Annotated in this window: 55 protein-coding genes and 1 other RNA gene (2 of these 56 cut by a window edge); 31 read left to right on the top strand and 25 right to left on the bottom strand. The window is 61.2% G+C overall.

Annotated elements, in window-relative coordinates:
* Positions 1–1,408, bottom strand: the start of a protein-coding gene (locus tag MKS85_RS19970) for a DEAD/DEAH box helicase (RefSeq protein WP_188251921.1). Its footprint begins 2,906 nt before the window's first position; 1,408 of the gene's 4,314 nt are visible here — the first part of the coding sequence; its start codon is at positions 1,406–1,408; the stop codon falls past the left edge of the window.
* 300 nt (positions 1,409–1,708) lie between these two features.
* Here MKS85_RS19970 and MKS85_RS19965 point away from each other — a divergent pair, with 300 nt between their 5' ends.
* Positions 1,709–2,593, top strand: coding sequence for a sugar nucleotide-binding protein (locus MKS85_RS19965; protein WP_076386543.1), 885 nt, complete (start codon positions 1,709–1,711; stop codon positions 2,591–2,593).
* Positions 2,586–3,515, top strand: coding sequence for an NAD-dependent epimerase/dehydratase family protein (locus MKS85_RS19960; RefSeq protein ID WP_188251922.1), 930 nt, complete (start codon positions 2,586–2,588; stop codon positions 3,513–3,515). Before MKS85_RS19965 ends, MKS85_RS19960 begins: the two co-directional genes overlap by 8 nt.
* A 135-nt stretch (positions 3,516–3,650) precedes the next feature.
* Here the strand turns inward: MKS85_RS19960 and MKS85_RS19955 are convergent, their stop codons facing one another.
* The 5 genes from MKS85_RS19955 to MKS85_RS19935 form a co-directional block, all read right to left on the bottom strand.
* The gene (locus MKS85_RS19955; protein WP_107321784.1) at positions 3,651–4,349 is read right to left on the bottom strand and encodes an OmpW family protein; all 699 of its coding nucleotides are present in this window, start codon (positions 4,347–4,349) and stop codon (positions 3,651–3,653) included.
* 256 nt (positions 4,350–4,605) lie between these two features.
* The gene (locus tag MKS85_RS19950) at positions 4,606–5,124 is read right to left on the bottom strand and encodes a DUF3299 domain-containing protein (protein WP_188251923.1); all 519 of its coding nucleotides are present in this window, start codon (positions 5,122–5,124) and stop codon (positions 4,606–4,608) included.
* An 11-nt stretch (positions 5,125–5,135) separates the two neighbouring features.
* On the bottom strand, positions 5,136–6,401 hold the full coding sequence (locus MKS85_RS19945) for an ABC transporter permease (RefSeq protein ID WP_047229753.1): 1,266 nt from the start codon (positions 6,399–6,401) through the stop codon (positions 5,136–5,138).
* Between the two features lies 1 nt (position 6,402).
* On the bottom strand, positions 6,403–7,113 hold the full coding sequence (locus tag MKS85_RS19940) for an ABC transporter ATP-binding protein (protein ID WP_076383452.1): 711 nt from the start codon (positions 7,111–7,113) through the stop codon (positions 6,403–6,405).
* Between the two features lie 161 nt (positions 7,114–7,274).
* Complete coding sequence (locus tag MKS85_RS19935; protein WP_047229751.1) at positions 7,275–7,865, bottom strand: DUF2796 domain-containing protein; 591 nt, start codon at positions 7,863–7,865, stop codon at positions 7,275–7,277.
* Between the two features lie 132 nt (positions 7,866–7,997).
* Between MKS85_RS19935 and MKS85_RS19930 the strand changes: the two genes are divergently transcribed.
* Positions 7,998–8,345: a hypothetical protein gene (locus tag MKS85_RS19930; RefSeq protein ID WP_047229750.1), complete on the top strand. Its 348-nt coding sequence runs from the start codon at positions 7,998–8,000 to the stop codon at positions 8,343–8,345.
* Positions 8,346–8,412: 67 nt separating this feature from the next.
* Here MKS85_RS19930 and trxA read toward each other — a convergent pair whose 3' ends face one another.
* From trxA to MKS85_RS19915, 3 genes are all read right to left on the bottom strand, one after another.
* On the bottom strand, positions 8,413–9,285 hold the full coding sequence (trxA, locus tag MKS85_RS19925; RefSeq protein WP_047229749.1) for a thioredoxin: 873 nt from the start codon (positions 9,283–9,285) through the stop codon (positions 8,413–8,415).
* 181 nt (positions 9,286–9,466) lie between these two features.
* On the bottom strand, positions 9,467–10,120 hold the full coding sequence (locus tag MKS85_RS19920; protein WP_076383455.1) for a methyltransferase: 654 nt from the start codon (positions 10,118–10,120) through the stop codon (positions 9,467–9,469).
* Positions 10,117–10,587, bottom strand: coding sequence for a YbaY family lipoprotein (locus MKS85_RS19915; protein WP_047229747.1), 471 nt, complete (start codon positions 10,585–10,587; stop codon positions 10,117–10,119). The genes MKS85_RS19920 and MKS85_RS19915 overlap by 4 nt, the downstream gene beginning before the upstream one ends.
* Positions 10,588–10,714: 127 nt before the next feature.
* On the opposite strand from MKS85_RS19915, the gene nrdR reads away from it, so the two are divergent.
* The 12 genes from nrdR to MKS85_RS19855 all read left to right on the top strand — a co-directional run bounded on the left by nrdR (position 10,715) and on the right by MKS85_RS19855 (position 19,384).
* Positions 10,715–11,179: a transcriptional regulator NrdR gene (nrdR, locus tag MKS85_RS19910; RefSeq protein ID WP_024778359.1), complete on the top strand. Its 465-nt coding sequence runs from the start codon at positions 10,715–10,717 to the stop codon at positions 11,177–11,179.
* Positions 11,176–12,309, top strand: a complete 1,134-nt coding sequence (ribD, locus tag MKS85_RS19905) for a bifunctional diaminohydroxyphosphoribosylaminopyrimidine deaminase/5-amino-6-(5-phosphoribosylamino)uracil reductase RibD (RefSeq protein WP_047229746.1) — start codon at positions 11,176–11,178, stop codon at positions 12,307–12,309. The genes nrdR and ribD overlap by 4 nt, the downstream gene beginning before the upstream one ends.
* Before the next feature lie 46 nt (positions 12,310–12,355).
* Positions 12,356–13,018: a riboflavin synthase gene (locus tag MKS85_RS19900; protein ID WP_047229745.1), complete on the top strand. Its 663-nt coding sequence runs from the start codon at positions 12,356–12,358 to the stop codon at positions 13,016–13,018.
* Positions 13,019–13,034: 16 nt separating this feature from the next.
* The gene (gene ribBA, locus MKS85_RS19895) at positions 13,035–14,126 is read left to right on the top strand and encodes a bifunctional 3,4-dihydroxy-2-butanone-4-phosphate synthase/GTP cyclohydrolase II (RefSeq protein WP_076383459.1); all 1,092 of its coding nucleotides are present in this window, start codon (positions 13,035–13,037) and stop codon (positions 14,124–14,126) included.
* A gap of 90 nt (positions 14,127–14,216) precedes the next feature.
* Positions 14,217–14,693 carry a 6,7-dimethyl-8-ribityllumazine synthase gene (gene ribE, locus MKS85_RS19890; protein WP_047229743.1) on the top strand — a complete coding sequence of 159 codons (477 nt, stop codon included), beginning with the start codon at positions 14,217–14,219 and terminating at the stop codon, positions 14,691–14,693.
* Positions 14,690–15,190, top strand: a complete 501-nt coding sequence (nusB, locus tag MKS85_RS19885; protein ID WP_047229742.1) for a transcription antitermination factor NusB — start codon at positions 14,690–14,692, stop codon at positions 15,188–15,190. The genes ribE and nusB overlap by 4 nt, the downstream gene beginning before the upstream one ends.
* Before the next feature lie 18 nt (positions 15,191–15,208).
* Positions 15,209–16,174, top strand: coding sequence for a thiamine-phosphate kinase (gene thiL, locus MKS85_RS19880; protein WP_047229741.1), 966 nt, complete (start codon positions 15,209–15,211; stop codon positions 16,172–16,174).
* The gene (locus MKS85_RS19875; RefSeq protein WP_047229740.1) at positions 16,171–16,674 is read left to right on the top strand and encodes a phosphatidylglycerophosphatase A; all 504 of its coding nucleotides are present in this window, start codon (positions 16,171–16,173) and stop codon (positions 16,672–16,674) included. The genes thiL and MKS85_RS19875 overlap by 4 nt, the downstream gene beginning before the upstream one ends.
* Positions 16,675–16,685: 11 nt before the next feature.
* A complete protein-coding gene (locus MKS85_RS19870) occupies positions 16,686–17,444 on the top strand; it encodes an ABC transporter substrate-binding protein (RefSeq protein ID WP_188251925.1) in 759 nt (252 codons plus the stop codon).
* 109 nt (positions 17,445–17,553) lie between these two features.
* Positions 17,554–18,171: a GTP cyclohydrolase II gene (gene ribA, locus MKS85_RS19865; protein ID WP_047229738.1), complete on the top strand. Its 618-nt coding sequence runs from the start codon at positions 17,554–17,556 to the stop codon at positions 18,169–18,171.
* Positions 18,168–18,587 (top strand): hypothetical protein, encoded by a 420-nt coding sequence (locus MKS85_RS19860; RefSeq protein ID WP_047229737.1) that lies wholly within the window; start codon positions 18,168–18,170, stop codon positions 18,585–18,587. Before ribA ends, MKS85_RS19860 begins: the two co-directional genes overlap by 4 nt.
* On the top strand, positions 18,587–19,384 hold the full coding sequence (locus MKS85_RS19855) for a cobalamin-binding protein (protein ID WP_188251926.1): 798 nt from the start codon (positions 18,587–18,589) through the stop codon (positions 19,382–19,384). The genes MKS85_RS19860 and MKS85_RS19855 overlap by 1 nt, the downstream gene beginning before the upstream one ends.
* Positions 19,385–19,523: 139 nt before the next feature.
* Here MKS85_RS19855 and MKS85_RS19850 read toward each other — a convergent pair whose 3' ends face one another.
* From MKS85_RS19850 to MKS85_RS19835, 4 genes are all read right to left on the bottom strand, one after another.
* Positions 19,524–21,404: a TonB-dependent receptor domain-containing protein gene (locus tag MKS85_RS19850; RefSeq protein WP_188251927.1), complete on the bottom strand. Its 1,881-nt coding sequence runs from the start codon at positions 21,402–21,404 to the stop codon at positions 19,524–19,526.
* Positions 21,405–21,552: 148 nt separating this feature from the next.
* Entirely contained in the window at positions 21,553–23,451 is a 1,899-nt protein-coding gene (dxs, locus tag MKS85_RS19845; protein ID WP_188251928.1) for a 1-deoxy-D-xylulose-5-phosphate synthase, read from the bottom strand.
* Positions 23,452–23,556: 105 nt separating this feature from the next.
* The gene (gene ispA / locus MKS85_RS19840) at positions 23,557–24,444 is read right to left on the bottom strand and encodes a (2E,6E)-farnesyl diphosphate synthase (RefSeq protein WP_047229734.1); all 888 of its coding nucleotides are present in this window, start codon (positions 24,442–24,444) and stop codon (positions 23,557–23,559) included.
* A complete protein-coding gene (locus MKS85_RS19835) occupies positions 24,441–24,683 on the bottom strand; it encodes an exodeoxyribonuclease VII small subunit (RefSeq protein WP_047229733.1) in 243 nt (80 codons plus the stop codon). The genes ispA and MKS85_RS19835 overlap by 4 nt, the downstream gene beginning before the upstream one ends.
* 498 nt (positions 24,684–25,181) lie before the next feature.
* Here MKS85_RS19835 and MKS85_RS19830 point away from each other — a divergent pair, with 498 nt between their 5' ends.
* The 13 genes from MKS85_RS19830 to MKS85_RS19770 all read left to right on the top strand — a co-directional run bounded on the left by MKS85_RS19830 (position 25,182) and on the right by MKS85_RS19770 (position 41,317).
* Positions 25,182–25,970: a YfaP family protein gene (locus MKS85_RS19830; protein ID WP_047229732.1), complete on the top strand. Its 789-nt coding sequence runs from the start codon at positions 25,182–25,184 to the stop codon at positions 25,968–25,970.
* Between the two features lie 35 nt (positions 25,971–26,005).
* Positions 26,006–27,715 (top strand): DUF2138 domain-containing protein, encoded by a 1,710-nt coding sequence (locus tag MKS85_RS19825; RefSeq protein ID WP_188251929.1) that lies wholly within the window; start codon positions 26,006–26,008, stop codon positions 27,713–27,715.
* Complete coding sequence (locus MKS85_RS19820; RefSeq protein WP_047229730.1) at positions 27,700–28,359, top strand: DUF1175 domain-containing protein; 660 nt, start codon at positions 27,700–27,702, stop codon at positions 28,357–28,359. The genes MKS85_RS19825 and MKS85_RS19820 overlap by 16 nt, the downstream gene beginning before the upstream one ends.
* Positions 28,356–32,924 carry an alpha-2-macroglobulin gene (locus MKS85_RS19815; protein ID WP_188251968.1) on the top strand — a complete coding sequence of 1,523 codons (4,569 nt, stop codon included), beginning with the start codon at positions 28,356–28,358 and terminating at the stop codon, positions 32,922–32,924. The genes MKS85_RS19820 and MKS85_RS19815 overlap by 4 nt, the downstream gene beginning before the upstream one ends.
* On the top strand, positions 32,863–34,545 hold the full coding sequence (locus MKS85_RS19810) for a DUF2300 domain-containing protein (protein ID WP_223194510.1): 1,683 nt from the start codon (positions 32,863–32,865) through the stop codon (positions 34,543–34,545). The genes MKS85_RS19815 and MKS85_RS19810 overlap by 62 nt, the downstream gene beginning before the upstream one ends.
* A 3-nt stretch (positions 34,546–34,548) precedes the next feature.
* Positions 34,549–35,364, top strand: coding sequence for a YfaP family protein (locus MKS85_RS19805; protein WP_188251931.1), 816 nt, complete (start codon positions 34,549–34,551; stop codon positions 35,362–35,364).
* A gap of 331 nt (positions 35,365–35,695) precedes the next feature.
* A complete protein-coding gene (locus MKS85_RS19800) occupies positions 35,696–36,277 on the top strand; it encodes a YjfI family protein (protein WP_188251969.1) in 582 nt (193 codons plus the stop codon).
* Positions 36,278–36,301: 24 nt separating this feature from the next.
* Entirely contained in the window at positions 36,302–37,000 is a 699-nt protein-coding gene (locus MKS85_RS19795) for a PspA/IM30 family protein (RefSeq protein WP_188251932.1), read from the top strand.
* A 266-nt stretch (positions 37,001–37,266) separates the two neighbouring features.
* Positions 37,267–38,304: an ion channel gene (locus tag MKS85_RS19790; RefSeq protein ID WP_188251933.1), complete on the top strand. Its 1,038-nt coding sequence runs from the start codon at positions 37,267–37,269 to the stop codon at positions 38,302–38,304.
* Positions 38,291–38,965, top strand: a complete 675-nt coding sequence (locus MKS85_RS19785; RefSeq protein ID WP_047229448.1) for a DUF2491 family protein — start codon at positions 38,291–38,293, stop codon at positions 38,963–38,965. Before MKS85_RS19790 ends, MKS85_RS19785 begins: the two co-directional genes overlap by 14 nt.
* Positions 38,966–38,980: 15 nt before the next feature.
* Complete coding sequence (locus tag MKS85_RS19780) at positions 38,981–39,409, top strand: DUF350 domain-containing protein (RefSeq protein WP_047229449.1); 429 nt, start codon at positions 38,981–38,983, stop codon at positions 39,407–39,409.
* Between the two features lie 18 nt (positions 39,410–39,427).
* A complete protein-coding gene (locus tag MKS85_RS19775) occupies positions 39,428–40,147 on the top strand; it encodes a DUF1190 domain-containing protein (RefSeq protein ID WP_076383471.1) in 720 nt (239 codons plus the stop codon).
* A 12-nt stretch (positions 40,148–40,159) separates the two neighbouring features.
* Positions 40,160–41,317 carry a glutathionylspermidine synthase family protein gene (locus MKS85_RS19770; RefSeq protein ID WP_188251934.1) on the top strand — a complete coding sequence of 386 codons (1,158 nt, stop codon included), beginning with the start codon at positions 40,160–40,162 and terminating at the stop codon, positions 41,315–41,317.
* 246 nt (positions 41,318–41,563) lie between these two features.
* Here MKS85_RS19770 and MKS85_RS19765 read toward each other — a convergent pair whose 3' ends face one another.
* The 6 genes from MKS85_RS19765 to MKS85_RS19740 all read right to left on the bottom strand — a co-directional run bounded on the left by MKS85_RS19765 (position 41,564) and on the right by MKS85_RS19740 (position 47,473).
* Positions 41,564–42,496 (bottom strand): phosphatidate cytidylyltransferase, encoded by a 933-nt coding sequence (locus tag MKS85_RS19765; protein WP_047229452.1) that lies wholly within the window; start codon positions 42,494–42,496, stop codon positions 41,564–41,566.
* 1 nt (position 42,497) lies between these two features.
* Entirely contained in the window at positions 42,498–43,118 is a 621-nt protein-coding gene (locus MKS85_RS19760; RefSeq protein WP_076383473.1) for a 1-acyl-sn-glycerol-3-phosphate acyltransferase, read from the bottom strand.
* Between the two features lie 175 nt (positions 43,119–43,293).
* A complete protein-coding gene (locus MKS85_RS19755; protein ID WP_188251935.1) occupies positions 43,294–43,749 on the bottom strand; it encodes a hypothetical protein in 456 nt (151 codons plus the stop codon).
* Positions 43,739–45,082 (bottom strand): phosphatase PAP2/dual specificity phosphatase family protein, encoded by a 1,344-nt coding sequence (locus MKS85_RS19750; RefSeq protein ID WP_188251936.1) that lies wholly within the window; start codon positions 45,080–45,082, stop codon positions 43,739–43,741. Before MKS85_RS19750 ends, MKS85_RS19755 begins: the two co-directional genes overlap by 11 nt.
* Complete coding sequence (locus MKS85_RS19745) at positions 45,082–46,839, bottom strand: bifunctional alpha/beta hydrolase/class I SAM-dependent methyltransferase (protein ID WP_188251937.1); 1,758 nt, start codon at positions 46,837–46,839, stop codon at positions 45,082–45,084. Before MKS85_RS19745 ends, MKS85_RS19750 begins: the two co-directional genes overlap by 1 nt.
* Positions 46,840–46,849: 10 nt before the next feature.
* Complete coding sequence (locus MKS85_RS19740; protein WP_188251938.1) at positions 46,850–47,473, bottom strand: CDP-alcohol phosphatidyltransferase family protein; 624 nt, start codon at positions 47,471–47,473, stop codon at positions 46,850–46,852.
* A 574-nt stretch (positions 47,474–48,047) separates the two neighbouring features.
* Here MKS85_RS19740 and MKS85_RS19735 point away from each other — a divergent pair.
* The 3 genes from MKS85_RS19735 (at position 48,048) to MKS85_RS19725 (ending at position 51,139) form a co-directional block, all read left to right on the top strand.
* On the top strand, positions 48,048–48,407 hold the full coding sequence (locus tag MKS85_RS19735; RefSeq protein ID WP_188251939.1) for a DUF6124 family protein: 360 nt from the start codon (positions 48,048–48,050) through the stop codon (positions 48,405–48,407).
* A gap of 495 nt (positions 48,408–48,902) precedes the next feature.
* Complete coding sequence (locus tag MKS85_RS19730) at positions 48,903–50,177, top strand: glycoside hydrolase family 68 protein (protein WP_188251940.1); 1,275 nt, start codon at positions 48,903–48,905, stop codon at positions 50,175–50,177.
* 602 nt (positions 50,178–50,779) lie between these two features.
* Positions 50,780–51,139: a DUF6124 family protein gene (locus MKS85_RS19725; protein ID WP_188251941.1), complete on the top strand. Its 360-nt coding sequence runs from the start codon at positions 50,780–50,782 to the stop codon at positions 51,137–51,139.
* Positions 51,140–51,540: 401 nt separating this feature from the next.
* Here the strand turns inward: MKS85_RS19725 and MKS85_RS19720 are convergent.
* The 6 genes from MKS85_RS19720 to ppa form a co-directional block, all read right to left on the bottom strand.
* Positions 51,541–51,609: hammerhead ribozyme type II (locus MKS85_RS19720), an RNA gene on the bottom strand.
* A gap of 90 nt (positions 51,610–51,699) precedes the next feature.
* The gene (locus MKS85_RS19715; RefSeq protein WP_188251942.1) at positions 51,700–53,571 is read right to left on the bottom strand and encodes a DUF2075 domain-containing protein; all 1,872 of its coding nucleotides are present in this window, start codon (positions 53,569–53,571) and stop codon (positions 51,700–51,702) included.
* 24 nt (positions 53,572–53,595) lie between these two features.
* Positions 53,596–53,979 carry a nucleotide pyrophosphohydrolase gene (locus tag MKS85_RS19710; RefSeq protein ID WP_188251943.1) on the bottom strand — a complete coding sequence of 128 codons (384 nt, stop codon included), beginning with the start codon at positions 53,977–53,979 and terminating at the stop codon, positions 53,596–53,598.
* Positions 53,980–54,107: 128 nt separating this feature from the next.
* A complete protein-coding gene (locus MKS85_RS19705) occupies positions 54,108–54,875 on the bottom strand; it encodes an HNH endonuclease (RefSeq protein ID WP_188251944.1) in 768 nt (255 codons plus the stop codon).
* 542 nt (positions 54,876–55,417) lie between these two features.
* Positions 55,418–56,149: a helix-turn-helix transcriptional regulator gene (locus MKS85_RS19700; protein WP_188251945.1), complete on the bottom strand. Its 732-nt coding sequence runs from the start codon at positions 56,147–56,149 to the stop codon at positions 55,418–55,420.
* Positions 56,150–56,344: 195 nt separating this feature from the next.
* Positions 56,345–56,756, bottom strand: partial view of an inorganic diphosphatase gene (gene ppa, locus MKS85_RS19695; RefSeq protein WP_047229468.1) — the 3' portion only. Its footprint extends 116 nt past the window's final position; only the last 412 of its 528 coding nucleotides appear in the window; its start codon lies off the right edge, out of view — the gene reads right to left on this strand; the stop codon is at positions 56,345–56,347.

The raw sequence follows: 56,756 nt of genomic DNA, 5'->3' as shown, positions 1-56,756 counted from the left end.
CGCCCTGACGACCATTGAGGCCCTCGGCGAGCATGTGCAGCAGCGCCTGATAGTGGCCGTCGTCCAACTCGGCATAGGGCGCGGCGCGGCGAAAGGTTTCCAGCAGCGCCTGTTCCGGCCATTCCTGGCAACTGACCTCGGCGACGATCTGCTGGGCCAGCACATCCAGTGGCGCCTTGGGGATGTGCAGAATGTCCAGCTCTCCCCGGCGCACGCAATCGAGCAGGGCGACGCATTCGATCAAGTCGTCGCGGGTGGTGGCGAACAGGCGTCCCTTGGGCGTGCCGCCAACCTGATGGCCCGAGCGGCCGACCCGTTGCAAAAACGCCGAGATCGACCGCGGCGAGGCGATCTGACACACCAGGTCGACGTCGCCGATATCGATGCCCAGTTCCAGGGACGCGGTGGCGATCAACACCTGCAACTCGCCGCGCTTGAGCCGTTGTTCGGCGTCGAGGCGAAACTCCTTGGCCAGGCTGCCGTGGTGAGCGGCCACGGCGTGCTTGCCCAGGCGTTCGCTCAAATGACGGCTCAGGCGTTCGGCCAGTCGCCGGGTGTTGACGAAAATCAGGGTGGTGCGGTGTTCCCGGGCCAGTTCGGCGAGGCGGTTGTAGACCAGTTCCCAAACATCATTGGCCATCACCGCCGAGAGCGGCACGGGTGGCACTTCTATGTCCAGGTCCCGGGGGCGGGCGTGGCCGATGTCGACGATTTCACAGCTGCGCCCCTGGCCAACGAGAAAACGCGACACCGCTTCGATGGGTTTTTGCGTGGCGGACAGACCGATGCGCATCAGCGGTTCGGCGCACAGCGCTTGCAAACGCTCCAGGCTCAAGGCCAGGTGACTGCCGCGCTTGCTGGCGGCGATGGCGTGGATCTCGTCGACAATGACGGTGCGGGTGCTGGCGAGCATTTGCCGGCCGGAATCGGAGCCGAGCAGCACGTAAAGCGATTCGGGAGTGGTCACCAGAATATGCGGCGCGGTCTTGCGCATCGCTGTGCGGTCTTTTTGTGGCGTGTCTCCGGTGCGCACGGCGGTGGTGATGTGCAACGGCGGCAGGCCCATCTGCCGCAATTGTTCGGTAATGCCGGCCAGTGGGTTTTGCAGGTTGATCTGGATGTCGTTGCTCAGTGCCTTGAGCGGCGAGACATAGACCACCAGGGTCTGGTCCGGCAGACCGCCCTGTTCCAGGCCTCGGTGTACCAGGTCATCCAGTACGGCAAGAAATGCCGTCAGGGTCTTGCCCGATCCCGTGGGCGCAGCCACCAGGGTCGAACGGCGCTGCCCGATCAACGGCCACGCCCGGGCCTGAGCGGCCGTGACCGCCGGGAATGTCTGGCTGAACCAGGCGCGAACGGCGGGATGAAAGCCTGCCATGGCGTGGTCGGCTGGGAAGGGCAGATTCATGTGGGCAGTTATGCGGGTGGGATGGGGAAGATGCAAGTACCTCTGAGCGATGCCTGGCCTGGGAGGGCCTCATCGCGAGCAGGCTCGCTCCCACATTCGACCGCATTCTTTCTGAAGAGACTCGCTCCATTGTGGGAGCGAGCCTGCTCGCAATAAAGCCTGTGAAGCTTACACAAATACCGGATCTGCACTTTACGGATGACGGTTGCGCACTAAACCCGCAAAATGCAACGATTCCGACAACGCCTGCGGGCGTTGTCGACCCAATTCTTTTGCCAACAGACCGGGCCTGCTGACTTTATGCGAATGCGCCTTATGTTACTGGGCGGCGGAAATGCCCTTGGGCAGGCGCTGATTCGCCTCGGTGCGGAAGAAGACATCGGTTTTCTTGCCCCCCGCCCCCCCGAAGACGGCTGGGATGCCGCGAGCCTGACGCAGCTGCTGGACGACACTCGACCGGACGCCTTGATCAACCTGGCGTACTACTTCGACTGGTTCCAGGCTGAGACCGTCAGCGAGCAGCGCCTGGCCAGCCAGGAGCGCGCTGTCGAGCGGCTGGCCGAGCTGTGCCAGCATCACAACATCATTTTGCTGCAACCGTCGAGCTATCGCGTGTTTGATGGATCCCGCGCTACGGCGTACAGCGAAAAGGACGAACCTGTGCCTTTGGGTCTGCGCGGGCAGGCGTTGTGGCGGATCGAGCAGAGCGTGCGCGCCACCTGTCCGCAACATGTGCTGTTGCGTTTCGGCTGGCTGCTGGACGACAGCGCCGACGGCATCCTGGGACGTTTCCTGGCCCGGGCCGAACAACCCGAAGACCTGCTGTTGGCCGACGACCGTCGGGGCAATCCGACGCCAGTGGACGACGCGGCGCGGGTGATCATCTCGGTGCTCAAGCAACTCGATTGCGCCGCGCCGTTGTGGGGCACCTACCACTATGCCGGGCATGAGGCGACCACGCCGCTGGCGTTGGGGCAAGCGATCCTCACCGAAGCCCGGGCCCTGCATCCCCTGGCAATCGAATCGCCTACCCCCCAGGCACACGCCGCACGGCCGGACGCCGCGGAAGAACCGCAGCATGCGGTGCTGGCCTGCAAGAAAATTCTGCACACGTTCGGGATCAAGCCCCGCGCCTGGCGCGCTGCACTCCCGGGCTTACTGGATAGGTTTTATCGTCATGGCTAAAGGTCCTGTTTTAATCACCGGCGGCGCTGGTTTCATTGGTTCGCACCTGACCGACGCCTTGCTCGCCAAGGGTCATTCGGTACGCATCCTCGATGACTTGTCCACCGGCAAGCGCAGTAACCTGCCGCTGGACAACCCTCTGGTTGAACTGATCGAAGGCGACGTGGCCAATGCGGCGCTGGTAGCCCGGGCCGTGGCCGGTTGCAGCGCCGTGGCGCACCTGGCAGCAGTGGCTTCGGTGCAGGCCTCGGTGGACGACCCGGTGCGCACCCACCAGAGCAATTTCATCGGCACCCTCAATGTCTGCGAAGCCATGCGCCAGGCCGGGGTGAAGCGGGTGCTGTTCGCCTCCAGCGCAGCGGTCTATGGCAACAACGGCGAAGGTGAGTCCATCGACGAGGAAACGCCCAAGGCCCCGCTCACGCCATATGCTTCGGACAAGCTGGCCAGCGAGTTCTACCTGGACTTCTACCGCCGCCAGCACGCACTGGAGCCGGCGGTGTTCCGCTTCTTCAACATCTACGGCCCGCGTCAGGATCCGTCCTCGCCTTATTCCGGGGTCATCAGCATCTTCAGCGAACGGGCACAGAAAAGCCTGCCGATCACGGTGTTCGGCGACGGCGAGCAGACCCGGGATTTTGTCTACGTCGAAGACCTGGTGGACGTGTTGGTGCAGGCCATTGAAACACCTGAGGTGCAAGTGGGCGCCGTGAACGTCGGCTGGAACCAGGCCACGACCCTCAAACAATTGCTCCAGGCCCTGGCCGTGGTGGTGGGCGATCTGCCGCCGATCAGCTACGGCCCGGCTCGCTCCGGCGACATCCGCCATTCCCGGGCTGACAATCGCCGGCTGTTGGAGCGCTTCAGCTTTCCACCACAAACGCCGATGAGCGTGGGGCTGGCGCGGCTGCTGGAACGCTGAATCCTACGCCACCAAAAACTGTGGGAGCGAGCCTGCTCGCGATAGCGGTTTGTCAGCTGGCATCAATGCCGGCTGATCCAACGCAATCGCGAGCAGGCTCGCTCCCACAGGTTTTTTCTTACTCTCAAGAATGATTTAGAACTTGTAACCCAACCCCACCATGTAGATCCAAGGGTCCACATCGACATTCACCTTGGCCCGGGTTCCGCTGGCCACGGCGTTGTTGTCCACATAGGCGGTGGTGTCGATGTCGATGTAGCGAATCTGGCCGTTGACCATGATGTTGTCGGTCAGCATGTAGTCGGCGCCCACTTGCCACGCCATGCCCCAACTGTTGCTCGCCCGGAAGTTGCTGAAGCCGTTGGCGCTGGCTTCGCTGCCGACGTGTTCATCGTAGATCCAGGTGTAGTTGATGCCGGCGCCGACGTAAGGCTGGAAGGCCGACGTGGCGTCGAGCGGGTAGTAGACCAGGCTCAGGGTTGGCGGCAGGTGCTTGAGGGTACCGAGCTTGTTGTTGGCCGCACCCAGGGCGGTGCCTTTGATCTTCACATCGTGCTCGAACGGCGATGCGGCCAGCAGTTCGATGCCCAGGTTGTTGGTGATCATGTAGGCGAAGTTCAGGCCTAGCTGTGTGTCGCTGCTCATGGTTGCCTTGCCGCCCAGGTCGGCGCCGGCCAGCGGGCCACGATCGACCTTGACGCTGGAACTGTCGGCTTCCGGGTTGACGGTGATGGCGCCGGCGCGAACGATGATGTCGCCAGCGGTATGAGCCTGGGCGAGCGGGGAGGCGAGCGCGAGGGCCACGAGGGAAGCGCTGAGCAGAGACTTTTGCATGGGGGCTCCAGAGGGCATCTAAAATTGATGTCTCATGGTACGCAGCGCTCTAGGGCGGTCTTTTGACTCAGCTCAATGAGTCTGGGTCTATTAATTGACTCAGCTCAATAAAATGATGATGAGGAAATCTTGAGGGCCCCATCGCGAGCAGGCTCGCTCCCACATTGGACCGGATTCCTTCTGAAGCAACTCGGTCAACTGTGGGAGCGAGCCTGCTCGCGATAGCTATTCCATTGCCAACACATCACCACCAGATTCACTCCGGCAGTTCATACACATAAATCTTCTCAGCCGCCATCTGATACCCGGCATCGGCCAGTTCACTGGTGGACGGCTTGACCTGCATCGGCCCTTCGACCCAGTACGGCTGGTACAACTCGTCGAGCTTGACCCCGATTTCACTTTTCACATGCACGATCTGATTCGACGGCGGTGGCGGTACGTGGATGCAAGCGCCGAAATACGGCACCAGCAAAAAGTCCGTGGTGCGGCCTTCTTCGCTGACTTCCAGCGGCACGATGTAACCCGGCAAACGAATCTGCTGGCCGTCGAGTTCCTTGACCACCGGCGCGTTGGGCAGATCCTGCTTGGCCGCCGGGGCCGCTTCGGCGGCCAGGGCATCGCTCATCTGCGACAGGTCGTGCAGCGGCGTCATGTTCGGCACTTCCGGCGGTGCGTCCGGCGGGATCATTTCCTGCCACGCCAAGTCCCTCGGTTCGGCCGCCCACAGCGGTAGGGCGACCGTCATCAACAGCGCAAGCAAAGCGCGGGGCATCTTCAACGTCCTCATAAACGGATCGACAGGCCATCGGCCAACGATTGGCGATAGGCGCGCCAGGCCGGCACGCTGCCCATCAGTAGAGCGGCGACCAGAATGCCAGCCATCAGCGTCCATTCATATTCGCTCGGCCAGGCCAAGGGCAGATACAACCCATAGGCCGACTGCACATAACCCTGCGCGGCGGCGATGCCGATGTACAGCAGGGCCAGCCCGGCGGCGACCCCGGCCAGCGCCAGGGCGAAGGCTTCGAGCACCAGCAGGGTCGCGATGTGCCACGGCCGCGCGCCCACCGAGCGCAGGATCGCCATCTCCCGCCGCCGCTCGTTGAGGCTGGTGAGAATCGCCGTGAGCATGCCGATCAGACCGGTCAGCACCACGAACAGCGAAATCACGAACAAGGCTTTTTCCGCCGTGCCCATCAGGCTCCATAACTCCTGCAACGCCACGCCGGGCAGGATCGCCAGCAACGGCTCGCCGCGGAACTCGTTGATCTCGCGCTGCAGGGCGAAGGTGGAAATCTTGCTGTTGAGGCCAAGCATGAACGCGGTGATCGCCTTGGGCGTCAGGTCCATGTTGCGGGCCTGGTCGGCGCTGATGCGGCCCTTGCCCTGGGCCGGCACACCGTTTTTCCAGTCGATGTGGATCGCTTCCATGCCGCCGAGGCTGATGTGCAGCGTGCGGTCCACCGGGGTGCCGGTGCGCTTGAGAATACCGACCACGGTGAAGGGCTTGTCATCGTGCTTGACCAGGCTGACCACCGCCACGCCGTGGGCCAGCACCAGTTTGTCGCCCAGCGTGTAATGCAGCGCCTCGGCCACTTCGGCGCCGAGCACCACTTCGAATGGATCGGTGGCGAAGGCGCGGCCCTCGGCCAGCGCCAGGTGTTGCCGGCGACCGTATTGGTAATGCTCGAAGTAGGCCTCGGTCGTGCCCATCACCCGGTAGCCGCGATGGGAATCGCCCAGGGACATGGGGATCGCCCACTTCACTTTCGGGTTGCTGGCGAACTGCTCGAAGCTGTCCCAGCGGATGTTGTTGGTGGCGTTGCCGATGCGAAACACCGAATACAGCAGCAGGTTCACCGAACCCGAGCGGGCACCGACGATCAGGTCGGTGCCACTGATGGTGCTGGCGAAACTGGCCCGCGCCTCGGTGCGTACCCGCTCTACCGCCAGCAGCAGGCACACCGAAAGGGCAATGGCGAATGCGGTGAGGATCGCGGTGAAACGGCGGTTCGCCAGGCTGGCCATGGCAAGACGGAACAAATACATCTCAGACCTCGAGTGGCGTGGCGGCGCGATTGAGATCGGCCAGCGAGAGGTTGCGGTCGAACAGCGGCGCCAGGCTCTGGTCATGGCTGACGAACAGCAGGCTCGATCCGGCCTCGCGGCATTCAGCGAACAGCAGCCGCAGGAAGTTTTCCCGGGCGTCGTAGTCCAGTGCCGAGGTGGGTTCGTCGGCGATCACCAGTTCCGGCTGGCCGATCAATGCCCGGGCGGCTGCTACCCGTTGCTGCTGGCCGATGGACAGCGAGTCGGCGCGGCGCCCAAGCAGATTCGTGTCGGTCAGGCCCAAGTGCGCCAGTAGCGTGGCAGCGGCTTGATCGACGCTGCCGTGACGCTGGATCGCCCGTTGTGCACGCAGTTTCGAGAAGTGACAGGGCAGTTCAACGTTCTCGCGCACCGAGAGAAACGGCAGCAGGTTGAATTGCTGGAAGATGTAGCCGGTGTGGTCGACGCGAAAGCGGTCACGGGCCCCGGCGCCCAGTTCGGTGAGTTCCTGGCCGAGCAGGCGAATGCTGCCCCGGTCCGGTGTCTGCACACCGCCCAGCAGCCCCAGCAGCGTGGTCTTGCCGCTGCCGCTGGGACCTTTGAGAAACAGCGTCTCTCCCGCCTCCAGGCGAAACGCCGGGATATCCAGCAAGGGTGGATGTCCGGGCCAACTGAAGCCCAGGTCGGACAGTTCGATGAGTGCTTGAGTCATGTTTGCGGGTTCAAAAGATGAATACCTGTGGGAATACCGGTGGAAGCAAAGCTTGCTCGCGATGAGGCCGTCACATTCAACTTGGGTGTCGACAATCGAACCGCCATCGCGAGCAAGCTTTGCTCCCACCAGGCTCGCTCCCACATTGGTTTTGCGGTCAATCAGAATTTCAGGGTGGGTGCCTTGGCCGTCACTTCCACGCCTTGCTGGCCGCTCGGGCTGATCAGTTGTACCTGAATTTTCTGGGTGGCCGGGAAGGTTTTGAACAGGGTCGCCAGGTCCAGGTTTTTCAACGCGCCCGGGGTGGCGCAGGTGAACTGGTAGTGGGCATGGATTTCACTGTGTTCGCCGTGGTGTTCGTCGCCATGCTCATCTTCGTCGTGGTCATCGTGGTCCGGTTCATCGCCAAACAGCGGACTCTCCAGTTCCTGCTGAGCCACGGTGCATTTGGCGGCGGCGGGCAGGCTGAACAGCGCCAGCGGCTTGTCCAGTTGCGCACGCACGGCGGCGACCTTGGCCTTGTCGGCATCGCTGGTGGCGGCGTGTTCGAAGCCCACCAGGTTCATCGCCGGGCTTTCCAGCTCCAGTTCCAGGGTTTGGCCATCCAGGGCGGCATTCAGCCGGCCGACACCGTGTTCATGGGCGCCGAGGCTGCCGTGCTCGTGATCATGATCGTGGTCATGCTCGACCGCCGCATGGGCGACAGCCAAGGGCAGCAGGGCGAACGGCAGGGCGAGAAGCAGACGGCGCATGACGAGTCTCCAGATAAAATGAGTGTTCTGTTATGTAATCTTATAACGAAAGTGCGCAGAGTTTGACCGGCTGCTTGGCGTCGCGCAAGGCTCATGGGAGCATGGGCACATGAAATTTTCAGGAGCACGGTAATGTTGCGGATACGCGGAACCGTCGGTGATTGGCCGGTGGACTTGTCGATCGACATGGATGAGGGCGACTGGGCGCAGCTCGGCGCGCAGTTGCAAACGGTCAGGCCCGATAACACGGCGACGGCTGCGGCCAGGCCGGCCAACCAGGACGATGCCTTGTGGCAGATCGCCAGGGAATTGCTGCGCAAGGCCGGGCAACTGAGCGGTCCGGACCTGCTGGAACAGCTCGAAGGCCTGACCGGCAGCGCCCCGGCCGGCAAACGCCTGTTAGTGCGCTTGCGCCATAGTCCGGACGTGAAAGTCATCAGCGGCGGCGATACACCGCTCTACAGCTGGCACGCAGATTGAGCCGCAAGCCCCAAGCTGAAACGAATCGCCGCTTGCAGCTCGAAGCTTGCAGCTTGCAACGGCACCTCTAGTACAACGCCGCAAACAGCTTGCGGCGATAGGTCGTCACTAGCGGATGGTCGTTGCCCAGCAATTCGAAGACTTGCAGCAACGTCTTGTGGGGTAGGCCTTCGCTGTAGCTGCGGTTGCGGATGAACAGCTTGAGCAGCGCGTCGAGGGCCGGCTCGTACTGCTGGCGGGCCAATTGCTGGATTGCCAGTTGATACACCGCTTCGTCGTCCTGCGGATCTTTCGCCAGGCGGGCCTTGAGATCGGCGGCGTCCGGCAGATCCTTGGCCAGGCCGAGAAACTGGATCTGCGCCTTGGCCCCGGCCAGCGCGGCCTTGTGCTCGTCGCTTTTCACCGCGTCGAGCACGGTTTGTGCCTCAGTCAGCTCACCGCGCTCGGTCAGGCAGCGGGCATACAGGATCAGCGCCTTGGCGTTGGTATTGTCCTCCCCCAGCAGTGCAGTGAGCACGGCCTCGGCATCAGCGAAACGACCCTCGTCGAACAGCGCCTGGGCCTGTTCAAACGGGTCGGCGGCGGCCGGAGGCGGCATCTGTACATGGGGTTCGAGCATCGCCCGCACGGCGGACTCCGGCTGGGCCCCAGCGAAACCGTCGACGGGCTGGCCGTCCTTGAACAGCACCACGGTAGGCAAGCTGCGAATGCCGAAGCGGGCGACGATGTCCTGCTCGATGTCGCAGTTGACCTTGGCCAGCAGCAGTTCGCCTCGATAGCTCTCTGCAATGCCTTGCAGCATCGGCATCAACGCCTTGCACGGCGCGCACCACTCGGCCCAGAAATCCACCAGCACCGGTTTGTGAAAAGAGTTGGCGATCACCGACTGGTCGAAGTCGGCGGTGGTGGCGTCGAAGATGTACGGGGTGTCCTGGGTCATGGGGAATCTCGTAGAACGCTTGAATGGGGCAACTATACGGCTTGGTGGGGGGCGGCTGAAAGCGGGGGGGCGGTGCCTTATCGCGAGCAGGCTCGCTCCCACATGGGATTTGTGATGAACACACATTTTGTATTCGACACAAAACCCTGTGGGAGCGAGCTTGCTCGCGATGCTCTTGAGGCTAACGCCGCGCGTGGTACAGGCTCACATGCCGAAACTCCTCGGGCTCGGCCAGATCCGGCAAGGTCATGGCTTCGAGCATTTCGATGCGCCGGTACAGCGGATGCTGGAAATCCCGCACCCGGGAGTCGGCCACCAGGGCCTCGCGGCCGCGACTGAGGAACTGGTCGAGCAACGGCAGGTTGGCGCGGTCGTAAAGCACATCTGCGACCAGGATCAGGTCGAAGCGATCGTCCTCGGCGAAAAAATCCTCCGAGTACCCAAGCGTTACGTCATTGAGCAGGGCATTGGCCTGGCACGCAGCAAGCGCCAGAGGATCCAGATCACAGGCCACCACCTCCAGCGCCCCGGCCTTGAGCGCGGCAATACCCGCCACGCCGGAACCGGCGCCGAAGTCCAGCACTCGCTTGCCTGCGACCCAATGCGGCTGTTCGACCAGATAGCGTGCCATGGCCAGGCCGCTGGCCCAGCAGAAGCTCCAGTAAGGTGGTTCGTGGAGAATGCGCCGGGTTTCTTCCGGGCTGAACGCGCGGTCCATGTTATCGCCGTCGATCAGCCACAATTTCAGCTCAGTCTCAGGCAGCGGGCAAGCCACTAGGCGCGCGTCTCCAAGCAACTGGCCCAACGCGTGCTGCAGGTCTTGCGGTGAATTCATGGCGCTTTGACAAATTGCAGCGCGCCCAGCGCCTGGGTGGTCGGCTGGCTGATGCGTTGCTCCGGCAGATGCAGGATCAACTGGCCCGACTGGCTGGCGCGGCCGCGCAGTTCCACGCGGGCGCCAACCGGGAAGGCTTCGGGGTTGAAGCGCAGGCGAAAGGGCAGGGCCTGGTTGTTGCCGATCAGGCTGGAGCTGGCGAGCAATTGTTGCGGACGATCCTTGTCATCGATCACCAGCAGCGCCAGTTCGACCTCGGCCCCGGCCGGTATCCCTTGCAGGGTGCCGCTCAACTCCCGCTGGTGCGCCGGTAGCGGCCCCAGTTCAGCGGCCTGGCGGGCTTTTTCCTGGGCCTGTTTCGGCGCAGGGGTCTTGGCCGGGGCGGGGGCATCGGGTTTGGGGGCGTCGCTGCTGCACGCCATCAGCAGGCTGAATAGACTGAGCAAAACGAGCGATCGTAGCGGCATGTGTGGCTCCAGCAAGGTAAATTCCAGGGGGCTGACGGTAACCCCGTCTGTATACCGTAAACCCTATGGCTTGTCTTGCCAGTGGGATGCGCTACCATGGCCCTCCCTTTTTTTGTTGCCTGCCACCATGCACTGTCCCTTCTGCGGTGCCAACGACACCAAGGTCATCGACTCGCGACTGGTCGCCGAGGGCGAACAGGTCCGCCGCCGGCGCGAATGCCTGGCCTGCGGCGAGCGTTTCACGACGTTCGAGACCGCTGAACTGGTGTTGCCGCGCCTGATCAAGACCGACGGCAGCCGTCAGCCGTTCGACGAAGACAAACTGCGCGCTGGCATGCAGCGCGCCCTGGAAAAACGCCCGGTGAGCGTCGAGCGCCTGGAAGCGGCGCTGGTGCACATCAAGCACAAGCTGCGGGCCACTGGCGAACGCGAGGTCAAATCCCTGGTGGTCGGTGAACTGGTGATGGCCGAGCTGCAGAAGCTCGATGAAGTCGCCTACATCCGTTTCGCCTCGGTCTATCGCCGTTTCCAGGACTTGAACGAATTTCGCGAAGAAATCGACCGCCTGGCCCGCGAACCGGTGAAAGAATGACCAGCCCGGCGCAGCAGGCGGTCCTCGACGCCCAACACATGGCCCGTGCCCTGGAATTGGCGCGGCGCGGTCACTACACCACGCATCCCAATCCCCGGGTAGGTTGCGTGATCGTGCGTGACGGTCAGGTTGTCGGCGAAGGCTGGCACATTCGCACCGGCGAACCCCATGCCGAAGTCCATGCCCTGCGCGCCGCCGGTGAACAGGCTCGGGGCGCCACGGCTTACGTGACCCTCGAACCCTGCAGCCATCACGGGCATACGCCGCCCTGTGCCGATGCGTTGGTCAATGCCGGCGTGGCGCGGGTGGTGGCGGCGATGCAGGACCCGAACCCGGAAGTCGCCGGGCGCGGCCTGCAGCGGCTGGCCCAGGCCGGTATCGCCACCGAAAGCGGCGTGCTGGAAGGCGAAGCCCGCAAGCTCAATGAAGGTTTTCTCAAGCGCATGGAACACGGCTTGCCGTTCGTGCGGGTCAAGCTCGCCATGAGCCTCGATGGCCGCACCGCCATGGAAAGCGGCGAAAGCCAGTGGATCACCGGCCCGGCTGCACGTTCGGCGGTGCAACGCCTGCGCGCCCAGGCCAGTGTGGTGCTGACCGGCGCCGATACGGTGCTGGCCGACAACGCCCGGCTGACCGTGCGCGCCGATGAACTGGGCCTGGATGCGCAGCAGACCGCGCTGATCATGAGTCGTCCGCCGTTGCGGGTACTGGTGGACGGTCGTCTGCGCGTGCCGCTGGACGCACCTTTCTTTAAGGCCGGCCCGGCGCTGGTCGCTACCTGCATGGCGGTGGAAGAACAATACGCCAATGGCCCAGAATGCATGATCGTGGCGGGCGACGATGGCCAGGTCGATCTGCGTCGCCTGCTGATGGAGCTGGCGGGCCGCGGCGTCAATGAAGTGCTGGTGGAAGCCGGCCCACGCCTGGCGGGGGCTTTTGCCCGGCAAGGATTGGTGGATGAGTTCCAGATTTTCATCGCCGGCAAGTTCCTCGGCTCTTCGGCACGACCGTTACTGGATTGGCCGCTGGCGCAGATGAAAGATGCCCCGGAGCTGAAAATCACCGAAATCCGTGCCGTGGGCGATGACTGGCGAGTCATCGCCGTTCCCGTTTCGCAGGCCCGCGTATAATTCCCGGCTTTCGCTCAAGCGGCGGCCCGTTCTCGAGGAGGACTCCATGTTTACCGGCATCATCGAATCCATCGGCAGCATCCGTGCACTGACCCCCAAGGGCGGCGACGTGCGGGTTCATGTCGAAACCGGCAAGCTCGACCTGAGCGACGTCAAACTGGGCGACAGCATCGCGGTAAACGGCGTGTGCCTGACCGCCGTCGAACTGCCGGGCAATGGTTTCCTGGCGGACGTCAGCCGCGAAACCCTCGACTGCACCGCCATGAACGATCTCAAGAGCGGCAGCCCGGTCAACCTGGAAAAAGCCCTGACCCCTACCACCCGCCTGGGCGGACATCTGGTCAGTGGCCATGTCGACGGCGTGGGTGAAGTGGTTGCGCGCAGCGATAACGCCCGGGCCGTGGAGTTTCGCATCCGCGCCCCGAAAGAGCTGGCCAAGTACATCGCCCATAAAGGCTCGATCACCGTCGATGGCACCAGCCTGACGGTCAATGCGGTGGATGGCGCCGAGTTCCTGCTGACCATCATTCCGCACACCTTGAGCGAAACCATCATGGCCTCGTATCGGCCCGGTCGCCGGGTCAACCTGGAGGTTGACCTGCTGGCCCGTTACCTGGAGCGCCTGCTGTTGGGTGACAAGGCAGCAACGCCTGCAGCCGGTAACATCACTGAAAGCTTTCTGGCCGCCAACGGCTACCTCAAATCCTGACCCAAGGGGGTGCCGCGTGGCGCTCAATAGCATCGAAGAACTGGTTGAAGACATCCGCCAAGGCAAGATGGTCATCCTCATGGATGACGAAGACCGCGAGAACGAAGGCGACCTGATCATGGCCGCCGAGTGCTGCAAGGCCGAACACATCAACTTCATGGCCAAGCACGCCCGTGGCCTGATCTGCATGCCCATGACCCGCGAGCGCTGCGAGCTCTTGAAGCTGCCATTGATGGCGCCGCGCAACGGTTCCGGCTTCGGCACCAAGTTCACCGTGTCCATCGAGGCCGCCGAGGGCGTGACCACCGGGATCTCCGCCGCTGACCGTGCTCGCACTGTGCAGGCTGCCGCCGCGAAAGACGCTAAGGCCGAAGACATTGTCAGCCCCGGCCACATCTTCCCGCTGATGGCCCAGGCCGGCGGCACCCTGGCCCGTGCCGGCCACACCGAAGCGGCGTGCGACCTGGCGCGCATGGCTGGTTTCGAAGCCAGCGGCGTGATCTGCGAAGTCATGAACGACGACGGCACCATGTCCCGTCGCGCGGAACTGGAAGCCTTTGCCGCCGAACACAACATCAAGATCGGCACCATCGCCGACCTGATCCACTACCGGATGATCCACGAACGTACCGTTCAGCGGATTGCCGAGCAGCCGCTGGACAGCGAACTGGGCCAGTTCAACCTGGTGACCTACCGCGACTCGGTGGAAGGTGACGTGCACATGGCGCTGACCCTGGGCACCGTGTGCGCCGAAGAACCGACCCTGGTGCGCGTGCATAACATGGACCCGCTGCGCGACCTGCTGATGGTCAAGCAGCCCGGCCGCTGGAGCCTGCGGGCCGCCATGGCCGCGGTGGCCGAGGCCGGCAGCGGCGTGGTCCTGCTGCTCGGACACCCGCTCGATGGCGACGTGTTGCTGGCGCACATCCGTGAAACCGGCGATAACACCATCGTGAAAAAACCGACCACCTACAGCATCGTCGGCGCCGGTTCGCAGATCCTGCGGGACCTGGGCGTACGAAAAATGCGCCTGATGAGCGCACCGATGAAATTTAATGCGATATCCGGTTTCGACCTGGAAGTTGTAGAATACGTGCCCTCCGAATAATGGCCCGGGATTTCCGGCTCAGTATTCGCGGCTAATATCACTAAGGAGCGCGTATTCGAACGCGCTCTGGCTCTTTAAGAGATCTGACGAATGACCCTGAAGACCATCGAAGGTACCTTCATCGCCCCTCAAGGCCGCTACGCTCTGGTAGTGGGCCGTTTCAACAGCTTCGTGGTTGAGAGCCTGGTTGGCGGTGCGGTCGATGCCCTGGTTCGCCATGGCGTGAGCGAAAGCGACATCACCATCATCCGTGCGCCTGGCGCCTTCGAAATTCCGCTGGTTGCGCAGAAAGTCGCTCAAAAGGGCGAATATGCGGCGATCATCGCCCTGGGCGCGGTCATTCGTGGCGGTACTCCGCACTTCGAATACGTGGCCGGCGAATGCACCAAGGGCCTGGCCCAGGTGTCCATGGAATTCGGCGTGCCGGTCGCCTTCGGCGTGCTGACCGTTGATTCCATCGAGCAAGCCATTGAACGTTCCGGCACCAAGGCCGGTAACAAAGGCGCCGAAGCTGCCCTGTCCGCCCTGGAAATGGTCAGCCTGCTGGCGCAGTTGGAGGCCAAGTGATTAGCGACGAAAGCGATCGTTTCAACCCGCGCGATCCCAAGCCAGCCGATGCCGGCAAGCCTTCGAAGAGCGTCAAGCGTCGCGAAGCCCGTCAGCTCGCGACCCAGGCGCTGTATCAATGGCACATGGCCAAGCAATCGCTGAACGAGATCGAAGCGCAGTTTCGGGTCGACAACGATTTCAGTGACGTTGATGGCGCGTATTTCCGCGAGATCCTGCATGGCGTCCCGGCCCACAAGACCGAAATCGACATTGCCCTGGCTCCTTGCCTGGACCTGACCATCGAAGAGCTGGACCCGGTTGAACTGGCCGTGTTGCGCTTGTCCACCTGGGAGCTGATGCAGCGCGTCGACGTTCCTTACCGCGTAGTGATCAACGAAGGGATCGAGCTGGCGAAAGTCTTCGGGTCCACCGATGGGCACAAGTTCGTCAACGGTGTACTCGACAAGCTGGCCCCGCGTCTGCGTGAAGCTGAAGTGAAGGCGTTCAAGCGCTGACCGGCGTTTGCAGCGACTATGGGCGAATTTGAGCTGATCCGTCATTACTTCGCCGCCGCGTCTTGCGCGCAGGGCGGCGAGGGCGTTGCGCTGGGGATCGGCGACGACTGCGCCTTGCTGGCCGTTCCACCCGGGGAGCAGTTGGCGGTGTCCACCGATACCCTTGTGGCCGGTGTGCATTTTCCAGACCCTTGCGACCCGTTCCTGCTCGGCCAGCGCTCGCTGGCCGTGGCGGTCAGTGACCTGGCCGCCATGGGCGCTACTCCTTTTGCATTTACCCTGGCCCTGACCTTGCCGACGGTGACCGCCGATTGGTTGCAAGCCTATGCCCGTGGTTTGAACCAGATGGCCCAGGCGTGTGATGTCGCGCTGGTGGGCGGTGACACGACGCGTGGGCCGTTGAGCATGACCCTGACGGTGTTCGGTCGCGTGCCGTGCGGCCAGGCTCTGACTCGCGGCGGCGCGCAGCCCGGTGATTGGCTATGTGTCGGTGGCGAGTTGGGCAATGGCGCTGGCGCATTGCCGCTCGTGCTGGGGCAGCGCACCGCCGAACCTGATATCGCCGAGCCGCTGCTGGCGCATTATTGGTCGCCACGCCCGCAAATCGACCTCGGCCTGGCGCTGCGGGGCAAGGCTGGCGCGGCGATGGATATCTCTGATGGCCTGCTCGCCGATTGCGGGCATATCGCCCTGGCGTCAGGTGTGGCGTTACACGTTGAACGTGACCGCCTGCCATTGTCCAAGGCTTTGGTAGCGTTCCTGGGCCGAGCGAATGCCGCGCACGCCGCGTTGAGCGGTGGTGACGATTACGTGTTGCTATTCACCTTGCCATCTGTCCGACTGATGGCGTTGCAGGCCGAGGGCTGGCCGATCCATGTGATCGGTCGCGTGGTGGCCGGGCAAGGTGTTGCGCTGCTCGACAGCGATGGACACGACATCACCCCGCAAATCCGGGGCTATCAACATTTTCGGGAGACACCGTGACAGATCATCCCAACCAGGTCCCGGCGGAATTCGTTCCGCCCTCGGTCTGGCGTAATCCCTGGCATTTCCTCGCGTTCGGCTTCGGTTCGGGCACTTTACCTAAAGCTCCGGGCACCTGGGGCTCGCTGGTTGCGCTACCCTTTATACCGTTGTGGCAGATGTTGCCGGACTGGGGCTACTGGCTGATGCTCGGCATCACCATGCTGTTCGGCTTCTGGCTGTGCGGCAAGGTGGCGGATGACCTGCGGGTGCACGATCATGAGGGCATCGTCTGGGACGAAATGGTCGGCATGTGGATTACCCTGTGGCTGGTGCCGGAAGGATGGTATTGGCTGTTGGCGGGTTTTCTGATGTTCCGCTTCTTCGATATCCTCAAGCCATGGCCGATCCGCTGGATCGACCGCAAGGTGCATGGAGGCGTAGGCATCATGCTTGACGATGTATTGGCCGGTGTCTTCGCCTGGCTGGCGATGCAAGGATTGGTGTGGTGTTTCTCCTGAGGGATTCAGGCATGGGCGCAAGCCGCGCACTCTTACTGCTGTTGTGTCTGGTGGGCTGCTTCGGCGCGCGGGCGGCCGAGCCGACGGCGCTGCCCGACAAGGTGCGCGCGGCCAGCGAGGAATGGGCGGATTACTCCCAGGCTGATGGCAAGGGCATGGCGTGGGACATCTTGCGTGAAGTGTTCGAGCCCGCAGGCGTGAGGCTGGAAACCCGCAGCGTGCCGTACACCCGTTCAATCGGGCTGGTGCAGCGCGGTGAGGTCGATGTGCAGGTGGGCGCTTATCTCGATGAGTCGGAGGGGGTGCTTTATCCTCAATGGCACTACGATGTAGATCACATCTACGCCTTGGGGCTGGCCTCCAAACCGTCTCCTACATTGGCAACGGTCGGCAACTATCGGCTGGTGTGGATGCGTGGCTACGAATACGACAGCTACCTGCCTAACATCCGCAAATTCAACGAAATTCACCGTGCTGTGGGCATCCTGCCGATGCTGGTCCATGATCGCGCCGATTTTTATATCGATGCGTTGATGGAAATCGAGAACTTGCTTGCCAAGGCCGAGAATCCACAGCAATTCAAACTTTCGCCGCTGATCAATCTGCCGCTCTATCTGGGGTTTGCCAACACCGAAAACGGTCGGGTGCTACGGGGCCTGTTTGACCGGCGTATGGCTGAGCTGGTGAAGAACGGTCGACTGAAGCCGATTTTTGCACGCTGGAAACAACCCTATCCCTTCGACGAGCACGGCAGGCCACCAAAGCCGTAATCAATCTTTTCGATGTTTATGGCCGATAATTCAGCCTGAGCGTCGGTCGGGACGTGCTGTTACAATGCCCGCCTCTGCGAATCTCCAGTAATAGATCAGGAGCACACCGGTGCCTGTCGTTTTTGTTGCCGCTTCCAAGCTGCCAACGCCTTTTGCGCAATTCACCATGCATGGTTTTCTCGATGAAGCCACTGGCCGCGAGCACGTCGTGCTGAGCCTGGGTGATTTCGCCGACGGTGCCCCGGTACTGGGCCGCCTGCACTCTGAATGCCTGACGGGCGATGCCTTGTTCAGCCAGCGCTGTGATTGCGGCTCGCAACTTGAGGCCGCGCTGCGGGCCATTGCCCGCGAAGGGCGTGGCGTGCTGCTTTACTTGCGCCAGGAAGGCCGCGGCATTGGCCTGCTGAACAAGATTCGCGCCTATGAGCTGCAAGATGGCGGCGCCGACACGGTCGAAGCCAACGAGCGCCTGGGGTTTGCGGCCGACCTGCGTGACTACAGCATCTGCCTGCCGATGCTCGAACATCTGGGCGTCAAGTCGTTGCGCTTGATGACCAACAACCCGCGCAAGGTCAAGGCGATGTCCGATATGGGCATCGTGGTGGCCGAGCGCGTGCCACTGCACACCGGGCACAACCCCCACAATAAGCTTTACCTGGCGACCAAGGCCAGCAAGCTCGATCACATGATGGGCAACGAGCACCAGGGCGAGGTTGATCGGGCGTGACGCGCGGTCAGGTTCGGCGGCGACTGTCTGTCAGTTGGTGGCAATACCTGGCGCTGGCCTTGCTGCCGCTGTTCGTGATCAACGCGGTATTCGGCCAGGGCGAAGCGATTCTGCCGGTGCTGGCGATGCCGCTGTTTATCGCTGGCGTGGCCTCCATGTTCGTCAGCCTGCGCTTCTTTGGCGCTTACAAACACGCTTTGATCGCCACCCAAAAAGCCCTCGACACCCCCGAAGAGCCTCAAGCCTGGATCGCCTTGGCGGCCCGGCGGCGTGTGGCCTTTCTCGCTGCTGGCCTGCCGGCCTGGATCGGCGCCCTGGCGGTGTTCGTGGGCCTGGAAGCGGTGCCGTTGATGCTGCTGGCATTGTCCACGACGGTCTTGTTCTACCTGTATCGCATCCCGCGTCAGCTCGGTTGATGATCCGCTGGCTGGCGGTCCTGCTGTTGGCCGTCAGCGCCTCGACGGTGGCGGCCCAGCGTGTGGTCAGCCTGGCTCCGTCCCTGTCTGAAATCGTGGTTGAACTGGACTCCGCCGATCTGCTGGTGGGCGTGTTGGATGGCGGCGATCGGCCCTTGGCGTTGAAAGACCTGCCTTCTGTGGGGCGTTATGGGCAATTGGACATGGAGCGCTTGCTCAGTCTCAGGCCCGATCTACTCCTGCTCTGGCCCGGCAGCGTCGGCAACGCCCAACGCCAGCAGCTCAAGGGATTGAAGATTCCTGTCTACGTCGCCGAACCCCACAGTCTCGACCAGCTCATCACCCAAATCGAAGCCATCGCCACGCAACTCGGCCGCCCGGAACGGGGCGTGGAGCGAGCGGCGCAGTTGCGCGGGCGTCTTGAGGCGTTGCGTCAGCGCTACCGGCGCGACACGCCGTTGCCGGTGTTCTATCAGGTCTGGGACCGGCCGCTGTACACCGTTGGCGGCGAGCAGATCATCAGTGATGCGCTGGCGGTTTGCGGGGCACGCAATGTGTTTGCCGACCTGACCCTGCCGGCGCCGCAGGTGAGTGTGGAGTCAGTGTTGCAGCGCAATCCGCAGATCATCCTGGCCACGGACCAGGCCCAGCTCGACGCCTGGAAAGCCTGGCCGCAGCTGGCGGCGGTGGCGCAGGGGCGGCTGCTGTTAGTCAGTGACAAGGGGCTGGAACGGCCCAGTGGGCAGATGATCGAAGCGACGGCGCGGTTGTGCGGGCTAATTGCGCCGGACAGATAAATCGCGGGACTGACCTCATCGCGAGCAGGCTCGCTCCCACAGGGATTTGTGGTGCCGCTGATTTTGTATTCGCATCGGATCAAATTGTGGGAGCGAGCCTGCTCGCGATGAGGTCAGTCCCGGCACCACAATCTCTGGATCAGAGCGCCGGTGTCCAGGTCACCCCAAACAACCAGGCCCGGCCCTCCTCACGATACCCATACTGCCCACCTTCATGGCTATACAGCGCCCGGCTGTAACCCTTGTTCAGCAGGTTATCGACCTTCATCTCCAGCTTCACCTCGCGGTTCAACGTCCAACTGCCGCGCAACCCGAGCAGGGCATATCCGCCCAGGGCATTGCGGTTGTTCTCATCGTCGTAGCTGCTGCTCACCGCTTGCCAGCTGGCGCCCAGGCTCAAGCGGTCAAATTGGCGATCCAGGTCCAGGCTCAAGGTCCGGCGGGCGCGGCGGGCCAGGGTGTGGCCGCTGTCGCGGTCCCGTGGGTCGATGATGGCCAGGCCCAAATTGCCCTGCCAGCCGAATAACTCTTGGCTCAGGGCTGCTTCGAAACCGTTGATTCGTGCCGAGGCGACGTTTTGTGGGCGTGAATTGCTGCCGAAAATAATCGCGTCTTCCAGGTCCGTGCGGTACAGCGAAGTCTCCAGGCGGGCGCTGTCGCTCAGTTGGCTGCGCCATTGCAGTTCGTAGCTTTTGGCGGTTTCGGGTTCAAGGTCCGGGTTACTGAAGTCCGGGTAGTACAGGTCGTTGAAGGTCGGTGCGCGGAAGCTTTCGCTGTAGGTCAGCAGTACATCATTGTCCGGATTCACCGGCAGGGTGAACGTGCCGCTCCAACTATTCTGGGCGCCGAATTGCTGGTTCTGATCGCGGCGCACGCCCAGTTCGGTGGAGAACGTTTCGCCCCGGAAACGATGCTGGATAAACGCCGCACGGTTCCAGCGGCTGTCTTCGTCATACGGCGTGCTGCTGTTGATCCGGTCTTCGTACCAATCACCACCGACGATCAGGCTGTTGCGATCGTCCAGCGTTACATCGTTCTGCCAGGTCAGCGAGTCGCGGTAGGTGTTGAACACTTCCCGGACATCGCTGAGCTTGTCGAAGGTTTTTTCACGGTTTTCGCTGTGGCCCAGTTCCAGGCGCGATTTCCACGCGTCGTTTATGCGCCCATCGACATAAGTGCTGAAACTGCTCACCGCAAATTCACTGTAGGGCTGCTGGGGCAACGACTCGAAGGTGTTCGGGTCGAAGCGGCCGAACGGGTTGTCGTATTCGCTTTTGCCGCGGCTATCCAGCAGGTTCAGGCCCACTTCCAGGTCAGCGTTGAGCTCATGACTCAAGCTCAGGCTCAAGGACTGGTTGCGGTTGGCATCAAGGTCTCGGTCGCTGGCGTAGGACTCATGAGTGCGATTGGTCCCATCGCTTTCATCCAGGCTGGCGCCGAGGCTGAAGCGTGTTCGATCATCACCGCCGGACAGGCCCAGGCTGCGCTCCCAGGTCTGGTGGCTGCCGAAACCCAGGTGCAAGCGCGGTTGCAGGCCTTGTTCGTTGCCGCGACGGGTGAAGATCTGGATCACCCCGCCCACCGCGTCGGCGCCGTAGATCACTGAGCGCGAACCGCGCAGCACTTCCACCCGTTCGATCTGGTTGATGTTCAGGCGTTGCAAGTTGCTGTCGCCGGAGGTGGAGTTGCCGATGCGCTGGCCGTCCACCAGCACCAGGCTCTGGGCCGATTTGGTGCCGCGAATGTAAATTCCCGGCAGGCTGCCACGCCCGCCCAGCGGCGCCACCTGAACCCCCGGCACACGGCTGAGCAGGTCGGTCACGCTGGCCGGTTGCAGGCGTTCGATGTCGTCACGGGTGAATACCGTGTTGGCGGCGCTACTGTCGTTGCGGGCCTCGACCTGGCGGTTGGCGCTGATGACCACGTCGGGGAGCTTGAGGGCCTGATCGCGTTCGAAGGTGTCGGCCAGCAGCTCGGTGGTTGGTAGCAGTGAGAAGGTCAGGGCGAGGCGCAGTTTCATGGGTGTTCCGAGAAATATGGCTCCACGCATACCCCTGTGGGAGCGCGCCTGCTCGCGATAGCGGTGCGTCAGTCAATATAGATGTCGACTGGTCTTACGCCATCGCGAGCAGGCTCGCTCCCACAAGGGATTTGTGTGGTCTGAAGATTTACCGACCCAACAGCTGCAACCGCTGGCGCACGGCCGCTTCGATCCCGGCCTCGTCCAGACCGCATTCAGCCAGCATCTGCGCCGGTTTGGCGTGTTCGACGTAGATGTCCGGCAGGCCCAGGTGCAGCACCGACTTGAGGATGTTTTCCCGGGCCAGGAACTCGCTGACCGCCGCTCCGGCGCCGCCCATGATGGCGTTTTCCTCGACGGTCACCAGCAGTTCGTGACTGCCGGCCAACTCGCGCACCAGGGTTTCGTCCAGGGGTTTGACGAAGCGCATGTCCACCACGGTGGCGTCCAGGGTTTCGGCGACCTTCAAGGCCTCGGCCAGTTGCACGCCAAACACCAGCAGGGCGGTCTGCTTGCCCTGGCGGCGAATCACGCCCTTGCCGATTTCGATCGGCTCAAGATCAGCTTCAATGGTCGAATTCGGGCCGCTGCCGCGAGGGTAGCGCACCGCCGCCGGGCCATTGAACAGGTGACCGGTGGTGAGCATTTTGCGCAACTCGTTTTCATCGCTCGGCGTCATCAGCAGCATGCCGGGGATGCAGCGCAGGAACGAAAGATCGAAGCTGCCGGCGTGGGTCGGGCCGTCTTCGCCCACCAAGCCTGCACGGTCGATGGCGAACAGCACATCGAGGTTCTGCACCGCGACGTCATGAACAAGCTGGTCGTAGCCGCGTTGCAGGAAGGTCGAATAAATCGCCACCACCGGTTTTGCGCCTTCACACGCCATGCCGGCGGCGAGGGTGACAGCGTGCTGCTCGGCAATCGCCACGTCGAAGTAGCGCTGCGGGTAGCGTTCGCTGAAGGCCACCAGGTCCGAGCCTTCCTTCATCGCCGGGGTAATGCCCACCAGGCGCGGGTCGGCGGCGGCCATGTCGCACAGCCATTGGCCGAACACGGCGGAATACTTTGGTCCGCTGGCCTTCTTCGGGGCGCTGGCCGGGGCGTCCACCGGCTCAAGCTTGGTGATGGCGTGGTAACCGATCGGGTCGACTTCCGCCGGGGCGAAGCCTTTGCCTTTCTTGGTGACCACATGCAGGAACTGTGGGCCTTTGAGATCGCGCATGTTGCGCAGGGTGGCGATCAGAGTGGGCAGGTCATGGCCGTCGATGGGGCCGATGTAGTTCCAGCCCAGCTCCTCGAACAGCGTACCGGGCACCAGCATGCCCTTGGCGTATTCCTCGGTGCGGCGGGCGATTTCCCAGGCGCCTGGCAGGCGTGAGAGCACCTTTTTACTGCCTTCACGCATGCTGGCGTAGGTGCGGCTGGAAAGAATCTTCGCCAGGTAGTTGGACAACCCGCCGACGTTGCGCGAGATCGACATGTCGTTGTCGTTGAGGATCACCAGCATGTTGGCGTTGACTTCCGGCGCGTGGTTCAGCGCCTCGAAAGCCATGCCTGCCGTCAGTGCACCATCGCCGATCACGGCAATCGCCTTGCGCTCGCTGTCTTGCAGACGGGCGGCAATCGCCATGCCCAGGGCGGCGCTGATGGAGGTGCTGGAATGGCCGACACCAAAGGTGTCGTACTCGCTCTCGGAGCGCCGGGGGAACGCTGCCACGCCGTCCTTCTGGCGCAGCGTGCCCATGCGCTCGCGACGGCCAGTGAGGATTTTGTGCGGATAGGCCTGATGACCGACGTCCCACACCAGCCGGTCGTCCGGGGTGTCGAATACGTAATGCAGCGCGATCGTCAGCTCGATGACGCCAAGGCCGGCGCCAAAGTGGCCACCGGTCTGGCCGACCGTGTAGAGCAGCTCCAGGCGCAACTCATCGGCCAGGGTTTCCAGCTCGGCTTCACCCAGGCGACGCAAGCCGTCCGGCGTGTTGGCGCGGTCCAGCAGCGGCGTGGTCGGGCGTTTGCGGGGAATCTCTTGAAACGTCGTGGGCATCAGGCGAATCGTTATAGGTATAGAAAGAGGCGGCAGTTTACCTTATGCATCGCAAGCTGCCCACGCGTAGGCCGGAACTTGGCCGATACGCAGTCTGACCCCGTATCAGCTACGGCGTTCGACGATATATCGGGCCAGCTCGCGCAACGGCTCGGCCGCCGCGTCAAAGGGTCGCAGCGCGCTCAAGGCCTGGTCGCGCAACTCCAGGGCATAGGCCTTGGCAGCGTCGAGGCCGAGCAGGGCCGGGTAGGTCGGTTTGTCGCGAGCGATATCGGCGCCCTGGCGTTTGCCCAGGGTCTGGGTATCGCTTTCGACGTCAAGGATGTCGTCCTGCACCTGGAACGCCAGGCCAATGGCCCGGGCGTAGGTCTGCAAGGCTTGCAATTGGTCAGGCGTGGCCCGACCGCTGGCCAGGGCACCGAGTTTGACGCTGGCCTCGATCAAGGCGCCGGTCTTGTGCCGATGCATGTATTCCAGCGCGCTCTGATCCAGCTTGAGGCCCACTGAACCGAGGTCGATGGCCTGGCCGCCGACCATTCCGGCCGGGCCTGCCGCCAGCGCCAGGGCGCTGACCATGTCCAGGCGAATCTGCGCCGGGCAATCGTTCAGCGTCGGCTCCAGCAGGGCGCTGAACGCCAGACTCTGCAAGCCGTCACCGGCCAGGATCGCGCAGGCTTCGTCGAATTTCTTGTGGGTGGTGGGTTGGCCGCGACGCAAATCGTCGTCGTCCATGGCTGGCAAATCATCATGGACCAGCGAATACGCGTGGATCAGCTCCACGGCGCAGGCCGCGCCGTTGGCCTGTTCAGGGGCGCCGCCCAAGGCTTCGCACGCCGCGTAGGCCAGCAGCGGACGCACGCGCTTGCCGCCGTTCATCACGCTGTAGCGCATGGCCTCGTACAACCGCGCCAGCTCAGGGCTTGGGGCGGTGAACAGGGTATCCAGTGCCGCGTTGACCCGGGCCTGACTGCCGGCCTGATAAGCGCCGATCATTCAGGCTGGTCCGCGTCGAAAGGCTCTTCGGTCAGCTCACCATCGCGTTCGAGCAACAGTTGCACCTTTTGCTCGGCCTGGGCCAGCGCCGCCTGGCAGTCGCGAGTCAAGCCGATGCCCTGCTCGAAGGCGGTCAGCGAGTCTTCCAGCGACAACTCGCCGTTCTCCAGCCGCTCGACCAGCGTTTGCAGGTCGGCCAGAGATTGTTCGAAGTCCAGTGCAGCTTTTTTGCGGGCCATGGCGGCGATTCCGGTTGACTGTTAAACGGGCGCGACACTAGCAGACATGGGGTATTGGGGCAAATCAGAGCAGGACCTGCGCGGTCTGTGAGGCACTGCTTTTTGGTAAGGGGCAAGCTCCTGCTGGACCTGTAGGAACTGTCGAGTGCAACGAGGCTGCGATCTTCCCCCTGCCAATTGAATCTTGAGCGAAAGTTAAAAGATCGCAGGCTTCGCCAGCGCCAATAGAGGCAACGGGATTACCTCCGAAGCTACGTCAGTTTCCGTATTCGGCTCATTTCGTGAGCCGAATAGCCACGCTAATCGGCTCACGCCCCCCTCAGTACGTGATTTCCCACACAGATTCGCGCGTTCCCTGATTGTGAATAATCCGCCGAATCGCTAACCTTCGCCGCATCTACGGGCCCCTTGTGGCGGGGCCTTCAGACGTAACCCGAATAATGACAGGCAGCGCCGAGGAAGGGCGCCGGGTTGGGTCATGCATGGCAGGAGGCAGACATGCGTTTTCTTTCATTGTTGATCGTGCTGGCGGGCGCGCCACTGGCGTGGGCCGAGCCTGCCGCCGAGCTGTCGGAGCCCGTCGGCGGCTGGCGCTACAGCGGCTTGCTCGATCGCACTGAAAACCCGCGCGTGGCCTATCCCACGCCGCCCATCGACCGCGGCGTGCAGCGCAATCGCACGATGATCGAGGGCCGGCTCAAGGCCATGGGCACGGCCCGGGCGCCCCACAGCCTGGCCGTCAACGGCAATCCACTGAATCTCTATACCGACGATGAAGGACGTTTCGCCCGCCCGTATGCCTTTGGCGCGGGCTCCAACAGCGTCGAGGTACGCAGCTCCGCAGGCCAGTCCCTCAAGCGCGTGCAGTTCTATGAAGCCAACAACCAGCGAACCCCGGCGCAGATCCGCGTGGTGCTGGGTTGGGACGATCCCAAGGCCGAGCTGGACCTGCACATCGTCACCCCCGACGGCCAGCATGCGTTCTTCGGCCGGCCGGCGCTGAGCAACGGCGGCGGCCTCGACCCCGATGGCGTCGATGGCCCTGGCCCTGAGATGTTCACCATGACCGCGCCGATGCACGGTACCTACCTGGTCTACGTGAACTACTGGGGCAACTACAGCAACGGTGGCTACAACTTCGAGGAAACCAGCAACCAGAACGAGGTGATCACCTCGCAGATCAACCTGGTGCTCAACGAAAACACCGTCGATGAAAAACGCGAAACCTTTGTCGTGCCCCTGCGCGCCATCGGCGATCTGTTGCTGGTCAAGACTTTCAACTACTAAGTATCCGCTCCACGGATGAACAGGCCCTTGTGAATATGAGCGACAACACTGCTTCCCCGACCGCGCCGGCCCCCGCCACCAAACCTGTGCGCCGCTGGCCAGCGCTGCTGATCGGGCTGTGCCTGGTGGCCGGTGTCGCCGCCGGACTGGGTTGGTTCATGACCAAGCCCAAGGCACCGCCCATGGAACTGGCGTTGGAAAAACTCGGCCTGAGCCGCCCCGACGGCCTGCTCGAGGCCCACTCCCTGAGCCAGTTGCCCAAGGACTTGCTGGCGGTGCCGTTCCTCAAGGCCACGCTCACCGAGGATTTCGTCTTCTATTACGAAACCCATGCCGACCGCCTCGGGCTGATCGGCAGCCTGCGGCGGATAATCTACGAGCATGATCTCAAACTGCAGGACAGCCTGATCGAGCAGCTTTTCGACCAGCCGGCCGATGTAGCGCTATGGCGCGGCGCCGACGGGCGGCTCAAGGATTTTCTGCTGGTGATGGATCGTGGTGGCCTGGCCAAGGTGCTGGAGCCGCTGGCAAAAGTGGCGCTGGATGATTCGCAACTCAGCCAGCTCGGTGAGATGAACGTGGCCGGCGACGTGGTGCCGGTCTATCAACTCACCTATAACGCCAGCAAAGCCCTGGTGTTCGCTTCCCATGGCGACAAGCTGGTGGTGTTGTCCAATCCGACCAGGCTCTACGACCTGGGAAGTGGCCCCACCGACGAACCCGGCATGGTCTCGACCCAGGCCCTCGAAGCGCTGCTGGCCGGTGAAAAACTCTTCCCCGAAGCCTTTGGCCTGCTGCCCAAGGCGCCTGAGGTCAAGCAACGCATCTCGGTCAATGCCAGCGTGCTCGCCATGGGCTACCAGCGCTTCATCCCGAACTTCGCCGGGTTGCGTTTCGACATGGACGACAAGGGCTGGCATAGCTTCCTGGCCATGGACGAGCTGGAAGACCAGCCAGACTTCGACTTCAAGCCAATCTGGCAAGCCATGCCCATGGGCGCCAGCGCCTGTGTCGCTTTGCCCCTGGCCGCCGAACAACAGAAGCCATTGCTGGTGAAACTCGGTGCCGACGACAACGCGGCCCAGGCCATGATCGAGCACATGGCCGGCGCGGCGGGGCTGTGCTGGTACGCCGATTCGCGGCTTTACACACCACTGCTGGTGGCGAACCTGAACGATGACGGCGGCAAGCTCGATGCCGACCTGGGCAACCTGTTCGGTTCGATGGTGGGCGCCTACGAAAACAACGTGGCCGAACATGTGTTTCCCGTTGTTGAGACACAGGAAGGCCCGATGCACCGCTGGCAACGCCAGGTCAGCTCCAACTTCGGCCCTTACCCGGCCAAGGACGCCGCGCAGCCCGAGTCGATCACCGGTAAGGCGTTCATGCAAGTCAGCCTGGCGCGGCACGGTTCGACCCTGTTGTTTTCCCTCGACGACAAACTGGTGGACAAGGCCCTCGGCACCCTCGACAAACGTTTCCCGCCCATGGCCGACGTGGTGCCCAAGGACCTGCTGATGCCGGTCTACTTCGGCCCGGATGCCATGGCGCAACTGATGCAACGCGAAACCCTCGACAGCCTGCCCCAGGACATGGAACCGGTGTTCTACAACGCCGCGCAAACCTACCTGATTCCGAAGCTGCGCACCCTTGGCGGCTACGGCAAATACGCCCTGACGTTGCCTGAAGGCAGCGAACCGGACGGCCACTGGCAGTGGTTGCCACTGGAATGGAAAGCGCTGTGACCGGGTTGATCCGCCGCCCCGGATGGGTGTTGATGCTGGCGCTGCTGCTGGGCGGGCAGGCGTTTGCCGCTCAGACACCCGCGCTGGATGTGCAGCAATCGAAGGTCTTTCGTGCCTGGTTCGTGCGTATTGCCCAGGAACAACTGACCAAAGGCCCGAGCCCGCGCTGGTACCAACAGGACTGCGCCGGGCTGGTGCGCTTTGCGGCCAATGAAGCGCTGAAGGTCCACGACCAGAAGTGGTTGCGCAGCAATGGCCTGTCCAATCGCTACCTGCCGCCAGAGCTTGAACTGAGCGATGCCCAGCGACGTCTGGCGCAGCAGTGGCAACAGGGCGGCGGCAAGGTCGGACCCTACGTCAACGCCATCAAGCTGATCCAGTTCAACAGCCATCTGGTGAGCCGGGACGTCACCCAGGCCCGTCCGGGCGATCTGATGTTCTTCGATCAGGGCGATGACCAGCACCTGATGATCTGGATGGGCCGCAACATCGCCTATCACACCGGCACCACCACCCCAACCGACAACGGCATGCGCTCGGCAAGCCTGCAACAACTCATGAACTGGAAGGACACCCGATGGATACCCGACGCAGCCAACCCCAACTTCATCGGCGTCTATCGACTCAACTTTCTCTCCCAATGACCGGTGCCCACATGCTGCGCTTGTGTTCAAAATTGCCCCTGCTGCTGGCCCTGTTGCTGGCGCCGATCGTTCATGCCGAAGACACTGTGCAGCCCAGCGGCTACACACCGTTGGCCGGTGAAAGCTTCTTCCTGCTGGCCGACAGCAGTTTTGCCAGTGACGAGCAAGCCATGGTCCGCCTCGAAGCGCCGGGGCGCGACTATCGGAAATTCCGCATGGAGCCGTACGGCGGTGCCGATATCCGCGTTTATCGCATCGAAAAACCGCTGGATTTCCTCAAGCGCCAGAAGAACCTGCACCGGGTGGTCAGCGACGGCCAGTTCAAGGGCGAAGGGCTGTCGAACACCCTGGCGTACCTGTGGGACAACTGGTACCGCAAATCCCGTCGGGTGATGCAGCGGGCGTTTTCCTACGAGTCGCGTCAGCAAGTCACCGAGCAAGTGCCGGAACTGAAAATGGGCAGCGCCATCGCCGCGCCGACGCCGTACGACGCGCAACCACAGTTCGCCCTGATTCCGGGTTTGCCGGTGGTCAGCCAGTTCCGTTATCCGCTCTGGCAGGCCAAGCCGATCCAGCCGCCAGCGGGGGTCAACCTGGCGGGTTCGTCGAGTGAATTCATCAGCGTCGCGCCAGGCAACGTCTACGTGCCGCTGGGCCAGTTGAAACCGGGGCTGTATCTGGTCGAAGCACTGATCGGTAAATACCGGGCCACCACCATGGTGTTTGTCTCCAACACCGTAGCGGTGAGCAAGATCGCCGGGGACGAGCTGCTGGTCTGGGCCGCGCGTAAACACGAAGGTCGTTCGGTGCCCAAGGTCAACGTGCTGTGGACCGACGGCCTGGGCGTGATGAGCAGCGGCGCCACCGATGAAGACGGCTTGCTGCGCCTCAAGCACGTCAGCCCGGAGCGTTCGTTTGTCATCGGCGAGGACGAGGAGGGCGGGGTATTCGTCTCGGAAAACTTCTACTACGACAGCGAAATCTACGACACCAAGCTGTTCGCCTTCACCGACCGGCCGCTGTATCGGCCGGGGGATTGGGTGTCGCTGAAAATCGTCGGCCGTGAATTCAAGAATGCCCGGGACTCGGTACAGCCGACGGCCGCCGACGTCAATGTCAGCGTGCTGGATGCCACCGGCACCGAGCTGCAGACCCTGGCCCTGAAGCTGGACTCCAAGGCCGGCACCCAAGGCCGTTTCCAGCTGCCGGAAAACGCCGTGGCCGGTGGTTATGAGTTGCGCTTTGGCTACAAGGACCAGCTCTACAGCAGTGCCTTTCGCGTGGCCGAATACATCAAGCCGCACTTCGAGATCGCGCTGAACCTCGCCAAGCAGGATTACCGCACCGGCGAGCCGGTCAAGGGCGCTCTCGTACTGCTGTACCCGGACGGCAAACCGGTGGCCAATGCCAAGGTGAGCCTGAGCCTGCGGGCCCAGCAACTGTCGATGGTGGATAACGAGCTGCAATACCTGGGGCAATTTCCGGTGGAGCTGACCAGCAGCGAAGTGACCACCGATGCCAAGGGCAGCGCCACCCTCGAACTGCCGGCCGCCGACAAGCCGAGTCGCTATACGCTCACTGTGTTTGCCAGCGATGGCGCGGCGTATCGGGTCAAGACCACCAAGGAAATTCTCATCGACCGTGGCGCGGCGAACTTTCGCCTGAGCGCGCCCCAGCGTTTCAGCGCCGCCGGCGAGAATGTCTCGTTCAGCTACGCCAACGAGGGCGGCAACGCGCAAAGCAACGCCGTGACGCCGGGCAGCTACGCCTGGGTGCGGCTGGAAGACCAGACCACCGGCGAAGGCAAACTGGCGGCCAAGGACAAGGGCTTCAGCCTGACCTTCGAGCGTCCGGGCACCTACAACCTGACCCTCAAGGATGGCCACGGTCGGGTCATTGGCGCCACCGGCCATTCGGTGACCGGCGAAGGTATCAAGGCCGTGCCGGGCACGGTCGAGATTGTCCTCGACAAAGCCCAATACCAGGCCGGTGACGAAGCCCTGGCGCTGATCACCTTCCCGGAGCCGGTCAGCGATGCGCTGCTGTCACTGGAGCGGGACAAGGTCGAGGCTACGGCGCTGCTGTCCAAGGGCGGCGGCTGGCTGAAAATGGAAAAGCTCAGCGACACTCAATACCGCGCGCGCATCCCGGTGAAAGACGCTTTTGCGCCGAACCTGACCTTCTCGGTGCTGTACACCAAGGGTGGCCAATACAGCTTCCAGAACGCCGGTATCAAGGTGGTCGCGCCGCAGATCGACGTCGCCATCGTTACCGACAAAGCCACTTATCGGCCTGGCGACACGGTGACCGTGGACCTGAGCACCCAGTTCGTCGGCAAGGCGATCCCGGCGCACCTGACGGTCAGTGTCGTGGATGAAATGATCTACGCCCTGCAACCGGAAGTGGCGCCCACCATCGATCAGTTTTTCTACCATCCGCGCCGCAACAACGTGCGCACCAGCGCCAGCCTGTCGTTCATCAGCTACGACGTCGCCCTGCCGGGCAGCCCCGGCGCGCCGGGCAAGGCCAACCGCAGCGAGCGCGGGGTCAAAGTGCTGGAGCGGCCTCGTCGTGAAGATGTCGACACTGCCGCGTGGCAACCGGAGCTGGTCACCGACGCCAACGGCAAGGCCCGTTTCACCTTCAAGATGCCGGACTCCCTGACTCGCTGGCGCATCACGGCCCGGGCCATCGCCGACGACGGTCAGGTGGGGCAGAAAAAGCAATTCATCGGTTCAGAGAAACCGCTGTACTTGAAGTGGAGCGGCCCGACCCGGTTCCGCAGTGGTGACAAACCGCAAATGGGCCTGTTCGCTTTCAGCCAGTCCGAACAGCCGTTGAAGGCCGAACTGCTGATCCGTTACGCCGGTACTGAACAGCGCGTGGTGGCGGACCTGAAGCACGGCATCAACTATGTGGCGCTACCGTCTCTGGAGTTGAGCAACGGCGACTTGAACGTGCAGTTGCAGGTCAATGGCGAAACCCAGGACACCCTGGCCGTGCAACTCAATGCCATTGGCAACGGTTGGCAAGTCACCCAGAGCCAGCGCCTTGACGTGGCGAGCGGTGACACACCGCTGAGCCTGCCGCTTGATGCCAGCGATATCCGCCTGCGCCTGGACGACAGCCCGCAAGCGCTGTTCCGTTCGGCCCTGGATGACTTGTTGAGCTACCCCTACGGCGGCGTCGAGCAAACCGCCAGTCGTCTGCTGCCGCTGAGCATCGCCTACCCGACGCTGGCGGCGAACCCGCAGATTCGCGATCGCTTGCGGCTGATCATGCAAAACAGTCGCCTGCGCCTGGTGCAAATGGCCGGGCCTGCGGCGAGCTTCACCTGGTGGGGCCAGGCTGGCGAACCGGATGCGTTCCTCACGGCCTACGCTTATTACGCCGACTGGCACGCCAGCCAGGCCCTGGATCTGAGCCTGCCGCCGGAGCACTGGCAGCGGGTGCTGGAGGTCTACGCCAAACAGGCCGGCGATACGCCGTTGCTGCAGCGTGCGCTGATCCTGTCGTTCGCCAAACAGATGCAACTGCCGGTGAACACCTTGCTCAGCGGCTTGATGGACGACCTGGCGAAAGCCGGCGAGGGCGGCGATTCGAGCGTGATGGACAGTGGCGAAGACAGCCTAGTCATGAGCGCGCCGGATTCGGCCCTGGGCCTGGCCAGCGCCCGCCTGCTGACGGCGTCCCTCGCCAGGCAGGTGAAGGTGCCGCTGCCGGAGGCCTTCAGCCGGCAACTCGACGCCGCACAACAGCAACTGGACGTCAGCTCCCAGCCGTTCGTCGAGGCCTTGAGCCTGTCACTGCAAAGCTTCGATCAGGCGCGGGCCAAGGCATTGCTCGAACGTCTGCTGCCGCAGCAATCGACCCTTGAACGGGCCCTGGCCTTGACCTGGCTGCAACGCAGCATCGAACAGGCCGCGCCCGCCGTGGCCCTGACCCCGGGCGAAGGCTGGAAGACCCGGCAAGGCGCCACCGGTGAAACCTACTGGCAATGGCAGGGCGCGCAGCTACCGACCCTGCTGACCTTAAGCGGTGCCGAGGAGCGCCCGCTGCAAGCGGCACTGAGCTACCAGAGCCAGCAAGCGCCCGTGACGCCGATGGCGGTGACCATTACCCGGCGCTTGTCCCGTCTGGTGCCGGGCGACGAGGCCTTCACCTTCAAGCTCGAAGCCGTGGGCAGCAAGCCGCTGTCCAGTGACAGCCTTTATCTGGATGAAGTGATCATCAACAGCAAGGCGCCTACGCCGCTGCGCTACGGCATGCTCGAAGTGCCGCTGCCGCCGGGTGCCGATGTGGAGCGCACCACCTGGGGCATCCAGTTGCTGGGCAAGGCCGGCAGCGAGCCGACTTCCCTGGAGAAGGCACGCTTCGAGCCGGGTCAGATGGGTTACGCGGTGCCGCTGGACGCCCTGAGTGGCGAGCTGCGCCTGCGGCATCTGGTGCGCTTCTCCCAGAAGGGCCAGTTCAGCTTGCCGCCGGTGCGTTTCACGCAGGTCTATGCGCCGCAGCATCAGGCTCGGGAACAGAAACCGGCGCTCGGTCAGGTCACGGTCAACTGACGTGCGCTGGCAGCGGCTTGGGTGGTTGTTGTGCTTGATCCCTGCGCTGGCCACAGCGCAGGAGGAACCGTTGCGCCTGGCTTTCGACGGTCAGTTGCTGCGGGTGAGCCAGACCCAGGTGCTGGACCGACAGCCCTTGCCCGAGGCCTTGCAGGCGCCGCTGGGCAGTGTGTGGAAGCTATTTGTCTACGCATGGCTGGTGGACACCGGCGCTCGCGAACCGGCATATGAATGTCGCGGTGAGTCCAAAGAGGAAGTCTATTGCTGTAGCGCCGGGCAGAGCATCGGTCGCGATCAGGCGTTGGTGAAATCCTGCGGCCTGTATTTCGAACCGCAGCGGCTTGGGCTTTCGGCTTCGAACTGGCGCGATTACTGGCAGGCCCGCCAAGCGCCGTCGTGGCTGCTGGACCTGCCGAGCCTGCAACCGCAAAAACAGGTACGCGTGGCTGAACTGCTCAAGGCACTGGCGATGCTGCCGGCTCAGGATCAGGCCCGTCGGGTACTGCTGGACGTGGTGCTCAACGCGGCGGATGGGCGTCTCGTCGGCCAGTTGGGCAGTCGTCTGCGGGTCAAGACCTGGAGTTGGCTGGGTGAACAGGATCCTTCATCGCGTCAGGGTGGTTTCGCTGGTTGGCTGGCCGACGGCACGCCGGTGTGGGCTGGTGGGCGTGGCACCAGCGAGCAGATATTGAAGGCATACGGTGATGGATTGGCTGCGGCGCTGCCGTCCCGTTGGCCGGCGGAAACGGGGCGATGTGTGGAAGTTGACCTGTTCGCCCGGTATCCCTTGCTGCGGGTGATGGCGAGTGACGGGCCGGCCACCCCAGGCCCGTTGCGCGGCGATTACCGTGTCGAATTCGCCAATGGCAACCAACTGGATATCCACAGCGACGGCGAGCTGTTCCTGCTGCCCGGCAAGCTGGTGGCGCGACTGGATCGGGAAGAGTACGTCGCCCGGGTCCTGCAGCGCGAAGCCAAGGCTGAACCCGCCGAAGCCGCCAAGGCCCTGGCCGTGGCGATCCGCAGCTACCTGCTGCAAAACGCCCAGCGTAACGGCGATTGCCTGAGCATCGATGACAGCAGTCATCGCCAGCGCGTCGCCCCACGTCCGGCGACGCCGCAAACCCGCGCCATCGCCGCCTGGACCAGCGATCTGGTGCTGGCGGGCACCGACGTGACCTACCACTCTGACCAATCCGCCCCGGACAAACTGTCCTGGGCGCAAGCCGTGGAGCAGGCCAGCGCCGGCCAGCGCTACGACGCCATCCTGCTGCATGCCTACCCGCGCGCCAGCCTCAGCCGCTGGGACAATCCGGTGGCGTCCTGTGAAGCGCTGCCCGCCGCTCAGGACTGGCTGTTGAAACAGCGACGCGGCTGGCGCCCCCGTCTGGCAGATGAAGTGGGTTACAACGAAATCAGCGCGTTTGCCGTCTGCCGTGTCGCCTTCGGCCGGCCCTATGTCGACCGCGAACGCCGGCGGATCTACGTGCGCGGTGTGCTGTCGTTGCAAGACCGCCTCGACCTGACCCACGAATACTTGCACCTGGCCTTTGAAGCCCACCCCAACGGCCAGGACGAAACCTACATCGAAGGGCTCGCCCGTCACCTCTTGCTGGAATAGACCATGACACTCCGTTATCCACAGGCCTTGCTGTTGCTCTGCGCTTTGGCCGTGTTGCCGCCAGCCATTGCGGGCGAGGGCATCAAACTCGACACCCCGGTCGGCGGCTGGCGCAGCGGTGCGCCGGGCGGTGAAGGCGAGAGCTTCAGCCAGACCGTCAACTACCCGGCTTCTTCGGTCAACACACCTCAGGGCCAGGCCAGCACCGCCCGCATCAGCGGCCAGATCAAAGGCACGCCCAAGGACAGAAACGAGCCGGGCAAACTCATCATCAATGGCGTGACCCTGCCGCTGAAACTCGACCCGCAAGGGCGCTTCGACCGGCCGTTCTCGTTCCCCAATGGCAGCAACAGCATCGAAGTGCGCAGCCCCGACGGCCAGCAACGCCACCGTACGCAATTTCTCAACACCAGCGGCGGCGCCACCCCGGCCAAGCTGCGGGTCTTGTTGACCTGGGACAGCGACGGCACCGACCTGGACCTGCACCTCGTCACCCCGGACGGCGCCCACATCTGGTACGGCGACCGCGTCGTCCCCAACGGCGCCGCGCTCGACGTCGATGTCACCACCGGCTACGGCCCGGAAATCATCGCCATGCCCGCGCCGATCAAAGGCCAGTACCTGGTCTACGTGAACTACTACGGCGGCGGTTATCGCAGTGACGAGGACGGCGAGCAACAAGCGGCACAAGCCCTGACCACGGCGCAGATCACCGTCATCACCGAAGAGGGCACGCCAAGCGAGAAGATGGAAACCTTCGTGGTACCGATGCGCACGGCGGGGGAGTTGATGTTGGTCAAGAGCTTCAGTTACCCCTAAGGCCGCGCCAGAGTCGTTTGTGAGTGTGGGAGCGAGCCTGCTCGCGATAGCGGTATGTCAGACACCCTGATGCTGAACGTGCTGTCGCTATCGCGAGCAGGGTCGCTCCCACAGGGGCGTCCGTGGTTTGTGACAATTAAAAATCTCACGCGTGAGCTATTGAGGGTCCTGGGTATTCCCTGTAGTGTTTCTCACGCGTGAGTTTTTTCGCAGTGAGGTCAGCACCATGAACAGCCGCTCTCCAACAGATCCTGCGGGGTCTGCTACCGATTCAGCGAGCCGCAAGGGAGAGCGCTCGAAGCCGTCCGTGAAAAAACCATCCAGCTTTTACATGAAGCAGATGCGCGCGGGCTTGAGTGCCGCCGGGTATGTGAAACACGAGGCTTGGGTGCTTCCCGAAAACCGGAGCCTGCTCAAGCAGATGGAGAAACAGCTACGCCAACCGATTCTGGCTGGCTCATTCATGTCGGAGAATTACATGAGCGCAGGTAACAACTGGAACATTGATCGCCTCTTCAGTGCCCTTCAGGCCCTCGACGAAGTGGTCGCGAACGACATCACCCTTTCTCTCGTTCAAGGTTCCGAGTCCAGCATCAAGCTGGAAATGAATGACTTCGGTGGCTTGCCTATTTACATCGCCGTGGTGGGGGATCAGATCATCGTCGACACCGTTCTGGTGGATGTCGAATCGATCAACGACGTCGCGGCCTTCAACGATGCCGTGCTGCGCAGCCGGGAAATGTTCCCGCTGTCCTCGATCGGTATCGAGTCCATGCCCAACGGGCAGATTGTCTACAACATGTTTGGCGCACTGAGTTCCGACTCCAGCCTGACCAACGTCGTGACCGAGGTTAAAACCCTCGTCGACAACGTTCAGCGCGCCAGCGAAGCCTTCGAACGTTTTTTCATCTAATTTTTCGGGAACAGGAACCATCCAATGACTCAGTCCATCTGGAGCAAATTGTTCACCGCGCTGCGTGGCGGTGCCAACGAAGTCGGCGAGTCGATCGTCGACCAACAGGCCCTGCGCATCCTTGACCAGGAAATCCGCGATGCCGACAGCGCGCTGGCCAACGCCAAGCGTGAACTGGTCACCATCATGGCCAAGCACAAGCTGGCGACTGATCGCGTCGGCGAGTACAACGCCAAGATCAAGGACCTGGAAGCCAAGGCCCTGGCCGCGATCCAGGCCAACCGCGAAGACCTGGCGCTGGAAGTGGCCGAAGCCATTTCGACCCTGACCAACGAACTGGACGCCGAGCAGAAGCACGCGACCGAATTCGGTGGTTATGCGGACAACATGCGCAAAGACATCACCAAGGCCGAAAGCCGGATCAAAAGCCTGCGTCAGCAAGTGGACATGGCCAAGGCCCGTGAGAGCGTGCAGAAAGCCCAGGTCAGTGCTTCGATTGCCAGCGGCGGCGCCAATGGCAAGCTGGAAACCGCCGTCGGTACGCTCAACCGCCTGCAGGCCAAGCAACAGCAACGTGCCGCTGAACTGCAAGCCCAGGACGAACTGGCCGAGGCTTCGACCGGCAACGACCTGGAGCGCAAACTGCGCGATGCCGGCATCACGCCGAACGAAGGCAGCGCCAATGCGATTCTGGAACGCCTGAAGAAAAAATCGGCGGAGTAATCGGTTCGCGCACACCGAACCCGTGGCGAGGGAGCTTGCTCCCGCTGGGGCGCGAAGCGGCCCCAAAGAATGGGACTGCTGCGCAGTCCAGCGGGAGCAAGCTCCCTCGCCACAATGGTGCCCGGCACTCCATAGATTTAATTGTAGGGCAGGTACTTCTATCCAATCCCCGCAGCAGGTTTAATGCTGCCCCGTGACCGCACTTGAGCACTCCGCTGCCCGTGCGATGACGTCGCCAGGAATGAACCCACGGAGTCAGGGACGAAATGTCGATTTTCCTTTTGCTGCGAACCTACGCCTCGTCCTTCTTCCATCGGTTCGGCTGGGCGGGCCTGGCCATTGCGTTGGGCGTACACCTGTCCATCGCCTGGATCGGCCTGGTGCTTCTGGGCGAACAGCACCTCATCGCTGCCGCCACGTTTATCTACTTCTATCTCACCACCACGCTCACCGTCGGCTATGGCGATCTGTTGCCACAGACATCCGCCGGGCGAATTTTCGTGGCCACCTGGATCATGCTCGGGGGCATTGCCCTGTTGACGACGGTCATCGGCAAAACCACCAGCAGCGTCATTGATGTATGGAGAAAAGGCATGAAGGGCAAAGGCGATTTCACCGGCAAGACCGGCCACACCGTTCTCATCGGCTGGGAGGGCGCCTCCAGCGAACGGGTCATCGAGTTGCTCCTGCAGGACGAGACGTCCAACGACAACCTGATTGTCATCTGCGATTGCGTGCTTGAAGAAAACCCCATGCCCGGCAAGACGACTTTTATCAAAGGTGAAAGCCTGTCCTCTGTCGCTCTTTTGCAGCGTGCCGGTGTGCCGGGTGCCGAACGCGTCCTGGTGCGCACCCACTCAGACGATCTGACCCTGTCCACCGTGCTGGCGGTCAATCAACTGAACCCGGTCGGGCATGTGGTCGCCCATTTCAATGACAGTGAAGTGGCCGCCCTCGCCAGCGCCTACGCGCCCAGCCTGGAGTGCACCTCCAGCATGGCCATCGAGATGTTGGTGCGTGCTTCACAGGATCCGGGTTCGTCAGTGGTCATCAATGAATTGCTTTGCGTGGGCGAGGGCGCCACTCAGTACCTGATGAAGCTGCCCGAAGCGTTTGATGCCGCGTTCGGCGATCTGTATGTGCAGATGAAAGAGCACCACAACGCCATTCTCATCGGCTACCGCGCCAAAGGCGCCCGGCACCCGTCGATCAACCCGCCCTGCGACACGCGGGTCGGGGGCGGCGGCGACCTCTTCTATATCGCCTCCGCGCGTCTCAAGGAAATCTCCAATGGGCTGGTTTAAACGGTTGATGGGCATGGAGGCGCCGAACTCGGGCAAGGACTCCAAATGGGTCGCCAACCCAATCCCGGCCTCCGTCGGGCCGCTGGGCCTGGCATCTGGCAAAGAACTCAGGTTCGATAGCACGTTGAAGTTGTTGCTCGACGGCAACACCGGCGTGGTCATCCCGGATGCCCAGCAGATCTGGAGCACCGGCATCGTCGACCTCGGGCAATCGAACTGGCTGACGCGCTGTTACATGAACGACGAGGACTACTGGCTGCAAGTGCACACCAGCGGCGATGTCGCCGGGCAGGTCGAGTCGGTGATCCTGTTCAATTACCTCAGTTACGTCACCCTCAACAGCGAAGCGGAGTTGCGACGCCTGGCCGGGCCCGAAAGCCTGATCGGCCTGCCGACCTACAACCACGACGGTGTCGAGTACAGCCGCGAATGGGGCACCGAGGAAGGCCAGACTGAACTGGTGGCGTTGAGCGAGCGCGTGAGCAATCCGGATGAGTCCTACAGCGTCGAGCACCGCTCAATGCTGTATGCCCGCGAAACCGGCCTGACCGATCGCCGGGAATTCCTGCTGTTTTCCGTCGAAGAAGATGCCGAAGGCACCATCAGCTTGAGCACGTCGCTGGGCATTTCGCTGTACACCACTGACCTGAACACTTTTTAAAAAAGGAAGAAGTCCATGCTTGAAGCGCTCTCGATTTCCCTGAACAAAGCCGCCGTGCTCGGGTTTGTGTTGTACATCCTCGGTGCGGCCGTGCTGTTCGCGCTGTACCAGTTCATCTACACCCGGATCACGCCGCACAAGGAATTCGAACTGATCCGTTCGGGCAACGTGGCCGCCGCCATCGCGCTGGGCGGCGCCATCATCGGTTTCGCCATCCCGGCCAGCAATGTGATTGCCTATTCCGTCAGCATTCTGGACTTCGTCGTCTGGGCCGTGATCGCAGCGTTCGTGCAACTGCTGGCGTTCCTGGTGACCAGCCTGGTGCTCAAGGGCGCCTCTGAACGCATTAAAAAGGGTGAACTCGCCGCGGGTATTTATATCGCGGCAGTGGCCATCAGCGTCGGCATGTTGAACGCCGCGTGCATGACGCCTTCCCAGAACTGATTGCGCCACGGAGATCCCATGAAACGAAGCAAGTACGTTCAGCTCTCGCTGGCCGCGTCGGTCGCCATGGCGATATCAGGCTGCGGCCCGACGGAAAAAACCTACCCGGTACAGAAGAAGTACAACTTCCAGTCCGTGCAGCAATGTGCCGATGAAAAACTCCCGGTAGACGTGTGCTCCGACGCCTACATGACCGCCATGGCCGAGCATCGCCGCATCGCACCGACGTACAGCAACCAGGCCGATTGCGATGCCGACTTTGTTGCCGATTGGTGCCAACAGGATTCCACCGGCCAGTTTATCCCCAGGCTGGGTGGTTTCGAACTGACCGCCGATGGCCAGGTTACCCAAGCCCAGGTGGACGCGGCCAAGGCACAACTGCCGGCCTCCGAAGCCAATGCGCAAGGCTCAGGGTTCTCCGGCACCAGCCTGCTGACCGGGTTGCTGATCGGCAACATGCTGAGCAGCAACCGCAACAGCTATTACTCCCAACCGGTCTACCGCTATCGCGATGATCGCGGCAACTACGCGTCCTCAACACTCGCCCAGCGGATTTCCAAAGGTTCGACCTTTACCAAGTCCAATCAGGCGAGGTATGGCAACTACACCGACACGGTCCGCTCCGCCAGCAAGCCGATCTCTGTTGCTTCCTCCACCTCCCGTGGCGGTTTCGGCAGCAAAGCCAGCGCCCGCAGCGGTTGGGGCGGCTCGAGCAGCTCCGGGCGATCGAGCAGTTAAGGAACGCGCGTCATGAAGAAAGTCCATTGCGCCGAACGTCATGACTGGAAACAGACCGCCGAGAGTCTCGGCTTTCTGTTCCACACCATCGACGACGAACCCTATTGGGACGAGAGCGCGTACTACCAGTTCACGCTCAAGCAGATCGAAGACGATCTGGAGGACCCGACCACCGAGATCCATGAGATGTGCATGGACCTGGTGGCCCGAGTGGTTCAGAGCGAGGAGCTGCTGGAGCGCCTGAGCATTCCCGCGCCGTTCTTCGACATGGTTCGCACCTCATGGCTTGAAGGGCATCCGCACCTGTATGGGCGCATGGACTTCTCCTACAACGGCAGCGGCCCCGCCAAGCTGCTGGAACTGAACTACGACACGCCGACCAGCCTGTATGAGGCGTCGGCGTTTCAGTGGGGCTGGTTGGAGCAATGCATCGAGCGCGGACTGTTGCCTGGGCATGCCGACCAGTTCAACAGCATCGACACCAAGCTGCATCAGGTCTTTGCCCAACTGCAACTCAAGCAGCCTTTTTACTTTGCGTCGATGAAATACTCGATCGAAGACAAGGGCACCACCGACTATTTACGGCTGATCGCGGAAAAAGTCGGCATCGAATCGCGGCACATCGATATCGAGGACATCGGCCTTACAGGCGAAGGCCGTTTCGTCGATCTGGAAGATCGCTGGATCCCTCACCTGTTCAAGCTGCATGCCTGGGAGTTCATCTTCCACGAGCCTTTTGGTGCGGCGATTGCCCAGAGTGACACGCAGTTTTTCGAGCCGGCCTGGAAATCGATCATCTCCAACAAAGGCATCCTGCCGTTGCTGTGGGAATTCAACAAAGGTCACCCGAACCTGTTGGCAGCCCATCTCGACAGCGACTCGAGCAAAGCCGTACCCAAGGGCTGGGTACGCAAACCGTTCTTTTCCCGGGAAGGCGCCAACATCGAGCTGCAAACCGCTGATGGCCTGATCGTCAAAGAAGACGGCCCCTACACCGACGCCCCCTTCATCCTCCAGGAATTCGCCCCGCTGCCGAAGTTTGGCGACAGCTACACATTGATCGGCTCCTGGGTCATTGGCGACCAGGCCGCCGGCATCGGCGTGCGGGAAGACAACAGCTTGATCACCAAGGATTCGAGCCGGTTCCTGCCGCATTTGATTCTCGACTGATTGCTCCCGAGCAGCCAATTCAATCAGCCTGACAGTCTGCGGTGCTTGTTTTTGGGGCTGCTTCGCAGCCCAGCGGGAGCAAGCTCCCTCGCCACAAGGGCGGTGTGTCAGTGGGCTAGGCGCTGAACCCATGTGGGAGCGAGCTTGCTCGCGATGGCGGTGGATCAGCCAACATCAATGTCGACTGACTTTCCGCTATCGCGAGCAGGCTCGCTCCCACAGGTCAGGTGTTCACCACAGATTTTTTCAGGTCCACCAGTACCGCACCAAATGAAAGAAGATCGGCGCGGCGAAGCACACCGAATCCAGCCGATCCAGCATGCCGCCGTGGCCTTCGATCATGTGCCCCCAATCCTTGACGCCACGGTCACGCTTGATGGCCGACATGACAATCCCACCGGCAAACCCCAGCAAGTTGATCAGCAAGGCGATGAGGAACGACTGCCACGGATTGAACGGCGTGATCCACCACAGCGCGCCACCGATCAGCGAAGCCAGCAGAATGCCGCCAACAAAGCCCTCGACGGTTTTCGACGGTGACAGGTTCGGGGCGATCTTGTGTTTGCCGAACAACTTGCCGCACACGTACTGCAGCACATCCGACAACTGCACCACGATCACCAGGTAAGCGATCAGCAACAGGTTGCGCCCTTCGAAACCGGCGATGTCCAACGTCAGCAGCGCCGGCACAAAGGAGATGCAGAACACCGCGATCATCAGCCCCCACTGGACCTTGGAAGCGCGCTCCAGAAAGTGCGTGCTGTCGCCGCCCAGGGACGCCAGGATCGGCAGCAGCAGGAACACGTACACCGGGATAAAGATCGAAAACAGCCCGTACCAATCAAAATAAATCAGCAGGTATTGCAGCGGCAGTGCCAGGTAGAACGCCGCCACCAAGGCCGGGTAGTCGCTGCGCCGGGTCGGTGTCAGGGTCAGGAATTCCCGCAGGGCGTAAAACGACACGGCGTAGAACAACAGGATGACCGCGGCGTTGCCCAGCCAGAACGCGGTGCCGATCACCAGCACCATTACCCACCAGGCGTTGATCCGCGCGTTGAGGTTATCGATGACCGAATTCGGCGCGCCTTTTGTCCGCAGTTTGAGAATGAAACCAATCACGGAGGCCAGCAGCAGAATCGCGCCGATCCCGCTAAACAGCATCAGGGTATGTCTATCCATGTCAGACGTGCTCCGGGGCCAGTGCCAGTAGCGCGGCCCGGCTGCGTTCAAGAAATTGCTCTTTGCTTTCATCTTCTTCGATGCACAGCGGCGCGCCGAAACTGGTGGTGCACAACAGCGGCAGTGGCAGCACCCGACCCTTGGGCATGACGCGGTTGAGGTTGGCGATCCACACTGGAATCACCTCGACCTCGGGATGGCTTTTCATCAAGTGATAGATCCCGCTCTTGAACGGCAACAGGCCGTCCTCCGGGTTGCGCGTGCCCTCGGGGAAGATGATCAGCGAGTCGCCGTTTTCCAGGGCGTCGAGCATCGGCTGCAAAGGGTTGTACGAAGGGTCCTTGCGCTCGCGGTCCACCAGCACGCCGTTGAACACCCGGTTGATGATGTAGCGCCGCAGCGGGCTGGTCTGCCAATAATCGGCGCCCGCCACTGGCCGGGTAAGCTTGCGCAGCGCCGGCGGCAACGAGGCCCACAGCAGCACGAAGTCGCCGTGGCTGCTGTGATTGGCGAAGTAGATCCGCTGCACCGGTTGCGGCGCGCAACCGAGCCACAGGCTGCGAGCGCCCGTGACCATGCGGGCGGCGGAGGTGATGAGGCTGGCGACCACGGGTTCGAACATGAGGATTCCTTGTCCTGAGAAACATAAGCGTAACTGTGGCGAGGGAGCTTGCTCCCGCTGGGCTGCGCAGCAACCCCCAAGAGGCTGAACACAATCATTCTGATACACCGCAGTGCTTGGTTTTGGGGCTGCTTCGCAGCCCAGCGGGAGCAAGCTCCCTCGCCACAAAAGCTATCTAGATACCTGAAGTTAGCCAGGGACTTGCGAGGATCACGCCCAGCGTCAAGACAACTTGCGTGGCCAGCAACAACGACTGGCGGCGCAGCAGTAACAACGCGCCATGCCGGCGCTCGGTCCAGAGCCGACCGCTGCGTTCGACCGGTTGCAGGCCCAGCGCGGTGAGGGCTTGATCCAATGTGTAGGTCCGTTCGGCCAGCGATTGGGTGCTGTCCGCCATGCGCTGGAACAGGTCGGCATCAAACGCCACGCGCTGCGCCCAGTACTTTTGCAGCACGCCAAGCAGGAATATCACGACGCTAAAGAGCAGTAGCCACGGATTGACGCTACCGACCAAAAGTTGAGCCAGCCCCAGCAGCGCCGCTAACAGGGTCAGCCCCGTGGAAAGCTGATCCAGCGAGTGACCTCGGCGCAACAGGCTCGCCACCGTGTGGAGTTCCATATCACTGATCATGGTCATTCCTCGTGTTTGTGGATAACCGTTCCAACGCCCGACGGTGCGCCGGATGCAAAACAACCTGCGGGCGGGCCCGCTGGATTTGGACGATGGCCGCATCGACGCTGGCGGCCCGGCCAGTGTGCAACAACCACGCTGCCACGGCGCTGGCGCTGCGTGAATAACCCAAGGCGCAGCAAACCAGCAGCGGCCCATGCTGACGCAGGTTCTCGATCATCCGCGCAGCCTCCAGGCACTGCTCGGCACTGGGCGCGGTCAGGTCAAGCACTGGCAACGTGCGATAGGCGATGCCGGTGCTGTCCATGGACATTTCGGCGCAAAGGTCGAGCACGCCGGTAAACGCACTGTCCTTCAATTCCATCGGCGTGGGAATGCGCCCCAGCCAGACGTTATCGGCCACCTGATCGGCCTGCGGATGCTTGCGCGTCCACCATCGGGAGTTGATCCACGCCGCCGCCAGATAAGGCGCCAACAGCCAGCGCACCGCCGGGCTCAATCGGCCATCCGCGCGCTTCTGAAAGCCATCGGCACCGAACACCAGGTAATTCAGCGCCACCCCCAGCACCGCCACCGCGGGCCAGATCAACCAGAGCCACGCGCCACCCAAGGCAAACGCCGGAACAAAAAACGCCGCAGCCCCTAAACCATAGCGCAAAGCCAATCGCAGACGAGCCGGGTCCGCGGTCACGCGCGCATTTTTCAACGGGCTGGGCCGATCCAGCGGCCACAACCAGACACACAACCACCCGGCCAACGCACCTGTGGGCAGGTCAATAAAGTGATGTTGATACGTGGTCAGCACCGACACGCCAATCAGTGCGAACCAACCGTGCATCAGCCAACGCCAGAGCCCTTGCAGGTGCCGCTGATAACACACCCACAGCACCACCAACAACGCGATGTGCAGCGACGGTGCCTGATTGAACGGCTTGTCGAACCCGGCCAGCACGTCGAACAGCCAACCGAACACCCCATCCATTTCCGGCCGGGCGAAGGTGAAGCGCAACGGCCAGAGCAAAAAACAACTGACCGCAATCGCCTGGGCCGTGAGCAGACGCAAGGCGTGGCGTTTGAGTTCTTCGCGGCTGTTGGGCAACAGCAACGACAGGCCGTACAGCAGATCAATCGACCAATAGGGCACGATGGTCCAGGCCATGAACGGCATGTAGCTTTCCCAACCAAACACCAGGCTGCCCACGTCGTCCCGCTGAGACGTCACCCAAGTGGCGAAGCCATAGGTGCTGAAAAACAACGGCGCCAACAACAGTAACCACAGCACCGCCGGTTTCAATAGGCCGGGCTCGCGGGCCGGGGCGATGACGGCGCTCATCACTGCACTCGCTGAGCCAACGAAACGCTGAAGATGCCCCACTCATCGACCCGCAAAGTGATCTTGCGGAAACCCGCCGCCTCCACCAGTTGATCCATCTCCGCCTGCGTGCGCCGGCGCATTACCCAGGCCTGCCCGGCGCGGTGGCTGGTGAGGGCGCGGGCGATCAGTTCCAGTTGCGGGTGCCACGGCTGCCCGGTGTAGACCAGGAACCCGCCAGGCTCCACCGCTTCGGCCAGGCCGGCGAGGGAGTCACCGACCATCTGATTATCGGCAAACAACTCATACAAACCGGACACCACCGCGAGCGTCGGTTTGGGCTCCAGCGCCGCCAGATCCGAGCGATCAAAGGCATCACCTTTGACGAACTGAGCGATATCGCCCAAGCCCTTCTCAAGAATCAGCGCACTGCCGTCCCGCACGTTGATGTCGCTGTAGTCGCGCAGCAGGATCGACTCCGGCAACGGACTGACACCTTGCAGCGCTTCGAGAATGTAACGGCCATGACCCGCGGCGATGTCGACAATGCGCACTTCGCGGTCCTGCTCGCGCAAACTGCCCATGGCCAAACGCAGCAGCTCCTCGACGTGCAACTTGCGCTGACGAATCCCGCGCCAGCCGATGGAGTTCAGGTAATTCTGGTCAATCATCCGTCCCACGGCCGAGGTGCCGGTGGGGCGATTGCGGTAGACGTAATCCAGCGTGCTGCCGGAATCGAAGCCGGTGTCGAAACCCAACTTCACCCCAGCCGACAACTTGCTGCCAAAGCGCATGCTGGCGCGGGTCATGCGCCAGTACAGGTCGCGCAACGAATTGTGCGGCAGCGGCGTCGCCAAGGCTTCGGACTCGGCGCAGGTCGCACCCAGGCGATCGGCGTCCAGCAGGGAAGGGCGGTCCAGCGGGCGGGCAAAATTTTGCAGAATGAACCGGCGGGCACTGGCAATGGCCGGCGCACGGTTCTTCTCGCCGAGGGTGTCGTGGAAGAACCCCGGCAGAATGTGTTTCTCCTTGTGCACACTGCCCAGCCGCTCGAAGAACTGCTCCTGGGGTTTGCGCTGCACCACAAAGTCGGAACCTGAGATCAACAACTGCGTTGGCACCTGAATCGCCTGGGCATCGGCCACCACGCGGTCGGCGGCTTCGTAGAGACCCAGCAGCACATTCACCGAAATCGCCTTGGTGATCAGCGGATCGCTGTCGTAGGACGCCACCCGCTCCGGGTCATGGCTGAGGAATTTCGCCTTGACGTAACTGTTGACGAAAAAGTTGCCGCGAAACCGGCGCATCAGCGCCAGGCCCGGACGAGCGAAAGGCACGTAAAGCTTGACCTTGAACGCCGGCGACGCCAGCACCAGCGAACGAATGCGCGGCGCGTAATCGTGAACCCAGGTCGACGCAATCACCGCCCCGACACTCTGCGCCACCACGGCGATGTTCTGCTCGTCGATCTGATGCGTTGCGCCGATGTGATCGCAAAACGTCTGCACATCCCGCGCACTGGTGGCAAAACTCGGACTGTCGCCGCGCGCGCCCGGCGACTGGCCATGGCCGCGTGCATCCCAGGCAAAGAAGTCGAACCCGGGCAAATCCAGCTCATCCACCAGATGCGCAATGCGCCCGGAGTGTTCATGACCCCGATGAAACAACAACACCGCCTGACGAGGCTCACCCGGCGGCGCATCGACGGCCGGCCAATGCCGGTAAAATAAATCCACGCCGTCAAAGGTGGTAAACGTCAGTTCCTGGGCTTCGCGCATTGCAACTTCCTTATGCTGAGGGAGCGTTTTCCGTCACTTGATTCAGGCCATGACGCACCCGATTGACCAAGGTATAAACCAGCAGGGCGGCTACCACCGCCATCACACCATCAACCCAGAGTGTCCCGAGCCAACCCAGGGCAATCCCGGTCGCCAGCACGCCCAACACAAAGGCGCGATCACTCTTGCCCATCGGCCCGTCATAGCGCCGCGAAGCCCCGACCATCGCCCCCAGCACACCGGCGTATTCGCTGAACAACGCCAACAGCGTGACCAACAACACCAGCAACAGACTGGCGTCGGCAAACAAGGCAAAAGGCAGGATCAAGGCAGCGTCGGCGATGATATCGCATAGCTCATTGAGGTAGGCGCCCAGATGCGATTGCTGCCCGAACTCCCGCGCCAACATGCCATCCACCGCGTTCAACGCCATGCGCAGAAGCATCCAGATTGGCACCAGGATAAACACCCCCGGATGATTGGCGAACCACGCCACCACGGCCCCCACCAACACAGAGACAATGCCAGCGAGCAGGGTGACCTGATTGGCGGTGATGCCCTTGTCGTAAAGACGCTGAACCATGGGGCGCAGCAGGTTCTGGAAGGCGGGTTTGAGCTGGTAGATGGAGGGCATGGGAATGAATCTCGGCCGGTTGCAGGGCTGGGCTTGTTCAGCTGCGAGATTACGATAGTTGGGGGTTGGCTGGAGGGGTAATTCTCGAGAATGCGCGCGGGTAGGCATCTGGCAACGAATTCTCCGGTGAATAAAGAACCCCTGTAGGAGCGGGCTTGCCACAAGCCTCTGTGGGAGCATAGCTTGCTCGCGATAGCGGTTCATCAGCCAAACAAGGCAACAGCCTGCCCACCAACCAGCAACCCCCGACACAACCCCAACAGCCACCCGACGCTGCCTTGCGCCATTGCCTACAACTACGCCAGAATCCGCCGGCTTGTGCGCCTTGGGTCGCGTCGGTAATTTGGATCCTGTCACTGCCCATCAGTGATCGGGTTTAGTCGCCCGTCGTTGCTAAGTCGCTCAAGCGTCCATCAGTCAGGTATTCCCATTCCTGCACCCGATGGTGGCTGTGCGCAGGGCGCCCTCGGGCGCGCCGATTCCTTAGCTCGTCGGTCGACTAACCTGCGTACAGCTGCCTCCCAATCGTTTAGTCGCGAGCGGGTCGTAGCCTCAACCAAAGAGAGCTAAGGCTATGGTCAAAATTACACCCAACCCCCCAGCTACAGACGAAACCGTGTCTCGTGTTCAGTCTGCTCGTAACAAGAAACTTGATGACGCTGCCAATCGGGCTTTGGATTTCTACCTGAAGCCCACGCCTGAGAAGGAAACGTCTGACAATCCCAACACCATCTTCCGTATTGATCCTGATGTTGACTCCGAATGTCTGCTGGCCAATCTCAGTGAAAACCTGGCGTCGGCGAATGCCATGATCAGTGATTTGGCGTTCGATCTGGATGGCTCGCGTCGGCGTGTTGCGATGGGGATTCTGCAGGTGATTGAGCTGAGTGAACTGTTGGCGAATCGGGCTTTGGATATTGTTGAGGTGAGGTAACAAGGGGCCGCGCTTACCCCAGGTAGGAAAAAAGGTCTTGCTCAGCAAGGCCTTTTTTTGTGGCCGAGCCCCATCAAGCATCTGACCCACCGCCATAGCAGTCATTTCGCGCATCCCCTGTGGGAGCGAGCCTGCTCGCGATAGCGATACACCAGTCAACATCAGAGCCACTGATTCACCACCTCACGAGCAGATCACGGCGATCCGCTCCCTCTATGCATTGCCTCCCATTGCGCAGCTACGCGCGCCTTCCACCAGTCAGCGATTCAAAGCACCGAGCGTGCAGGCAACGTCGCCGATCTCCCTTGGAACTAACTTCTGCAAACGTTCATGGCTGAAACGTATCAGCTCGAATAAAAAACCAAAATATGCACAAATGCATTTTTTCGCTTGACCCACATGGGTGAGCCTCTATAAGGTGGTTTAACTGTATGCACATACAGTATTTCTAAAGCGTCATTTATTTGAATCCATTCATGGACGAGGCACTACCTTATGAAAACCAACACTGAAAAATTCGGTGTAACACCCCATCAACCCAGCCTTTGGACCCGCGCTGATGCGTTGAAAGTCCGGGCGGACGATCCCACCACCACTCAGCCGCTGGTCAGCGCGGATTTCCCGGTATTGAACAACGACGTGTTTATCTGGGACACCATGCCCCTGCGCGACTTGGACGGTAACGTGACGTCCGTCGATGGCTGGTCGGTGATCTTCACCCTGACGGCCGATCGTCATCCAAACGACCCGCAGTACCTCGACGAGGACGGTAACTACGACATCCTTCGCGATTGGAACGATCGTCACGGTCGGGCAAAGATGTACTACTGGTTTTCTCGTACCGGCAAGAACTGGGAATTCGGTGGCCGCGTGATGGCCGAAGGCGTTTCGCCGACCGCTCGCGAATGGGCCGGTACGCCGATCCTGTTGAACGACCGCGGTGAAGTGGATCTGTATTACACCGCCGTCACCCCAGGCGCGACCATCGTCAAGGTGCGTGGTCGGGTGGTGACCACTGAACATGGTGTCAGCATGGTCGGCTTCGAGAAGGTCAAGCCGCTGTTCGAGGCCGACGGCAATATGTATCAGACCGAAGCACAAAACGCTTTCTGGGGTTTCCGCGACCCATGGCCATTCCGCGACCCGAAAGACGGCAAGCTGTACATGCTGTTCGAGGGTAACGTGGCCGGTGAGCGCGGCTCGCACAAAGTGGGAGAGGCAGAAATCGGCGATGTGCCGCCGGGTTATGAAGATGTCGGCAACTCGCGCTTCCAGACCGCCTGTGTTGGCATCGCCGTAGCCCGCGACGCGGACGGTGACGACTGGGAAATGTTGCCGCCACTGCTGACCGCCGTGGGGGTAAACGACCAGACCGAGCGCCCGCACTTCGTGTTCCAGGATGGCAAGTACTACCTGTTCACGATTAGCCATACCTTCACCTATGCCGACGGCGTGACCGGGCCGGACGGCGTGTACGGTTTCGTCGCGGACTCGCTCTTCGGCCCTTACGTGCCGCTGAACGGTTCCGGCCTGGTGCTGGGCAACCCGTCCTCCCAGCCATTCCAGACCTACTCGCACTATGTAATGCCAAACGGCTTGGTGACCTCTTTTATCGACAGCGTACCGACCGACGAAGCCGGCACGCAGATTCGTGTCGGTGGCACTGAGGCACCCACGGTGGGCATGAAAATAAAAGGGCAGCAGACCTTCGTGGTGGCCGAGTACGACTACGGTTACATCCCGCCGATGCTCGACGTCACACTCAAGTAATAGCGACGCAGGGGGGGCAGGCAGCGGATTTGAGGTCGATGTCAAAACCGTTGTGGATATGATCGAGATATCCCGCCTGATGCATTGCGACGTTGCTCGCAAACCCCATTGAACAACGAGTCGTAACCCTCTTCGCGACTGGCTGCAAGGATGTAGCCGGTCGCGAATGCATTTCCCCGCGACGTATGTACACAAGCTCCTCTGTGTGAGCGAGCTTGCTCGCGATAGCGGTGTATCCGCAGCATTCAGGCCCGCTGTTTATCGTGACTCCACGAGACTAGCCCCGACCGACATCGCCTTGCGCCATTGCCTACAACTACGCCAGAATCCGCCGGCTTGTGCGCCTTGGGTCCCCTCGGTAGTTTGAATCCGTCACTGCTCATCAGTGATCGGGTTTCGCAGCCCGGACTCTATAGGCGCACAACGTCACCTTCGAAAGCAGATCGCCCATGTCTGCGATTTCGTCAGAGGTGGCTGTGCGTGGGAGACCCTCGGGTCTGCCGGTCCCTAGAGTCCCGGTCTGCGAACCCGCGTACAGCTGCCACCCCAACTTCGTTTCGCAGCGAATGGTGGTAGCTCCAACAGACTCTAGGAGCTTTGCCATGGTCAAAATCACACCGAACCCGCCAGCTACCGACGAAACCGTGTCTCGTGTTCAGTCGGCTCGTAACAAGAAGCTTGATGATGCTGCCAATCGGGCTTTGGATTTCTATCTGAACCCTACGCCGAAGAACGAAACGTCTGACAAGCCCAACACCATCTTCCGTATCGCACCGGATGTTGATTCGGAATGTCTGCTTGCCAATCTCAGCGAAAATCTGGCTTCGGCCAATGCCATGATCAGTGATTTGGCGTTTGATCTGGATGGGTCGCGACGGCGTGTTGCGATGGGGATTTTGCAGGTGATTGAGCTGAGTGAACTGTTGGCGAATCGGGCTTTGGATATTGTTGAGGTGAGGTAGCAAGGGGCTGCGCTTACCCCTGGTATGAAAAAAGGTCTTGCATGGCAAGGCCTTTTTTGTGCCCGAGAGCCGGAACGATGAGCTCTCAAAATTGTGCAGGGCCGCACCCTGTTGGTCTTCGCCATGTCAAATTCGGTTGGCTAACGTTACCCGATAAAGCGATTTCTCAGATTCCTTTTCGCTTGAATTTCACAAGCTCTTCAGCAGGCTTCGCCTGGAAGGGAGGTGGGCCTCCAGAGACGCGATGACGCGGCTCGTGAAGCGTTTTACGTATGCCATTACCTCGTGTTTTACCTTCTTGACCATATGAAAATCCTCCATTTTGAGATTTGATAGGTGGGAGATGATTTCTGAAATTACAAAACCTGCAATGAAGCCCGTAGGACCTATAACTCCTAGAACAACGCCCGCCATCATCAGTCTCAGGAGGCCACCTCTGAGAGACGCACCTGCTGGAGTGCGTTTCGGCGCGCCAATGTTAACCAGCCCAGCAGACTTGGTCTATTACGGTGCCGTGATCCGCTGTTGGTAACGTAGGTCTGATGCCTTGACTCAGATCGTCAGTCGTTGCTGTACTTGGCAAGCCGACTCTCAAAGTATTGGGCCGTCTCCTGATCAGTGCAGTACAGGTAGCAGCCTTTCATCCCTCGGGTCATCAGTGTCCGATACGTGTTTTTGATGATCAGATCCGTTTCCTTCTGGGCGAAATCTGGCTGCTCTTTCATCAGTTTTTTCCAACCACGAATCGATTTGTCGTACTTGTCACGCTTGTGCGGCGCTGTCAGCACTTTCCCGTCACGAACGATCAAATCCGGCCCGATGATTACGCCTATATAGTCGACTTCCAGCCCCTGGCAGGTGTGGATGCAACCGACCTGTTCAATGGAGTTTTCCGCAATGATCCACAAACTACCGTCCTGATCCAGGTTCCATTGACGCGCATAATCATCGCCGATCACGACATCGGACGCCTTGGGGTCTTTTTTACTGAGCCAAGGCCAGCAGTAACCTGCAACTACGCGAGCTTTGTTTCCGTGGTTTTTCTGCTCAATGGCCGCGTGCATTGCCTGAGGGGTGTTGAACACCTTGAACTCGTACTCACTAGTATCGAGTAGCGGATTGGCGGTCGGTCGAATAGCCAATACGTCATCCAACCACGCCAGATAACCATCAGAGCCGCTGCAACGGAACTGAGAGGACAGTGTGTATTCCTCCACGGTTGCGCCTTTGGATTTCGCAAAGGTACGAATAGCCTGCTTGCTACCGATGTCGTTCAAGGTCACGCGTTGATCTTCGTCGATGAAGAAAATCGAGCATTTCGAAGAATTGATCAGTTCCTTGATTTGGTTCTCGCCCAGGTTTCCATACAGACCGCTTTTTTCATTAAGCCGGTGAGCTTCGTCAACGATCAGAGCGTCGAACGTGTTGGGCTCAGTTTCGATAAACGCACCCGAGCCAGAAAAGAAATTGGAAAAATGGCTGCGTTTGATCGTACCAACGAGTTTGCTTTCATACACCTTGCGAGGCGCTGCGTTTTTCGAGACGTATTTGCTCAGCAGCTTTAACGCGGTGAGTCTTACCAGCAAGTTGATTGCCAGAACGGTTTTTCCGGTCCCTGGACCGCCCTCGATGATCAGCACCTTTGGCGCTGCTATGGACGCTTCACTCGCCGCAACGAGTGCTGACTCGAAGACTTCTTTCTGGTCGTCAATCAACACAAACTCAGGTTTGCCATCCATAAGCCCCGTCAGCGCCTCGGCTAACGCTTTGGATGGCCGAATTTTTCCGTTGGAGAGTTCGTAAAGAACCTCCTTGTTGTCGCCGTAAGTGATGTGTTTTTTCAGAAAGCTCCGTAGTTTGCTCAGTTCCTCGGGGCCTTTGAGGAATAGCGGAGCTTTACTGGTATGGGCTTCATAGTGAGCAGAGTCGATGACGCCGTCACTGACATAGTTATGCAGATAGGCACAGGGGCGAATTTCGATGCTTTTGTCATAGACCGCTTCGTTGAAGCCTTCCAGCAGCGCCGCATACGACCATACCTGGTAGGACGGGTGAATGGTTTCAACGAGACCGCCACCCAAGGCGGTTTTGACAATTGCGTCCTTGGTGGTTGCGCTCGCCTTGCTCCATTGCTTCAGTTCGATCAATACAGCCTTTTTTGCTTGGTTCTCATCACGTCCCGTGAGCAAAAAATCGATGCGTTTCGAGGACTGTGGAATATGTAATTCAATGGCCAGACCAGCATCGCTGGGTAGGTCGTCATCTCGAAGCACCTTGGCCATGTAGGTCAGGGATCCCTGCCAGGATCTAATCTCCGACGCGCCTACCTTCTTGCCGGTGGCCTCTTTGAAGTGTCGTAGGATCACTTCTTCAATGTCGTCGTTATCGTTGTCTTTTAAGAATTGCTGTTTGGTCGCAGCGTAAACGATCACAAGAGATCCTTAGAGCACTGAAGGTCAGAGTTGGTCGTACTTTTTGCTGGTGCTTTTAGCTTTGTCGACGGGGTATTTCTGGTCGTTCAGAGCCAGTTTGCTCGTGACCGCTTCGTTGAGATCGACACCGAGTACGCTACTCAGGCGGACCAAGTACATGAGTACGTCGGCTAGCTCGTCCTTCACGGCTTGGGCGGTTGCGGGATGCTTCGCGGCAGCCACTGAATCGGCTTCGCTCATCCATTGGAAAACTTCGCAAAGCTCACCCACCTCGCCTGTCAGCGCGAGCAGAAGGTTTTTGGGCGAGTGGAATTGTTGCCAGTCGCGGTCATCTGCAAAGCGTTGAAGCGACGCTGCAAGATTTTTCACGTCGATTAATTGCTTGGGGGTGCCATCGGCCTTGCTCACAGGCTTGCCTCTCGTTTGCCACCAGAAACGTGACAACAGCCACGTCAGAAATCTAGGGATGGATTGTAAGAGTTTTCTTTTGGGGTCGTGGGCTTTTCACTGATTTGCCCTTGGACAGTCGGCCCAGTTCAGGCTTTGTTTTCGGCTGCTTGGTAGCGGTCCTTGACCTCGGCCACACTCAGCCACTTACGGCGTGAATGCACCACGCGATGGCAATTGGCACATAGCAAAGCCAGGTCTGCGAGCTTGGTTTTATCGCCGGGTTGGAGCGTATGCAGTGGCTTCGTGTGGTGCACATCGATAACGCCTTCGACGTCTGGGCCGTATGTTTTGCTGAAGTTGAAGCCACAGGCTTCGCACTGTAGAGCACCGAATTTTTTTAGGGCTTCGTCCTTTTTACGTTTGACGAGTTTTTTATCCCTTTCCCGTACACGGTGTACGCGGGTTAACACTTTTCCTTCCTCTGCTTCGAAGAAGCCCGGTTCTTCTTCCGCGCTTAGATCTATTTGTGTAGAAGAAGTGGTGTCAACGTTCGCCATAATGGCTGCCACAACTGCGGCGAGGTGCTCGGGGTTATTAGCGAACTCCAGCCATACCAACTCCTCGTCCTTATTTCCTTTTGCAAGACCTGTACGACCGGTGTTGGTGTAGCTCGGATCCCAGCGACGGAAATTGTTGAGCTTCATGTAAACACCATTGGTGTTACGAAAGCTCTGGTTCTTACTCACTCCGGTAGCGTTACCAATGAGATTAAGGCTCTCTGATAAGGCTCGGACTTCTGGATGATTCACACCGGGCAAACCATTGCGATAAAGGAGGTATAGGTTGAGGGCGAGGACTAGTTCGTCGCGGCTCCAAGGGGGATTGGATTGATTACTGGTAGGTGAAGAGGACATGGCGGGGTCTATCCGTAGGGTTCCCGTTTTGCTGTAGGAAACAGCGCAATATGCCGTAAGAATATTCTCTTCTAGTGGCGTTTGGGAATCATGCGGCGTTCGAATGGCTTCCTCCGTGAGGACAGAGGGGGATTGCTCACACGAGCGTAGCTTGGCTAGCAGACGGAGTTTCGGATGGGGATAGGATTTTCAGACATTAAAAAGCCGGCTTATGGCCGGCTTCTCGTTGACTAACTCAGTTCGTTTTTGACAAACCTCACCAGCCTTCAAAACGTACATCCGGCTCTTGCGGCCGGCTGTGGGACTTGGTCAGAAAGTGATCTGCCTTGTCGGTGCGAGGTGTTGGCTCGCAAATGTGGGGCGCAGGGTACGCGGGTTTGGGGGGGAATTCCAGAGGTAAGTTGTGTTTTGAATCATTGGGTTAGGGGGAGGAGCAGGGGGGCTGCTTCGCAGCCCAGCGGGGATAAATCCCCTCGCCACAGAATCCCCCCAAATCTCCTCAACACAGGGAGCTCCTGCCACAGTCCGCCCATCCGTGTAGGTCAATCGAACACCGGCGGTCGTTGTTTGTTCAGGGTGGACCACCAGAAGACCCAGCCGATGACTTTTATGTTTTGCGCGTCGATCTGTTCGGCGCTGAAGACCTCGTCAGGATACGCAGCACAGTTATGGCTACGCAGGCGTAGCCGATTACCGGGAATGCGGTGCAGGTATTTGATACGCAGCATGCCGTCGTGCTCAAGCGCATAGATATGGCCGTCGACGATTTGGGTCAGGCCGCGGTCGATGGCGAGGGTGGAGCCGTCTTCGATGCGTTCGGCCATGCTGTCGCCGACCATGGTGGTGCAGATGGCGTCGCCGGGGTCGATTTCCAGGGATTCTAGGTGGCTGCGGGGCAGGCGGATGGTTTGGTCGGGGATTTCGATGATGTGGGTTTTGGTTTCGCCGGGGGCGATGGGGGCTTCCTTGTAGAGGGGCAGTTCGATGTCCGTGGTCTCTTGCACGCTGTAGACGCCATCGTTTTCGGCGGCTTCATAGGTGATGCCGGGGCCCAGGCCCAGTGGGGTCTGCGGGCCTTCGCCGGTGGCGAGCCATTGCGGGCTGACGGTCAGCAGGCTGGCGATGGAGTAGATGCGCCCTGGCGGGATGCCACGGTTGAACCAGTTGTTTATGTGCTGGGATTTCACGCCGTATAACTTCGCGAAGTCGGCGGATCGGATATTCGCTTCTTTTAGAAGGGCTCTGAAGCGGTCGCCACTGGAAAGTATTTTCATAAACGGAAAGTTTAGGGGCGACTGTATTTTCGGCAATAAACATGTCGTGCAAATATATAAGACGATCTTTCCGTTTGCAGGATTTGAAAGGGGCGGGCTAAACGGGGTTAAACGGTATTAATACAACTTCGTATTTAACATCATTAAGACATAAAAAAACCCCGGTGCAAACCGGGGTTCTTCTTTACTTCAGTCTCAGCCTTTGTAGGCGGCAACCGACTTGGTGATCGCTTCGCGGGCGGCGTCTGCACCGGCCCAGCCTTCGATCTTGACCCACTTGCCTTTCTCGAGATCCTTGTAGTTCTCGAAGAAGTGTTCGATCTGCTGGATCAGCAGGGCTGGCAGGTCGGTGTATTCCTTCACGTCGACGTACAGTTGCGACAGTTTGTCGTGCGGTACGGCGATGACTTTGGCGTCGCCGCCGCCGTCGTCGGTCATGTTCAGGATGCCGACCGGACGGGCGCGGATGACCGAGCCTGGGGCGACTGGGTAAGGGGTCACGACCAGCACGTCGAGGGGGTCACCGTCGTCGGCCAGGGTGTTGGGGATGAAACCGTAGTTGGCCGGGTAGAACATTGGGGTGGCCATGAAACGGTCAACGAACAGG

This window comes from Pseudomonas sp. JL2, assembly GCF_031570495.1.
GTDB classification, from domain to species: Bacteria; Pseudomonadota; Gammaproteobacteria; order Pseudomonadales; family Pseudomonadaceae; genus Aquipseudomonas; species Aquipseudomonas rhizophila.
This window is presented reverse-complemented; position numbering and strand designations above follow the sequence as displayed.

Coding starts and splice junctions, on each gene's coding strand:
- MKS85_RS19915 (WP_047229747.1), bottom strand. CDS start 10,587: ATGCCGCTACGATCGCTCGTTTTGCTCAGTCTATTCAGCCTGCTGATG.
- MKS85_RS19950 (WP_188251923.1), bottom strand. CDS start 5,124: ATGCCCCGCGCTTTGCTTGCGCTGTTGATGACGGTCGCCCTACCGCTG.
- MKS85_RS19775 (WP_076383471.1), top strand. CDS start 39,428: ATGAAACGAAGCAAGTACGTTCAGCTCTCGCTGGCCGCGTCGGTCGCC.
- MKS85_RS19825 (WP_188251929.1), top strand. CDS start 26,006: ATGAGCGACAACACTGCTTCCCCGACCGCGCCGGCCCCCGCCACCAAA.
- MKS85_RS19855 (WP_188251926.1), top strand. CDS start 18,587: ATGATCCGCTGGCTGGCGGTCCTGCTGTTGGCCGTCAGCGCCTCGACG.
- MKS85_RS19790 (WP_188251933.1), top strand. CDS start 37,267: ATGTCGATTTTCCTTTTGCTGCGAACCTACGCCTCGTCCTTCTTCCAT.
- MKS85_RS19760 (WP_076383473.1), bottom strand. CDS start 43,118: ATGTTCGAACCCGTGGTCGCCAGCCTCATCACCTCCGCCGCCCGCATG.
- MKS85_RS19870 (WP_188251925.1), top strand. CDS start 16,686: ATGGGCGCAAGCCGCGCACTCTTACTGCTGTTGTGTCTGGTGGGCTGC.
- MKS85_RS19780 (WP_047229449.1), top strand. CDS start 38,981: ATGCTTGAAGCGCTCTCGATTTCCCTGAACAAAGCCGCCGTGCTCGGG.
- ribD (WP_047229746.1), top strand. CDS start 11,176: ATGACCAGCCCGGCGCAGCAGGCGGTCCTCGACGCCCAACACATGGCC.
- MKS85_RS19935 (WP_047229751.1), bottom strand. CDS start 7,865: ATGCGCCGTCTGCTTCTCGCCCTGCCGTTCGCCCTGCTGCCCTTGGCT.
- MKS85_RS19795 (WP_188251932.1), top strand. CDS start 36,302: ATGACTCAGTCCATCTGGAGCAAATTGTTCACCGCGCTGCGTGGCGGT.
- MKS85_RS19835 (WP_047229733.1), bottom strand. CDS start 24,683: ATGGCCCGCAAAAAAGCTGCACTGGACTTCGAACAATCTCTGGCCGAC.
- MKS85_RS19930 (WP_047229750.1), top strand. CDS start 7,998: ATGTTGCGGATACGCGGAACCGTCGGTGATTGGCCGGTGGACTTGTCG.
- MKS85_RS19745 (WP_188251937.1), bottom strand. CDS start 46,839: ATGCGCGAAGCCCAGGAACTGACGTTTACCACCTTTGACGGCGTGGAT.
- MKS85_RS19940 (WP_076383452.1), bottom strand. CDS start 7,113: ATGACTCAAGCACTCATCGAACTGTCCGACCTGGGCTTCAGTTGGCCC.
- MKS85_RS19965 (WP_076386543.1), top strand. CDS start 1,709: ATGCGAATGCGCCTTATGTTACTGGGCGGCGGAAATGCCCTTGGGCAG.
- MKS85_RS19725 (WP_188251941.1), top strand. CDS start 50,780: ATGGTCAAAATCACACCGAACCCGCCAGCTACCGACGAAACCGTGTCT.
- ribE (WP_047229743.1), top strand. CDS start 14,217: ATGACCCTGAAGACCATCGAAGGTACCTTCATCGCCCCTCAAGGCCGC.
- MKS85_RS19810 (WP_223194510.1), top strand. CDS start 32,863: ATGCGCCGCAGCATCAGGCTCGGGAACAGAAACCGGCGCTCGGTCAGG.
- MKS85_RS19920 (WP_076383455.1), bottom strand. CDS start 10,120: ATGAATTCACCGCAAGACCTGCAGCACGCGTTGGGCCAGTTGCTTGGA.
- thiL (WP_047229741.1), top strand. CDS start 15,209: ATGGGCGAATTTGAGCTGATCCGTCATTACTTCGCCGCCGCGTCTTGC.
- MKS85_RS19815 (WP_188251968.1), top strand. CDS start 28,356: ATGACCGGTGCCCACATGCTGCGCTTGTGTTCAAAATTGCCCCTGCTG.
- MKS85_RS19960 (WP_188251922.1), top strand. CDS start 2,586: ATGGCTAAAGGTCCTGTTTTAATCACCGGCGGCGCTGGTTTCATTGGT.
- trxA (WP_047229749.1), bottom strand. CDS start 9,285: ATGACCCAGGACACCCCGTACATCTTCGACGCCACCACCGCCGACTTC.
- MKS85_RS19700 (WP_188251945.1), bottom strand. CDS start 56,149: ATGAAAATACTTTCCAGTGGCGACCGCTTCAGAGCCCTTCTAAAAGAA.
- MKS85_RS19705 (WP_188251944.1), bottom strand. CDS start 54,875: ATGTCCTCTTCACCTACCAGTAATCAATCCAATCCCCCTTGGAGCCGC.
- MKS85_RS19750 (WP_188251936.1), bottom strand. CDS start 45,082: ATGAGCGCCGTCATCGCCCCGGCCCGCGAGCCCGGCCTATTGAAACCG.
- MKS85_RS19830 (WP_047229732.1), top strand. CDS start 25,182: ATGCGTTTTCTTTCATTGTTGATCGTGCTGGCGGGCGCGCCACTGGCG.
- MKS85_RS19740 (WP_188251938.1), bottom strand. CDS start 47,473: ATGCCCTCCATCTACCAGCTCAAACCCGCCTTCCAGAACCTGCTGCGC.
- MKS85_RS19800 (WP_188251969.1), top strand. CDS start 35,696: ATGAAGCAGATGCGCGCGGGCTTGAGTGCCGCCGGGTATGTGAAACAC.
- MKS85_RS19770 (WP_188251934.1), top strand. CDS start 40,160: ATGAAGAAAGTCCATTGCGCCGAACGTCATGACTGGAAACAGACCGCC.
- MKS85_RS19730 (WP_188251940.1), top strand. CDS start 48,903: ATGAAAACCAACACTGAAAAATTCGGTGTAACACCCCATCAACCCAGC.
- MKS85_RS19955 (WP_107321784.1), bottom strand. CDS start 4,349: ATGCAAAAGTCTCTGCTCAGCGCTTCCCTCGTGGCCCTCGCGCTCGCC.
- MKS85_RS19945 (WP_047229753.1), bottom strand. CDS start 6,401: ATGTATTTGTTCCGTCTTGCCATGGCCAGCCTGGCGAACCGCCGTTTC.
- MKS85_RS19850 (WP_188251927.1), bottom strand. CDS start 21,404: ATGAAACTGCGCCTCGCCCTGACCTTCTCACTGCTACCAACCACCGAG.
- ispA (WP_047229734.1), bottom strand. CDS start 24,444: ATGATCGGCGCTTATCAGGCCGGCAGTCAGGCCCGGGTCAACGCGGCA.
- MKS85_RS19785 (WP_047229448.1), top strand. CDS start 38,291: ATGGGCTGGTTTAAACGGTTGATGGGCATGGAGGCGCCGAACTCGGGC.
- MKS85_RS19735 (WP_188251939.1), top strand. CDS start 48,048: ATGGTCAAAATTACACCCAACCCCCCAGCTACAGACGAAACCGTGTCT.
- MKS85_RS19765 (WP_047229452.1), bottom strand. CDS start 42,496: ATGGATAGACATACCCTGATGCTGTTTAGCGGGATCGGCGCGATTCTG.
- MKS85_RS19805 (WP_188251931.1), top strand. CDS start 34,549: ATGACACTCCGTTATCCACAGGCCTTGCTGTTGCTCTGCGCTTTGGCC.
- MKS85_RS19820 (WP_047229730.1), top strand. CDS start 27,700: ATGGAAAGCGCTGTGACCGGGTTGATCCGCCGCCCCGGATGGGTGTTG.
- MKS85_RS19900 (WP_047229745.1), top strand. CDS start 12,356: ATGTTTACCGGCATCATCGAATCCATCGGCAGCATCCGTGCACTGACC.
- MKS85_RS19755 (WP_188251935.1), bottom strand. CDS start 43,749: ATGATCAGTGATATGGAACTCCACACGGTGGCGAGCCTGTTGCGCCGA.
- dxs (WP_188251928.1), bottom strand. CDS start 23,451: ATGCCCACGACGTTTCAAGAGATTCCCCGCAAACGCCCGACCACGCCG.
- nrdR (WP_024778359.1), top strand. CDS start 10,715: ATGCACTGTCCCTTCTGCGGTGCCAACGACACCAAGGTCATCGACTCG.